This is a genomic window from Mesorhizobium sp. M7A.F.Ca.US.005.03.1.1 (genome assembly GCF_003997975.1).
In the GTDB taxonomy this organism is placed as follows: Bacteria; Pseudomonadota; Alphaproteobacteria; order Rhizobiales; family Rhizobiaceae; genus Mesorhizobium; species Mesorhizobium ciceri.
On sequence record NZ_RZRO01000033.1, the window covers coordinates 1 to 56,117 of the forward strand.

At 64.6% G+C, this 56,117-nt stretch carries 53 protein-coding genes; 32 read left to right on the top strand and 21 right to left on the bottom strand.

Annotated elements, in window-relative coordinates:
* From EN990_RS15760 to EN990_RS15775, 4 genes are all read right to left on the bottom strand, one after another.
* Nucleotides 1–173 (bottom strand): glycosyltransferase (locus tag EN990_RS15760; RefSeq protein WP_127388325.1); only part of this gene is annotated, 173 nt, incomplete at its 3' end.
* Nucleotides 170–1,339, bottom strand: a complete 1,170-nt coding sequence (locus EN990_RS15765) for an acyltransferase (RefSeq protein ID WP_127369751.1) — start codon at nucleotides 1,337–1,339, stop codon at nucleotides 170–172. The genes EN990_RS15765 and EN990_RS15760, both read right to left, overlap by 4 nt.
* Nucleotides 1,340–1,909: 570 nt before the next feature.
* Nucleotides 1,910–3,151, bottom strand: a complete 1,242-nt coding sequence (locus tag EN990_RS15770; RefSeq protein ID WP_063172611.1) for an ATP-binding protein — start codon at nucleotides 3,149–3,151, stop codon at nucleotides 1,910–1,912.
* Nucleotides 3,148–3,876, bottom strand: coding sequence for a response regulator (locus tag EN990_RS15775; protein ID WP_013530679.1), 729 nt, complete (start codon nucleotides 3,874–3,876; stop codon nucleotides 3,148–3,150). The genes EN990_RS15770 and EN990_RS15775 overlap by 4 nt, the downstream gene beginning before the upstream one ends.
* A gap of 239 nt (nucleotides 3,877–4,115) precedes the next feature.
* Between EN990_RS15775 and EN990_RS15780 the strand changes: the two genes are divergently transcribed.
* From EN990_RS15780 to EN990_RS15845, 15 genes are all read left to right on the top strand, one after another.
* The gene (locus EN990_RS15780) at nucleotides 4,116–4,796 is read left to right on the top strand and encodes a hypothetical protein (protein WP_127369801.1); all 681 of its coding nucleotides are present in this window, start codon (nucleotides 4,116–4,118) and stop codon (nucleotides 4,794–4,796) included.
* Between the two features lie 161 nt (nucleotides 4,797–4,957).
* The gene (locus tag EN990_RS15785) at nucleotides 4,958–5,164 is read left to right on the top strand and encodes a hypothetical protein (protein WP_127369800.1); all 207 of its coding nucleotides are present in this window, start codon (nucleotides 4,958–4,960) and stop codon (nucleotides 5,162–5,164) included.
* A 245-nt stretch (nucleotides 5,165–5,409) separates the two neighbouring features.
* Nucleotides 5,410–6,681, top strand: a complete 1,272-nt coding sequence (locus EN990_RS15790; RefSeq protein WP_063168601.1) for an efflux RND transporter periplasmic adaptor subunit — start codon at nucleotides 5,410–5,412, stop codon at nucleotides 6,679–6,681.
* Between the two features lie 3 nt (nucleotides 6,682–6,684).
* Nucleotides 6,685–9,828, top strand: a complete 3,144-nt coding sequence (locus EN990_RS15795; RefSeq protein WP_127385207.1) for an efflux RND transporter permease subunit — start codon at nucleotides 6,685–6,687, stop codon at nucleotides 9,826–9,828.
* 12 nt (nucleotides 9,829–9,840) lie between these two features.
* Complete coding sequence (locus EN990_RS15800; RefSeq protein ID WP_127369601.1) at nucleotides 9,841–11,331, top strand: efflux transporter outer membrane subunit; 1,491 nt, start codon at nucleotides 9,841–9,843, stop codon at nucleotides 11,329–11,331.
* A 143-nt stretch (nucleotides 11,332–11,474) separates the two neighbouring features.
* Nucleotides 11,475–12,560, top strand: a complete 1,086-nt coding sequence (locus EN990_RS15805; protein WP_127366291.1) for a histidine kinase dimerization/phosphoacceptor domain -containing protein — start codon at nucleotides 11,475–11,477, stop codon at nucleotides 12,558–12,560.
* 226 nt (nucleotides 12,561–12,786) lie between these two features.
* Nucleotides 12,787–13,917: an ROK family transcriptional regulator gene (locus EN990_RS15810; protein ID WP_024501675.1), complete on the top strand. Its 1,131-nt coding sequence runs from the start codon at nucleotides 12,787–12,789 to the stop codon at nucleotides 13,915–13,917.
* Complete coding sequence (locus tag EN990_RS15815) at nucleotides 13,914–14,717, top strand: ABC transporter permease (RefSeq protein ID WP_084015832.1); 804 nt, start codon at nucleotides 13,914–13,916, stop codon at nucleotides 14,715–14,717. The genes EN990_RS15810 and EN990_RS15815 overlap by 4 nt, the downstream gene beginning before the upstream one ends.
* Nucleotides 14,717–15,475, top strand: a complete 759-nt coding sequence (locus EN990_RS15820) for an ABC transporter ATP-binding protein (RefSeq protein ID WP_127370138.1) — start codon at nucleotides 14,717–14,719, stop codon at nucleotides 15,473–15,475. Before EN990_RS15815 ends, EN990_RS15820 begins: the two co-directional genes overlap by 1 nt.
* A gap of 18 nt (nucleotides 15,476–15,493) precedes the next feature.
* Nucleotides 15,494–16,471 (top strand): aliphatic sulfonate ABC transporter substrate-binding protein, encoded by a 978-nt coding sequence (locus EN990_RS15825; protein WP_127385815.1) that lies wholly within the window; start codon nucleotides 15,494–15,496, stop codon nucleotides 16,469–16,471.
* 91 nt (nucleotides 16,472–16,562) lie between these two features.
* Nucleotides 16,563–18,059, top strand: coding sequence for a sulfatase (locus tag EN990_RS15830; RefSeq protein ID WP_127385814.1), 1,497 nt, complete (start codon nucleotides 16,563–16,565; stop codon nucleotides 18,057–18,059).
* Between the two features lie 126 nt (nucleotides 18,060–18,185).
* Nucleotides 18,186–19,067 carry a DMT family transporter gene (locus EN990_RS15835; RefSeq protein WP_063168594.1) on the top strand — a complete coding sequence of 294 codons (882 nt, stop codon included), beginning with the start codon at nucleotides 18,186–18,188 and terminating at the stop codon, nucleotides 19,065–19,067.
* Between the two features lie 205 nt (nucleotides 19,068–19,272).
* The gene (locus EN990_RS36140) at nucleotides 19,273–19,854 is read left to right on the top strand and encodes a hypothetical protein (protein WP_245461005.1); all 582 of its coding nucleotides are present in this window, start codon (nucleotides 19,273–19,275) and stop codon (nucleotides 19,852–19,854) included.
* On the top strand, nucleotides 19,776–20,231 hold the full coding sequence (locus EN990_RS36145) for a helix-turn-helix transcriptional regulator (RefSeq protein ID WP_245461004.1): 456 nt from the start codon (nucleotides 19,776–19,778) through the stop codon (nucleotides 20,229–20,231). Before EN990_RS36140 ends, EN990_RS36145 begins: the two co-directional genes overlap by 79 nt.
* A 214-nt stretch (nucleotides 20,232–20,445) precedes the next feature.
* A complete protein-coding gene (locus EN990_RS15845; protein WP_063168592.1) occupies nucleotides 20,446–21,156 on the top strand; it encodes an outer membrane protein in 711 nt (236 codons plus the stop codon).
* A gap of 394 nt (nucleotides 21,157–21,550) precedes the next feature.
* Here EN990_RS15845 and EN990_RS15850 read toward each other — a convergent pair whose 3' ends face one another.
* From EN990_RS15850 to EN990_RS15865, 4 genes are read right to left on the bottom strand one after another with little or no spacing between them, the layout of a single operon-like run.
* Nucleotides 21,551–22,474 (bottom strand): ABC transporter permease, encoded by a 924-nt coding sequence (locus tag EN990_RS15850; RefSeq protein ID WP_064993944.1) that lies wholly within the window; start codon nucleotides 22,472–22,474, stop codon nucleotides 21,551–21,553.
* A gap of 14 nt (nucleotides 22,475–22,488) precedes the next feature.
* Entirely contained in the window at nucleotides 22,489–23,547 is a 1,059-nt protein-coding gene (locus EN990_RS15855; RefSeq protein ID WP_013530695.1) for an ABC transporter permease, read from the bottom strand.
* Nucleotides 23,540–25,090, bottom strand: coding sequence for an ABC transporter ATP-binding protein (locus EN990_RS15860; protein WP_127388326.1), 1,551 nt, complete (start codon nucleotides 25,088–25,090; stop codon nucleotides 23,540–23,542). Before EN990_RS15860 ends, EN990_RS15855 begins: the two co-directional genes overlap by 8 nt.
* Nucleotides 25,090–26,451 (bottom strand): BMP family ABC transporter substrate-binding protein, encoded by a 1,362-nt coding sequence (locus EN990_RS15865; RefSeq protein ID WP_164745855.1) that lies wholly within the window; start codon nucleotides 26,449–26,451, stop codon nucleotides 25,090–25,092. Before EN990_RS15865 ends, EN990_RS15860 begins: the two co-directional genes overlap by 1 nt.
* Between EN990_RS15865 and EN990_RS15870 the strand changes: the two genes are divergently transcribed.
* Together EN990_RS15870 and EN990_RS15875 are read left to right on the top strand one after the other, a co-directional pair.
* A complete protein-coding gene (locus tag EN990_RS15870) occupies nucleotides 26,427–27,386 on the top strand; it encodes a LysR family transcriptional regulator (RefSeq protein ID WP_013530698.1) in 960 nt (319 codons plus the stop codon). The genes EN990_RS15865 and EN990_RS15870 overlap by 25 nt on opposite strands.
* Entirely contained in the window at nucleotides 27,383–28,444 is a 1,062-nt protein-coding gene (locus tag EN990_RS15875; RefSeq protein ID WP_064993942.1) for a 2-oxoglutarate and iron-dependent oxygenase domain-containing protein, read from the top strand. The genes EN990_RS15870 and EN990_RS15875 overlap by 4 nt, the downstream gene beginning before the upstream one ends.
* Before the next feature lie 70 nt (nucleotides 28,445–28,514).
* Here EN990_RS15875 and EN990_RS15880 read toward each other — a convergent pair whose 3' ends face one another.
* The 7 genes from EN990_RS15880 to EN990_RS15910 all read right to left on the bottom strand — a co-directional run bounded on the left by EN990_RS15880 (nucleotide 28,515) and on the right by EN990_RS15910 (nucleotide 36,759).
* Nucleotides 28,515–28,850 carry a hypothetical protein gene (locus EN990_RS15880; protein WP_127370446.1) on the bottom strand — a complete coding sequence of 112 codons (336 nt, stop codon included), beginning with the start codon at nucleotides 28,848–28,850 and terminating at the stop codon, nucleotides 28,515–28,517.
* A gap of 123 nt (nucleotides 28,851–28,973) precedes the next feature.
* Nucleotides 28,974–31,271 carry a xanthine dehydrogenase family protein molybdopterin-binding subunit gene (locus EN990_RS15885; RefSeq protein WP_127385323.1) on the bottom strand — a complete coding sequence of 766 codons (2,298 nt, stop codon included), beginning with the start codon at nucleotides 31,269–31,271 and terminating at the stop codon, nucleotides 28,974–28,976.
* Nucleotides 31,268–32,251 carry a xanthine dehydrogenase family protein subunit M gene (locus EN990_RS15890; RefSeq protein ID WP_127369008.1) on the bottom strand — a complete coding sequence of 328 codons (984 nt, stop codon included), beginning with the start codon at nucleotides 32,249–32,251 and terminating at the stop codon, nucleotides 31,268–31,270. The genes EN990_RS15885 and EN990_RS15890 overlap by 4 nt, the downstream gene beginning before the upstream one ends.
* On the bottom strand, nucleotides 32,248–32,727 hold the full coding sequence (locus EN990_RS15895) for a (2Fe-2S)-binding protein (protein WP_013530702.1): 480 nt from the start codon (nucleotides 32,725–32,727) through the stop codon (nucleotides 32,248–32,250). Before EN990_RS15895 ends, EN990_RS15890 begins: the two co-directional genes overlap by 4 nt.
* 231 nt (nucleotides 32,728–32,958) lie before the next feature.
* On the bottom strand, nucleotides 32,959–35,217 hold the full coding sequence (locus tag EN990_RS15900) for a xanthine dehydrogenase family protein molybdopterin-binding subunit (RefSeq protein WP_127369007.1): 2,259 nt from the start codon (nucleotides 35,215–35,217) through the stop codon (nucleotides 32,959–32,961).
* Nucleotides 35,207–36,265: a xanthine dehydrogenase family protein subunit M gene (locus EN990_RS15905; RefSeq protein ID WP_127369006.1), complete on the bottom strand. Its 1,059-nt coding sequence runs from the start codon at nucleotides 36,263–36,265 to the stop codon at nucleotides 35,207–35,209. The genes EN990_RS15900 and EN990_RS15905 overlap by 11 nt, the downstream gene beginning before the upstream one ends.
* Complete coding sequence (locus EN990_RS15910; RefSeq protein ID WP_013530705.1) at nucleotides 36,262–36,759, bottom strand: (2Fe-2S)-binding protein; 498 nt, start codon at nucleotides 36,757–36,759, stop codon at nucleotides 36,262–36,264. Before EN990_RS15910 ends, EN990_RS15905 begins: the two co-directional genes overlap by 4 nt.
* A gap of 287 nt (nucleotides 36,760–37,046) precedes the next feature.
* Here EN990_RS15910 and EN990_RS15915 point away from each other — a divergent pair, with 287 nt between their 5' ends.
* Nucleotides 37,047–37,667 carry a TetR/AcrR family transcriptional regulator gene (locus EN990_RS15915; protein WP_024501664.1) on the top strand — a complete coding sequence of 207 codons (621 nt, stop codon included), beginning with the start codon at nucleotides 37,047–37,049 and terminating at the stop codon, nucleotides 37,665–37,667.
* 56 nt (nucleotides 37,668–37,723) lie between these two features.
* Nucleotides 37,724–38,722 (top strand): bestrophin family ion channel, encoded by a 999-nt coding sequence (locus tag EN990_RS15920; protein WP_127369005.1) that lies wholly within the window; start codon nucleotides 37,724–37,726, stop codon nucleotides 38,720–38,722.
* 62 nt (nucleotides 38,723–38,784) lie between these two features.
* On the opposite strand, the gene EN990_RS15925 is transcribed toward EN990_RS15920, so the two are convergent.
* The 3 genes from EN990_RS15925 to EN990_RS15935 form a co-directional block, all read right to left on the bottom strand.
* Complete coding sequence (locus tag EN990_RS15925; protein ID WP_127388327.1) at nucleotides 38,785–39,789, bottom strand: NAD(P)-dependent alcohol dehydrogenase; 1,005 nt, start codon at nucleotides 39,787–39,789, stop codon at nucleotides 38,785–38,787.
* 40 nt (nucleotides 39,790–39,829) lie between these two features.
* Entirely contained in the window at nucleotides 39,830–40,090 is a 261-nt protein-coding gene (locus EN990_RS15930; RefSeq protein ID WP_024501661.1) for a hypothetical protein, read from the bottom strand.
* Nucleotides 40,091–40,173: 83 nt separating this feature from the next.
* Nucleotides 40,174–40,926, bottom strand: a complete 753-nt coding sequence (locus EN990_RS15935; RefSeq protein ID WP_013530710.1) for a thioredoxin family protein — start codon at nucleotides 40,924–40,926, stop codon at nucleotides 40,174–40,176.
* A 300-nt stretch (nucleotides 40,927–41,226) separates the two neighbouring features.
* On the opposite strand from EN990_RS15935, the gene EN990_RS15940 reads away from it, so the two are divergent.
* From EN990_RS15940 to EN990_RS15950, 3 genes are all read left to right on the top strand, one after another.
* Nucleotides 41,227–42,447, top strand: a complete 1,221-nt coding sequence (locus tag EN990_RS15940; RefSeq protein WP_127385327.1) for a helix-turn-helix domain-containing protein — start codon at nucleotides 41,227–41,229, stop codon at nucleotides 42,445–42,447.
* A 33-nt stretch (nucleotides 42,448–42,480) separates the two neighbouring features.
* Complete coding sequence (locus tag EN990_RS15945; protein ID WP_013530712.1) at nucleotides 42,481–43,113, top strand: PQQ-binding-like beta-propeller repeat protein; 633 nt, start codon at nucleotides 42,481–42,483, stop codon at nucleotides 43,111–43,113.
* 143 nt (nucleotides 43,114–43,256) lie between these two features.
* Nucleotides 43,257–44,105, top strand: coding sequence for an aldo/keto reductase (locus tag EN990_RS15950; protein ID WP_127369515.1), 849 nt, complete (start codon nucleotides 43,257–43,259; stop codon nucleotides 44,103–44,105).
* A gap of 96 nt (nucleotides 44,106–44,201) precedes the next feature.
* On the opposite strand, the gene EN990_RS15955 is transcribed toward EN990_RS15950, so the two are convergent.
* A complete protein-coding gene (locus tag EN990_RS15955; RefSeq protein WP_013530714.1) occupies nucleotides 44,202–44,507 on the bottom strand; it encodes a hypothetical protein in 306 nt (101 codons plus the stop codon).
* Between the two features lie 208 nt (nucleotides 44,508–44,715).
* Between EN990_RS15955 and EN990_RS15960 the strand changes: the two genes are divergently transcribed.
* Nucleotides 44,716–46,218 carry an ATP-binding protein gene (locus tag EN990_RS15960; protein ID WP_013530715.1) on the top strand — a complete coding sequence of 501 codons (1,503 nt, stop codon included), beginning with the start codon at nucleotides 44,716–44,718 and terminating at the stop codon, nucleotides 46,216–46,218.
* 132 nt (nucleotides 46,219–46,350) lie between these two features.
* Here the strand turns inward: EN990_RS15960 and EN990_RS15965 are convergent, their stop codons facing one another.
* Both EN990_RS15965 and EN990_RS15970 read right to left on the bottom strand, forming a co-directional pair.
* Complete coding sequence (locus tag EN990_RS15965) at nucleotides 46,351–47,133, bottom strand: SDR family oxidoreductase (protein ID WP_063172588.1); 783 nt, start codon at nucleotides 47,131–47,133, stop codon at nucleotides 46,351–46,353.
* 170 nt (nucleotides 47,134–47,303) lie between these two features.
* Nucleotides 47,304–47,582: an usg protein gene (locus EN990_RS15970; RefSeq protein WP_084015824.1), complete on the bottom strand. Its 279-nt coding sequence runs from the start codon at nucleotides 47,580–47,582 to the stop codon at nucleotides 47,304–47,306.
* Nucleotides 47,583–47,918: 336 nt separating this feature from the next.
* Here EN990_RS15970 and groES point away from each other — a divergent pair, with 336 nt between their 5' ends.
* The 9 genes from groES (at nucleotide 47,919) to EN990_RS16015 (ending at nucleotide 56,092) form a co-directional block, all read left to right on the top strand.
* Entirely contained in the window at nucleotides 47,919–48,233 is a 315-nt protein-coding gene (groES, locus tag EN990_RS15975; RefSeq protein WP_013530718.1) for a co-chaperone GroES, read from the top strand.
* Nucleotides 48,234–48,288: 55 nt separating this feature from the next.
* Nucleotides 48,289–49,920 carry a chaperonin GroEL gene (groL, locus tag EN990_RS15980; protein WP_127385726.1) on the top strand — a complete coding sequence of 544 codons (1,632 nt, stop codon included), beginning with the start codon at nucleotides 48,289–48,291 and terminating at the stop codon, nucleotides 49,918–49,920.
* Between the two features lie 79 nt (nucleotides 49,921–49,999).
* Nucleotides 50,000–50,218 (top strand): hypothetical protein, encoded by a 219-nt coding sequence (locus EN990_RS15985; RefSeq protein WP_245469186.1) that lies wholly within the window; start codon nucleotides 50,000–50,002, stop codon nucleotides 50,216–50,218.
* 98 nt (nucleotides 50,219–50,316) lie between these two features.
* The gene (locus tag EN990_RS15990) at nucleotides 50,317–50,610 is read left to right on the top strand and encodes a DUF982 domain-containing protein (RefSeq protein ID WP_127369724.1); all 294 of its coding nucleotides are present in this window, start codon (nucleotides 50,317–50,319) and stop codon (nucleotides 50,608–50,610) included.
* Nucleotides 50,611–50,945: 335 nt separating this feature from the next.
* Nucleotides 50,946–51,830, top strand: a complete 885-nt coding sequence (locus EN990_RS15995) for an AraC family transcriptional regulator (protein WP_013530722.1) — start codon at nucleotides 50,946–50,948, stop codon at nucleotides 51,828–51,830.
* A 248-nt stretch (nucleotides 51,831–52,078) separates the two neighbouring features.
* On the top strand, nucleotides 52,079–53,167 hold the full coding sequence (locus EN990_RS16000) for a sugar ABC transporter substrate-binding protein (protein WP_013530723.1): 1,089 nt from the start codon (nucleotides 52,079–52,081) through the stop codon (nucleotides 53,165–53,167).
* A 96-nt stretch (nucleotides 53,168–53,263) separates the two neighbouring features.
* Nucleotides 53,264–54,085, top strand: coding sequence for an ATP-binding cassette domain-containing protein (locus tag EN990_RS16005; RefSeq protein WP_013530724.1), 822 nt, complete (start codon nucleotides 53,264–53,266; stop codon nucleotides 54,083–54,085).
* Entirely contained in the window at nucleotides 54,082–55,341 is a 1,260-nt protein-coding gene (locus EN990_RS16010) for an ABC transporter permease (protein ID WP_024501652.1), read from the top strand. The genes EN990_RS16005 and EN990_RS16010 overlap by 4 nt, the downstream gene beginning before the upstream one ends.
* A 22-nt stretch (nucleotides 55,342–55,363) precedes the next feature.
* Nucleotides 55,364–56,092: an SDR family oxidoreductase gene (locus EN990_RS16015; protein WP_024501651.1), complete on the top strand. Its 729-nt coding sequence runs from the start codon at nucleotides 55,364–55,366 to the stop codon at nucleotides 56,090–56,092.
* Nucleotides 56,093–56,117: the final 25 nt, after the last annotated feature.

Sequence of the window (56,117 nt, forward strand, 5' to 3'; positions counted from 1 at the left end):
GTCTTTTGGCATCGCTTGAGTATCTCGAGCGAATTGTCGGTCGACCCGTCATCGATCGCGATGATCTCCAGGCGACTGTGATCCTGCCGCAGGATGCTTCCCAGCGCGGTGGCGAGATAGGGACCGGCATTGTAGACCGGCAACAGGACGGAGACGAGCGGTGCGGCAGTCATCGTCTTGCATCCGTGCGCTGGAGTTCGAGCGCCGGTGTGCGGCCATCGGGCGATCCGCCAGCCGCCGTCGCGAGCCAGCCGCCATGGCTGCCCTGTGCGGAGCGGGTGCGCGCGACATAGGGGAAGTGGCGCTTCAGGCTGTTGAGCGGCCTCTCGAAAACCACCCAGGAAATCGAGGCCGCGACAATCGTGGCGGCACTCGCAACCAGGAAACGCCCTGGCCCTTGCTCCGAGACGTTGAGCGGAATCCAGGGTTGCGCTTTGACGGCGAGCGACAGCAATATCGGATGATAGAGATAGACGCCGTAGCTGATGCGGCCAAGGCCCAGCAGCGGCGGCAGTTCGGCAAGCTTTCCCAAAGTGCCGCCAAGGCCGCGCGAACAGGCTGCGACGATGACCATCAGCGGCACCAGCGGCAGGACTTGCCGCACCAGCCAATGGGTCCATTCGAGCATCGGATCGGCGGGCGCAGGCACAAACCACTCGATGACAAGGAATGCGGCCGCGAAGGCAGGCCAGCTGAGCCGCATCCAGTGCGGCAGGGCCGCGCCCCTGGATCGCCAGCAGGCAAGCAGCGCGCCCGTCGCCAGCGCATCCATGGATGCCGGCGGCAGCAGGTCGCGCGCCAGCGCCGTGTTGGCGGTGAGCGGCCAGTAAAAGCGATAGGCCAGCGACAGCGCGATGACGCCGATGCAGATCTGTTCGAAGCGGCGGCGCGGGGCCAGCAGGACGACCAGCGGCCAGGCAAGATAGAACTGCTCCTCGATGCTCAGGCTCCAGAAATGGCACAGCACCCAAGGGTTCCAGTCATTGCGCAGCGCATACCAGAAATTCGACAGGTAAAGCGCATGCCAGACCAGCGATCCCCTGGATTGGTCCAGGTCGACCAGCCAGACGAAACCCAGGACGGCGAAATAGGGCGGAAATATCCGCAAGCCTCGCCTGATATAGAAGGATCGCAGCGCGGGGCCGGTCTCGAATTCGGCGGCCGAACGCGCTTCTAGGAGCAGGCGCGTGATCAGGAAGCCGCTCAGCACGAAGAACAGCCGCACGCCGATATGGCCCCAGAATGAAGATCCTCCAGCGGCGAAGAAATGGGAATACAACACCATCGTCACGGCGATGGCTCTCAACGCATCCAGTTGGATGTCGCGTGCGCTTCCCATCAGCGGCATCCGCCAGCGTGATGGTCGCGACCAAGCCGCCAGCCGGCCGTTTCGAGCGGCAGGCCAAGGCGGACGAGACCCGCCAGAGCGCAGGCATCGTCGAACCTACGCTCGAAATCGACGGACGGGTGGCTCAAGCTGGTCAACCTGGCGGGATCCTCCACGGCGCATATCCAGTCGCAAACGAGTCCCCCAGGAGATCGTTCGGCTACGGCATTGTGCGGCGCAACACAAAAAATCTACCCAGCTGAAATACTTATGTGAGCAAGTGCTAAAAAATTGAGAAAACCGAGCGTTTCTCGTCAATTCTGGCGATTTTTCTCAGAACTTAACGCTGTGGTTTAAATTTTGCCGATGTTCCCGCCTCGGTTGATTTGCGAGCTCGTGGCTTGAGAGCCTAGTTCTTTGTTAGATCACAGGAAGTTCCGTAATCTATATTTTATCTATATGGATCCGGCCCTGGCTCCGTGAAGAAATGATTTGGAACCATTAGCTTTGCGCGGTGCAGCATCGTCTCTGTTTTTCGTCGTTGCCACGCGCAACGCCCATTACTCGGCTGACCGCCAACCCTCACACCGCGTCGAACACCACCGTCTGCTCCAGCCCGCCGCCCCGGCGGTTTTCCAGTGTTACCGTGCCTCCGTAGCGCTCGATGATTTCCTTGGCGATGGCGAGGCCAAGACCAGCTCCGGGGATCGATTGCAGGCGGCCGGGGTCGACGCGGAAAAAGGGCTCGAACGCCTTGTTCAGGAGTTCCGGGGGGATGCCCGGCCCATGGTCCGATATGGTCAGCACGGCGCGATTGTCGGCCGCGGCCAGGTCGATGCGGCACGCCTTGCCATGGGTGGCGGCGTTGACGATCAGGTTGCGCAAGGCGCGGCGCAGGCCGAGCGCGCCGGCGCGCACGCAAACCTTTTCCAGGTGCCCGATCGAGACGGCATGGCCGAGCGACACCATCTCGGCTTCGATATCGCGCACCGTCTTTGCCAGGTCCACCGCTTCGACGGCGTCCTGGTTGACCTCTTCGCGCACCAGGCGGATGGCGCTGTCGGCGATGCGATCGAGTTCGTCGAGGTCGTGAAGCCATTTGTCGCGTTCGTCGTCCAGGAATTCGGCGCGCAGCCGCATGCGCGTCATCGGCGTGCGCAGATCATGGCCGGCGGCCGCGACCAGCCGCATGCGGCTTTCCATGGCGGTCCGCAGCCGCGACGAGAGCTGGTTCAGCGCATGCGCGGTGGCCTTGACCTCGGCCGAACCCACTTCCGGCACCGCCGCCAGCACGCCGTCCGATCCGATCTTGGAGACGGCGGCCTCCAGCATTTCGAGCGGTCGGATCAGCACCGAGGTGAAATAGACCGATACCGCCGTGGCGCCGGCGACGATCAGCGAGATCCAGCCGGCCAGAACCAGCCATTCTCGCCGCGGCGGCTTGAGGTGCGGCACCTCAATGATCGCCCATCGGCTGTCGGGCAGGTGCATCGATGCGATCTGGCCGGGTTCGTCCGGCTTCTCGTTGACGACCGCGGGAAAGTCGAGGCCACGCCGGTGCAGGATGTCGTTGAGCATCGCCGTTTCCGCACGAGCCACCTTGCCGCCCGCTGGATGGTCGGCGAATTGAACCCGCAGGACGTCGGGGATCGGCCCCGGCAAGAGCCGCACCACCATTTCCATCTGTTGGGCAATCCAGGGCACGGTCAGTTCCGGCGGCGGTCCGCCACCGCGCACGCTGATGACGGCGGCCGTCGCCAGGCCGACGACGCCGACGATCGAGGCGACCAACAGCAGGATGAGACGGCGGCGCAGCGAATTCACGCGTGGCTCTCCACGGTCTCGACACGCGCCGTGAGCTGGTAGCCGCCATTGCGCACGGTCTTGAACAGCGGCCCGTCGCCGGTGTCGGAAAATTTCCGGCGCAGCCGGCTCACCAGCACATCGACCGAGCGTTCGAGCGGATCGCGTTCGCGGCCCTGCGTCAGGTCGAGAAGCTGGTCGCGCGACAAAAGCCGGCCGGGACGGTCGAGAAACACCTGCAAAAGATCGAACTCGGCGCCGGTGAGGTCGACGGCCACGCCTCGCGCATCCGTCACCTTGCGGGTCTCCGGTTCCAGCCTGTAGCTGGCAAAGCGGTAGATGCGCGCGCGCGGCGGCGCGGGCGCCTCCTCGGGCGTCGAGCGCCTGAGCACCGCGCGGATGCGGGCAATGAGCTCACGCGGGTTGAACGGCTTGCCGAGATAGTCGTCGGCGCCGAGTTCCAGGCCGATGATGCGGTCGACATCTTCCTTCAGCGCGGTCAGCAGGATGATCGGGGTGTGCGGCTTGCGGTCGCGCAAACCGCGGCAGATATCGAGCCCCGAGCCGTCCGGCAGCATCACGTCGAGCACGATCAGGTCGAATTGGCCGGAGCCAAGCCGTTGCTCGCATTCGCGCCGGTCCGCCGCCGCCGTGACGCGAAAGCCCTGGCTGTCGAGGTAACGCTGGAGAAGCGTCCTGATCTCGCGGTCGTCGTCGACGACGAGGATATGGGGTTGTGACTGCATGACCGTGCCGTTGCCGATGAATATTGGGACCCGTGATTGCAGGGGCTTGCCGCGATTATAGGAGAGCCGCGCCCGAGCGGCGTGGAAAATTGCAACCGAACGTTTCCGGCGGGCCATGGGAAACATTCGGAAACAAATTGCCCTTTTGCGGAAACCTTCGGCAACACGCCGACGCGAAGCGGACAAAGACGCTTCCTATCCTCTGAACCGTCCGAAGCATGAGAGAAAGGAACATCTTTATGCCAAGCAGACTTCTTGCGCTCGGCCTGTTTTCCGTCGCCGCAATTCACCCCGCGCTGGCGGCGCAGCCCGACCCCGGCGCCGGACCCGGTGAGCCGTCCCCTGTCATGGCCATGCAGGATGGGGCAGGCCACGGCCGGAATGGACCCGGCCCGCATGGACCGATGCGACCTGGTTCGCAGGGTTTCGGCCCGCAAGGCTTTGGCCCCCGCCGCATGGGTCCGCCGCCGGAATTCATGCTGGCCGCCCGGCTCGCCGCGCTGGAGACCCGCGTCGGCATCCGCACCGAACAACTCGACGCCTGGCGCGACTACACCAGCGCGCTGCAGGCGGTGCTTTCGCAGCCTCGGCCTGACCGCGGGCGGCCCGTTGGTGCTGAAGCGAAGGACCCCGACGCAGCAGGCCCGGGCGGCAAGCCCGATCCCTTCGCATTCCAGGAAAAGCTGGCCGACGACGTTACCGCCCGCGCGGTTTCGGCCGGCAGACTGAAGGAGGCGATCGCTGAACTGCGCGCCAAGCTGACGCCCGAACAACTCGAACTCCTCGCTTCGGCGGAACGTGCCCATGGATCACCCCCCGGTCCCTGGGGCGGTCCGCCGAACGATGCAGCCGGCCCCAGAGGCCTGCCCAACGATGGCAGGCAGCTCCCGCCCCAGCCCGGGAACGACGAGCAACTCTGACCGACTGCACCGGCCGGCCCGGTACCCAACCCGTTCTCGGGTCGGCCGGTTCTCCGGGGATGGCGGGCGTATCTCCGCCATCCTCGTTTCGATCACGCCCAGTTCGAATCGCGCCAATTCGGAACCATGCCCAATTCGAACCCTGCAATGGAAGCACGACAATGTGGGAAGCCATGATCATGCTGCGGCTGCTCGCGTCCGCCAGCCCGAGGCTCTCGTTCGGTCCTGTCGGGCGAGGCATGCCGCTGGCCCCGTCGGTCGACACGCTGAAGGGCGCGATCCGCCTGAGTTTCGCCGCCTGGCGGTTGTCGCTCCCGCTGTCGCAGCCGCTCGACAACCATGGGCATCATGACCGCAAGATCGCGTGAATTCCGGCAAGGCGCTTGGCATGTCCTCGCTGATCGGCATAATGATGTTGGTGGGCATCGCGGCCGGCTACTCGACCTTCGAGCAGCTCCGGCCGCCGAGAAGGAGCGCGACATGAGCCGCTTCGAAGCATTGCTCGTCGCCGCCCGCAGACCGGCGCGGCCCACCATCAAGATATCGGCCGGCATGCCTCGACCAAGCGGTCGATTGCCCGCGCCCGCAACTCCAGCGAAAGATCATTCAGTCCATGTCTATCCAGCCTAGCCCGTCTTTGCAGCCGGCACGCCGTCTGGCGCCCTGGACCGCGATGTTCGCATCCGCCTTTCTGCTGGCGGCCTGCTCGCAGGAGAGCAGCGCCCCCGCAGGCATGGGCGCGCCCGGCAAACCGGAAGTCGGCGTCGTCACCCTGCATCCGCAATCGGTGGCGATCACCGCCGAACTGTCGGGACGCACGGCGGCCTCGCTGGTTGCCGAAGTGCGCCCGCAGGTGAACGGCATTATCCAGCAGCGCCTGTTCAAGGAGGGCAGCGAGGTGGCGGCTGGACAGCCGCTCTACCTCATCGATCCGGCGAGCTACAAGGCGTCCTACGACAGCGCGGTCGCCGCACAGCAGAAGGCGGAAGCGGCGGTGCCTACGGCGCAGGCCAAGTTCGACCGTTATGCCGGCCTGTTGAAGCAGAACGTTGTTTCCAAACAGGATTATGACGATGCCGCCGCCACGCTGGCGCAGGCGCAAGCCGATGTCGCCTCGGCCAAGGCCAGTGCCGAGACGGCGCGCATCAGCCTCGACCGGACCTCCATCACGGCACCGATCGCCGGGCGCATCGACAAGTCCACGCTGACGCCGGGCGCGCTGGTGACCGCGAACCAGGACACGGTGCTGACCACCATCCGTGCCCTCGATCCGATCAATGTCGACGTCACGCAGTCGAGCACCAACCTGCTCAATCTGCGCCAGGCGATCTCGGAAGGGCGGCTGAAGTTCAGCGGGCCCAATGTCAGCGTGAAGCTGAAGCTCGAGAACGGCACCATCTACACGCAGACCGGCAAGCTGGAATTCGCCGGCGCCAATGTCGACCAGACCACCGGCACCTTTGCGCTCAGGGCCGAGTTCCCCAATCCCGACCGCCTGCTTCTGCCCGGCATGTATGTGCGGGCACTGGTCGAGGAGGGCGTTGCCCAGAACAGTTTCCTGGTGCCGCAGCGTGCCGTCAGCCGCAACACCAAGGGCGAGGCCACCGCCATGGTCATCAATGCGCAGGGCAAGGTCGAGACGCGCGTGCTCGCCGTGCGCAACAGCGTCGGCAACAACTGGCTGGTGGATTCGGGTGTCGGCGACGGCGACCGCGTCATCGTCGAGGGCATGCAACTGGTGCGCCCCGGCGGCGATGCGACGGGTGTCGAAGTGACGATCGACGAGACGACCGGCGAGGTCAAGGACCGCGGGCAGAGCACGTCCGCCGCACCGGCCGCGTCCAATGCGGCGAAACCGGCGCCTGCCGCCGCGACCGGGAACTGAGCGATGTCACTATTCTTCATCAACCGGCCGATCTTCGCCTGGGTGATCGCCATCGTGATCATGCTGGGCGGCCTCCTGGCGCTCACCTCGCTGCCGATCTCGCAATATCCGCAGATTGCGCCGACGACAGTCAACATCAGCGCCACCTATCCGGGCGCCGACGCGCAGACGGTCGAGAACTCGGTGACCAAGGTCATCGAGCAAGGCATGACCGGTATCGACAATCTCGACTACATGACGGCGACGTCGACCTCGACCGGTTCGGCCTCGATCACGCTGACCTTCACCACAGCGGCCGATCCCGATACCGCCCAGGTGCAGACGCAAAACAAGCTGCAGCTGGTGCAGTCGCAGCTGCCGCAGGTGGTGCAGAGCAACGGCATCACCGTCTCCAAATCCTCGACCGGCTTCCTGATGGTCATCGGCTTCGTCTCGACCGACGCCAAGATGAACTCGACCGATCTCGCCGACTATGTCGACGCCACCGTCAACGACACGCTGAAGCGCGTCGAAGGCGTCGGCTCGACGCAGCTGTTCGGCTCCGGCTATGCCATGCGCATCTGGCTCGATCCGGACCAGCTCGCCAAATACGCCTTGATGCCGAGCGACATTGCCTCGGCGATCGAGGCGCAGAACACGCAGGTTTCGGCCGGCCAGCTTGGCGGCCTGCCGGCGCGCAAGGGCCAGCAGCTCAATGCCACGGTGACGGCCAAGAGCCGGCTGCAGACCGCCGAACAGTTCCGCAACATCATCCTGAAGAGCCAGACCGATGGCTCTCTGGTCCGCCTCAACGATGTCGCCACCGTCGAGCTCGGCGCCGAAAGCTATACGACGCAGGCCAATTACAATGGCAAGCCGGCGGCCGGCGTCGCCGTCAATTTGGCGACCGGCGCCAACGCCATCAACACCGCCGAAGCGGTGCGTTCGACGATCGCCCGGCTGAGCTCGACCTTCCCGCAAGGGGTCGAGGTCGTCTATCCCTACGACACCTCGCCTTTCGTGCGGCTGTCGATCGAGGAAGTGGTCAAGACGCTGGCCGAAGCGATCGTGCTGGTGTTCCTGGTGATGTTCATCTTCCTGCAGAATTTGCGCGCCACCATCATCCCGACGATCGCCGTGCCGGTGGTGCTGCTCGGCACGTTCGGCGTGCTGTCGCTGTTCGGCTATTCCGTCAACACACTGACCATGTTCGCCATGGTGCTGGCCATCGGCCTCTTGGTCGACGACGCCATCGTCGTCGTCGAGAATGTCGAACGCGTGATGCAGGAGGAAGGCCTGTCGCCGAAGGAGGCGACGCGCAAGTCGATGCACGAAATCACCGGCGCGCTGATCGGCATCGCCACGGTGCTTTCGGCCGTGTTCGTGCCGATGGCTTTCTTCGGCGGCTCGACCGGCATCATCTACCGGCAATTCTCGGTGACCATCGTCTCGGCGATGGTGCTGTCCGTGCTGGTCGCCCTTGTGCTGACGCCCGCACTTTGCGCCACCATCCTGCGGCCGCCCAAGGACCACGCGACGCAGACCGGCCCGTTCGGCTGGTTCAACCGTGTCTTCGACCGCGGCACGCTTGCCTACCGCGACGGCTCGCACGGCATCATCAACCGATCCTGGCGCTTCCTCGTCATGTTCCTGGCCATCGTCGTTGCCGTGGGCTGGATGTTTGCCCGGCTGCCGAGCTCGTTCCTGCCGGAAGAGGACCAGGGCATCCTGATCACCAGCGTGCAGCTGCCGGTCGGCGCGACGCAGGATCGCACGGAGCGCGTGCTGGCAGAAGTGACCGACCATTATCTCAACCAGGAGAAGGACGTCGTCGACGGGGTGTTCACCGCCTCCGGCTTCGGCTTCGGCGGCGCAGGGCAGAATGTCGGCATCGCTTTCGTGCGGCTGAAGGATTTCGACCTGCGCAAATCGCCGGCTTCCGCCGCGCAGGCCATCGCCGGCCGGGCGATGGGCGCGTTTTCGAAGATCAGGGACGCGCAGGTCTTCGCGCTCGCGCCTCCCGCCATCCAGGGCTTCGGCAATACCAACGGCTTCGACTTCTACCTGCAGGACGTCAACGGCGCCGGCCATGACGCGCTGATCCAGACGCGCAACCAGCTTCTGGCCCTGGCCGGGCAGAGCAAGGTGCTCGCCAACACAAGGCCCAACGGCCAGGAAGACCAGCCGCAATTCTCGGTCGACATCGACCAGGAGAAGGCCAGCGCGCTGGGCGTCAGCCTGGCCGACATCAACAACACGCTTTCGACCGCCTGGGGCAGCGATTACGTCAACGACTTCATCGATCGCGGGCGGGTGAAACCGGTCTATCTGCAGTCGGACCCGAACTTCCGCATGCAGCCGGAAGATTTGGACAAATGGCAGGTCCGCAACGCCAGCGGCGCCATGGTGCCGTTCTCGGCCTTTGCCTCCAGCCACTGGACATTCGGCTCGCCCAGGCTGGAGCGCTACAATGGTTCGGCGGCGGTCGAGATCCAGGGCGCGGCGGCCACGGGCGTCAGCTCGGGTGCCGCCATGGACGAGATCGACAAGCTCGTCGCGCAACTGCCCGCCGGCTATTCGCACGAGTGGACCGGGCTGTCGCACCAGGAGAAGCTTTCCGGCAACCAGGCGCTGTCGCTCTACGCGATTTCGGCGCTGGTCGTGTTCCTGTGCCTGGCCGCACTCTACGAGAGCTGGTCGATCCCGTTCGCGGTCATGCTGTCGGTGCCGATCGGCATCTTCGGCGCGCTGCTGGCGGCCAGCCTGTTCGGCCAGTCCAACGACGTTTATTTCAAGGTCGGCCTTTTGACCACGATCGGTCTCGCCGCCAAGAACGCCATCCTCATCGTCGAGTTCGCCATCGAGCGGCAAGCCGCCGGGATGGGGCTGGTCGAGGCGACGCTGGAGGCGGCGCGACAACGGCTGCGGCCGATCCTGATGACGTCGCTGGCCTTCATCCTCGGTGTGCTGCCGCTGGCGATCGCCAGCGGTGCGGGCTCGGGCGCGCAGAACTCGGTCGGCATCGGCGTGATGGGCGGCATGATCGCGGCGACGGTGATCGGCGTCTTCCTGGTGCCGCTATTGTTCGTCACGGTGCGGCGCATCTTCAAGGGCAGGGCGGCCAAACCAGATACGGGCGAGACGCCGGTGACGGCCACCCAGCAATAAGGAAAACTTCACATGACAGGTTTGGAACGTGGCTCGGTGGCCGCGAGGCGGCTTCTTGCGCCCATGCTCACCGCTGTCCTGCTCGCGGGATGCGTCGTCGGTCCGGATTATCAGACACCGATAATGGCAATGCCGGCGAATTGGAGCGGCCAGAAGCCGACAAAGCCTGCCCAGCCGGCACGACTGTCAAAATGGTGGCAGCGGCTACGCGATCCCGAGCTGAACACGCTTGTCGAGGAAGCGGTTGCCGGCAATCTCGATGTCGCCACCGCCAAGGCAAAAATCCGCGAGGCGCGCGCCAGCTATCGCCAGAGTGCCGGCACATTGCTGCCTTCGGCCGACGGCTCCGGCTCGGCCTCCCGCAACAAGTCGGCCGAGACCACATCAGGCTCTGACGCCACCTACAGCGAGTACCAGGCCGGCTTCGATGCAAGCTGGGAGCTCGACCTGTTCGGCGCCAACCGGAGGGGCGTAGAGGCCGCGCGCTACGGGCTGAACGCCTCGCAGGAGGAACTGCGCTCGACGCTTCTCACCCTGGTCGGCGATGTCGCTTCCTATTATACCCAGGCGCGCGGCTACCAGGCCCGCATCGCGCTCGCCCGTCGTTCGGCCGCGTCGCAAAGGCAGACCGCCGAACTTACCCGCACCATGGCGCAGGCGGGCACGGCGACCGCCGCCGATGTCGCCAAGGCGATGGGGCAGGCAGCGAGCACCGAAGCCGCCGTTCCGACGCTGGAGGCAAGTTATACGCAGGCCGTGCATCGTCTCGCGGTGTTGGCCGGCCGGCCGCCTGCCTCGCTCAACGAGCGGCTGAAGCGGGTCGCGCCCATTCCTGCACCGCGCCTGCCGATGCCCACCGGAATTCCCGCCGACCTCCTGCTATCGCGGCCCGATTTGCGCATGGCGGAGCGCCAATATGCGCAATATACCGCCAAGATCGGCCAGGCCGAAGCCGCCCGCTATCCATCGGTCAGCCTGACGGGAGACATCAGCACGGCGGCGCTGAAGCTTGGCGATCTCGGCAAGAATTCGTCGATCGGCTGGTCGTTCGGGCCGACGCTGAGTGTGCCGCTGTTCAATGCCGGCCAATTGCAGGCGGCCGTCGAGGTCGCCAAGGCGCAACGCGATCAGTATTTCATCGCTTACCGGTCTTCGGTGCTGACGGCGCTCGAGGATGTCGAGAACGCGCTGGTGCTGTTGTCGCAGGAGCGCATCCGGATCGGCAAGCTCGCCTCGTCCGCGAAGTCCTATGGCGAGGCGGCAAGTCTCGAAGGCACGCTCTACAAGGCCGGCGAGACAAGCCTCCTCGACGTGCTCGACGCCCAGCGCTCGCTCTATTCGGCCGAGGACTCGCTGCTGCAAAGCCGCGTCCTGCTGGCGACCAACTACATCGCCCTCAACAAGGCGCTCGGCGGCGGCTGGGATGGCGCGGTCGACAGCGCCAAGCCGGAGATCGTCGACGTCAAGGCCGGTCCACGGCTGGCGTCGAAGCCGGCCTCCTGAGGCGCTCTCAGGCAGCGGCGTCAATTCGGCAGACACGCCGCCATCGCCGATGCGGGGCGTGAAAATGCGGACTCCATGTTTGGCGATGGCGGGGTGATCGCATCGCTGTTATTGATGGTGCCCACACAGCATAGGCGCCGCAGATGACATCCGATACACAGAAGGCCGAAGCGGTCGGGCAGCTGCTCGAAACGCCGGACCTTGCCAGCGCGCTCGAAAGCGAACAGTTCAAGAAGTTCCTCGACCAGGTGCCGATCGCCATTGCCGTCTCGGACCTGGGTTCGAAGGAGCGTGTCGTCTATGCCAATCCGGAATTCGAGAAACTGTCCGGCCTCAAGGCGGCGATGCTCGCTCGCCAACACTGGGCGGCGCTTTCCGGCACCGGCCTGCACAAGCAGAAGGACCGGCCGCTGTTCGAGGCCGTGGTCGAGGACACTGATTTCATCGGCACGTTCCGGCTGGAGCGGAAGGAAGGCCAACCGACTATCGTCGACGTCTATTCCAACGTCATCGAGGACGACAATGGCAAGGCCTGCTTCCGGCTGGTGGCGCTGGTCGACGTTTCGGCCCATGGCGAAACCGAAGATGCGCGATCGATCGACGAGCGCATCCGTGAGAAGGACACGCTGCTGCGCGAACTCCAGCACCGGGTGAAGAACAATCTGCAGATGATCACCGCGCTGATCCGGATGGAGACGCGCAACGCGGCCGAACCGGACCAGAAGCGTTTCGAGAGGCTGGCGGGGCGCGTCGATGCGCTGGCGATCCTCTACCAGACGCTGTCGGGGGACGATGGCAAGGATGAGGTCGATCTTGGTGTCTATCTCAGCCAGATCGCGTCGGCGGTCATGAACTCGCATGCGGTCGAGGGCATCCGCCTCGACATGAAGGTCGACACCTATCCGGTGTCGATCAATGTCGCCATGCCGACCGGGCTGGTGGTGAACGAACTTTTGACCAATGCGCTCAAACATGCCTTCCAGGGGCGCGACGGCGGTACGATCACGCTGCACAGCATCGTTGACGGCGATGGCTGCCGCATCGTGGTCGCCGATGACGGCATTGGCCTGCCGGACGGCGAGAGCTGGCCCAAGCGCGGCAAACTCGGCGCGCTGATCGCCCGCTCGCTGACCGAGAATGCCAAGGCGGAGTTCGACGTGACGTCGAGCGCCGGCGAGGGCACGCGGGTGACCATCCTGTTCAAGCGCTCGGCTGCCACCGCAGCTTAGCGCGCGCGGGAGCCAAGCGGCATAGGTGGCCGTCTCCGCTTGGCTGATCTTCGACCTACTCATGACGGCCTTGCCTTCCCCGCTATCTCCCCTCGCGTCAATGCCCCTACTCCAGCGGCAGGGTAGGGTGAAACCCAGGTGCATCGATGCCAGTCGCAAGCCGCGCTTTGCCGTGCTTGACAGGCTTAATTAATTTATTAACATTAGAAAATAATAGGGAGGAAGAATGGGCGCGCACCACGGAGCGATCCTGCGAATCCTGCGCGACGACGGTCCGCAGTCGCGCGCCGAACTGGCGCGGCGCACCTCGCTGTCGCCCACCGCCCTGACCCATCTGACGGCCCATCTCCTGCGGGAAGGCACCGTGGTCGAGCTCAACCAGGCCACTGCCGGCGATGCACCCGTCGGCCGGCCGGCGATCGGCGTCGCGCTGGTGCCCGACGCCCTGTCCGTGGTTGGCGTGCACATTGGCGCGGGAACGATCGACGCGACCATCACCGACCTCAGGGCCGCCTCGAAAGCCATGGCCTCGCAGCATTTCGACACCGCCACCAGCGAACCCGCCGCGGTGATCGGCATGGTGGTGCGGATCGTCGAGCAATTGATCAAGAAGACCGGCGTCGACCGTTCGCGCCTGATCGGCCTGGGGCTCGGCGTGCCGGGACCGGTGGACACCAAGCGCCGCCGCAACCTGCAGTCGGTCAATTACGACTGGAAGGACGTGCCGTTCGCCGACGAACTCGAAACGGCGCTGCGTATGCCGGTGGTGGTCGAGCACAATGTCAGCGCGATGGCGCTGGCGGAATCGCGCTACGGCATCGGGCGCGACACGACCGCGCTGCTCTACATCTATCTGCGCACCGGCCTCGGCGCCGGCCTGGTGATCAACGGCATGCCGTTCCGTCCCGGCGGCTACGGGGCCGTCGAGCTCGGCCATGTCCAGGTGGTCGAGGATGGCGAGCGTTGCGCCTGCGGCAATGCGGGCTGCCTGGAGACATTCCTGTCCGAACGCGCGCTGGCCCGCGCCGCCCATATCGACACGCCTCATCCCAGGCGCCTGCTGGCCGCGGTGGAGAAATACCCCGACGTCTGGAACGCGGCGCTCCGGCATCTGACGACGGCCATAGCGACGGCGACCAATTTGCTCAATCCCGATCTGATCGTCTTTGGCGGTCACCTGGCCGAAGCCCCGGAAAGCTTCATCGATCATATAAGGCGGGGCGTTCCGCCACGCGTCCTGCCGCCGATGCGCGACGTGCTGCGGGTCGAGCGGTCGAGCCTTGGCCCAGGTGCCGGCGCCATCGGTGCTGCTGCGGCGGCGCTCGACCATTTTTTCTATTCGGGGGTGTCGCGATGAGCGAAGCGTCGAAGACGACACGCTCCGGCGGCGGCTCGAACGAGGATCGGGGTATCGACTATCGCGGTCTCGCGCTCAATCTCTGCGGTCTCGTCGCCGGCATCGCCATCTGGTGGGTGCTGACGGCGGGCGGCGCGGTGGGCCTGCCGCCACCGCCACAGGTTGCGTCCAGGTTTATCGATCTGATCGCAAACGGGCAGCTCGCCACCGACATCACGTCGAGCCTGGCTCGGGTGATGACCGGCTTTCTCCTCGGCGTCATCCTGGCGATCCCGGTCGGCTTCGTCATGGGCTGGTACAAGGTCGCGCGCTCGCTTATCGAGCCGTATCTGCAGTTCTTCCGCATGATCCCACCGCTGGCCATCATTCCGCTGGCGATCGTAACGATGGGCATCGACGAGACGCCAAAGGTCTTCGTCATCTTCCTGGCCTCCTTCCTGGCCAGCGTCGTCGCCACCTATCAGGGCGTCATCAGCGTCGACAAGACGATGATCAACGCCGCGCGCGTGCTCGGCGCCAAGGACATGACCATCTTCCTGCGCGTCATCATTCCCGCATCGACGCCGTTCATCCTGGTCGGCGTGCGCATCGGCCTCGGCTCGGCCTGGGCGACGCTGGTGGCCGCCGAACTGATCGCCGCGCAGACCGGCCTCGGTTTCCGCATGCAGCAGGCGCAACTCTACTACGACCTGCCGACCATCTTCGTCAGCCTGATCACCATCGGCCTTCTCGGCCTTGCCATGGATCGCATCCTTTTGGTGATCGAGCGCCGGCTGACCGTCTGGCAGGAGCGCGTGTGATGCCGCCCAAGATCGTCTTCGACAAGGTCACGCGCCGGTTCGACCTCAAGGACAATGCCTTCGTCGCGCTTGACCGGCTGTCGCTCGACATCGCCGACGGCGAATTCGTCACCGTCGTCGGTCCGTCCGGCTGCGGTAAGTCGACCGCGCTCAACATCGCGGCCGGCCTGCTGAAGCCGAGCGAGGGCACCGTGCTGGTCGATGGCAAGGCGGTCGAGGGGCCGGGTCCGGAGCGCGGCATGATCTTCCAGCAATACGCGCTGTTTCCCTGGCTCACCGTACGCCAGAACGTCGAGTTCGGGCTGCGCATCAAGGGCGAGGAAGCTTCGCGCCGCCGGCAGATCGCCGAGCGTTTCATCGATCTCGTCGGCCTTGGCGACTTCGCCGACGCGCTGCCGAAGACGCTTTCGGGCGGCATGAAGCAGCGTTGCGCGATCGCCCGGGCCTATGCGGTCGATCCCTCGATCCTTTTGATGGACGAGCCCTTCGGGGCGCTCGACGCACTGACCCGCGTGCAGCTCCAGGACCAGTTGCTCGACACCTGGAGCCGGGAGCGGCGCACCGTGATGTTCATCACCCACGATGTCGACGAGGCGGTCTACCTCGCCAACCGCGTCATCGTCATGGCGGCGCGGCCCGGCAGGCTGCAGGAGATCATCGAAGTCGGCCTGCCTTACCCAAGAACCGAGGAAATCCGGCTTTCGGCGGAGTTCATGAGCATCCGCAACCGCGTCTGGCAAGCCGTTTACCACCAGTAACAGTGACAGGAGGAGAGTATGGTGACACTGACAAGACGTAACCTCATCGCATCATCGGCGGCACTTGCCGCGTTCGCTGCCTCTGGCATCCCTGCCGGAGCGGCGGGAACGGCGGCACGCATCGGCTACAACGGCGACTTCTGGGGCGCCAGCGTGGCCGGCGTCGCGGCCGACCAGGGCTTCTATGCCAAGCACGGCGTCGATGCCGATATCAAGGTCTTCACCAACGGCCCCATCCAGGTCCAGGCGCTTGGCGCCAACAGCCTGGAATTCGGCTATCTCGGACCGGGCGCGCTGTGGCTGCCGGCGAGCGGCAAGGCCAAGATCATCGCCGTCAACGATGTCGGTTTCTCGGACCGGGTGATCGCCCAAGCCGGCATCACGTCCATCGCCGGCCTCAAGGGCAAGAAGGTCGCGATCGCGGCCGGCACCTCGGGCGACATGCTGTTGCGGCTGGCGCTGCGCAAGGCCGGTATGGCGATGACCGACCTCGACATCGTGCAGATGGACCCGAGCACCATCGTGGCGGCCTTCGCCTCCAAGCAGGTCGACGCGGCCGGCATCTGGTATCCGTTCGTCGGCATCATCCAGAAGAGCGTTCCCGATCTGATGGAGCTGGCCAAGAACGACGACTTCTATCCGCAGACCACATTTCCGAGCGTCTTCATTGCCCGCAACGATTTGGTCGAGGGCAATCCCGATCTCGTCCGCAACGTGGTGCGCGCCATCAAGGACGCGCAGGATTTTCGTGCCGCCAACCAGGACAAGGCGATCGAGATCACCTCCAAGCTGCTCGGCATTCCGGCCGACCAGTTGAAGACGGAGGCCGGCTATGGCCGCTTCATGACCTCGGCCGAACTGATCAAGCTGACCAAGGACGGCACCGTGAACGGCTGGTTCTCGACGATGAACGACCTGTTCAAGACCTTCGGCAAGCTCGAGACCTCGCTCGATCCCAAGGACTATTATCTGGGCGATCAATACATTTCGGCCTGACGGCCATCTTGAAATCGCCCCTTGCAAACCGCAAGCCCCGGCAGCGAACCGGGGCCTGTTTCCTGACAATCACAGCAGCGACGAGCCATCCATGAACGTTCTCTACATCGACATCGACAGCCTCAGGCGCGACCACCTCGGCTGCTACGGCTATCATCGCAACACCTCTCCCGTCATCGACAGCCTTGCCGGCGAGGGCATCCGCTTCGAGAACGTCTATGTGTCCGATGTGCCTTGCCATCCGTCGCGCACGGCGCTGTGGAGCGGCCGCCACGGAATGCGGACCGGCGTGGTCGGCCATGGCGGCACCGCCTGCGAGCCGTTCCGCGAAGGCGCCGAGCGAGCCTGGGCCGGCACCTTCTACGAGGAAGGCTGGATGCGGGCGCTGCGCGATCTTGGCTACCACACCACGACCATCAGCAGTTTTGGCGAACGGCATGGCTGCTGGCATTGGTATGCCGGCTTTAACGAGATCATCAATCCCGGCAAGGCCGGCATGGAGAACGCCGACGAGGTTTCGGGCCTGGCGATCGACTGGCTGAAGCGCAATGGCTCGGCAAAAAAGTGGTTCCTGCATGTCAATGTCTGGGACCCGCATACACCCTATCGCGCGCCGGACGCTTTCGGCGACCCCTTCGCCGACCAACCGCTTCCCGACTGGATGACCAGGGCGGTATTCGAGAAGAGCCATGCTGGCTACGGCCCGCACAGCCCGCAGGAACCCTCGGGCTTCGACGTCGAGCCGGGCGGATCGAAATACCGGCGCATGCCGTCGCCGATCAGCGACATGGACACCGTCAAGGCCTGGTTCGACGGCTACGACACCGGCGTGCTCTATGCCGATTATCATGTCGGTCTCATCGTCGAGGAGTTGAAGCGGCAAGGCCTGTTCGACGACACGATCATCGTCATCGGCGCCGATCATGGCGAAAACCTCGGCGAGCTCAACGTCTGGGGTGATCATCAGACGGCCGACGAATTCACCTGCAACGTGCCGCTGGTCATCCGCTGGCCCGGCGCCGAGGACATGCGCGGCGTCAATGGCGGCCTTCACTATCATTTCGACTGGGCCGCCACGCTGATCGACCGGCTCGGCGGCAACGTTCCGGCGCTTTGGGACGGGCGCTCCTTTGCACCGGCGCTTGCCGCGAAGGAGGAAGGTGGCCGCGATTTCCTGGTGCTGAGCCAGGGTGCGTGGGCGGTACAGCGCGGCGTGCGGTTCCGGCTCGGCGGGGCCGACTGGCTGATGCTGCGCACCTATCATGACGGCTACAAGGATTTCGGCCCGGTCAGCCTGTTCAATCTGAGTGAGGATCCGCATGAGCAGCATGATCTCTCAGGCTCCCGAAGCGATGTGGTCGATCATGCCAGCCGGCTGCTCGAGGACTGGCGCAGCGCCATGGCCATCCGCAGCGACAGCGATGTCGACCCGCTGGTGACGGTGATCCGGGAAGGCGGGCCGTTCCATTGCCTTGGCGAGTTGCCGGCCTATCTCGAAAGACTGCGCCGGACCGGCCGCACCGATGCGGCAGCGGCCCTCGAGCAGCGCCACCCGGCACCGCCGCCACGGCGCAAATCCCTGAACTGACCGGCCGGCGGCACTTGGCCGTGCCCTAGCAGCCAGTTGCCGCTGCCTCACGACAGGCCGGCCGGTTCGCCCTATCTCCATGCCGCCGGTCGGGTTTGGACCCGGCGATATGGAGGATGGGATCACGTGACACCGACGCCGATTGCCCGTCGCGAAGCGGCGCCCTTGCCTGTCGCAGCACTGATGGGCGCCATGGTGTCGATCCAGATCGGCGCCACCTTCGCCAAAGGCCTGTTCCCGCAGATCGGCGCGCAAGGGACGACGACGCTCAGGCTGGTCATCGGTGCGCTGATGCTGATCGCGGTGCTGCGGCCCTGGCAGATGCGGCCCTCGCGTGCCACCATGCCGTGGCTGGTCGCTTATGGAGTGACGCTCGCCGCCCTCAACCTCCTGTTCTACGCAGCGCTGGCCAGGATTCCGCTCGGCATCGCGGTGGCGCTGGAGTTTACCGGCCCGCTTCTGGTGGCGACCTTGACTTCGCGACGCGCCAGCGACTTTGCCTGGATCGCGCTGGCGGTGGCCGGCATCCTGCTGTTGTCGCCCTTCGTTCGTTCCCTCGCGCCGCTTGATCCGATCGGGGTGATGCTGGCGCTGGCGGCCGGCGGCTTCTGGGCGCTCTACATCGTGCTGGCCCAGAAGGCCGGCGCGGAGCTTGGCACCCGCACCACCGCCTACGGCATGGCCATCGCCGCCGTGCTGGTGCTGCCCTTCGGTGTCGCCCAGGCGGGATCCGCGCTGCTGGCCCCGTCGATCCTGGTCAGCGCGCTACTCGTCGGCCTGTTTTCCAGCGCATTGCCGTTCTTCCTGGAGATGGTGGCGCTGACCCGCATGCCGGCGCGCATCTACGGCACGCTGACCTGCCTGGAGCCTGGGCTTGGTGCACTGGCCGGCTTCCTGTTCCTGCATGAAAGCCTGACCGCGACGCAACTGGCCGGGATCGCTGCCGTTGTTGTCGCCGCCTTCGGCACGGCGCTGACATCACGGCCGCCGGTTCCATCGCCGGAGTAGGGGAACGATTCGTCGGCACTGGGTATTTTCGAGTAATCCGAAATTCAGCCAGCCAGATCCGCGAAATCAGGCCAATCCTTGTTCAGGACGGCACTGAAATTGTCGCCTGGCGCACAAGTATTTCCGGCTCTGGACAGACCGTGATCTGGTCCAATACGGTGCGTGTCGAAGTGAAGACGCGATTGTAGAAAAGGCCGGTCGTCCCTTGCAAAAGAACGTCTTCTCATCGGCGGATCTGCCGCCGCATCTGGATCATCGCGCACGCTTCGCGCTCTGGCAGGACGTCCATGTCGCCGAGATATGGTCGGTCGAATACACGATTTCGGAAAGACTGTCGTTCGAAGCCGCGATCGAAGCCACCGCTGTCGGGTCGCTGGTGCTTGGGCAGATGGCCGGGACGATACGTCATGCCAGCCGCAAGGCGGGCAATATCGCCGCCGACGGTCGCGACGGCTATCTGTTGCTGGTCAACAATGGCGATACGGTGCTCAGCGGCACGCAGATCGGCCGCGATTATCACGTCGGCAAAGGCGAGGCCGCCCTGGTCTCGGCTTCGGAAGCGTTGCAGATGACCGGCGGCGACAGCAATGTCTGGGCCAATGTGGTGCTTCCCCGTGCCGTGCTGGAAAATGCCTTCGCTCATATAGAGGATCGGCTGGCGTTGACCGTCGGCGCCGACAATGAGGCGCTCGGCATGCTCAAGCGCTATTGCAGCTTCCTGGAAGCAGGCCCGGCCCTGGTCTCGCCCGACCTCATCGCCACGCCACCGAAACCATCGTCGACCTGATCGGCCTGGCGACCGGCGCCAAGGGCGAAGCGGCCGAACTGGCGGGCCTGCGCGGTCTGCGCGCGGCAAGGCTGCAGGCCATACTGCAGAAGATGCGGGACAATTTCGCCGATCCCGCCATTTCGGCGCAGGGCGTTGCCGGGCAATTGCGGCTCTCGGTCCGCTATGTCCATGACCTGCTGCAGGAAACCGGGGTGAGCTTTGCCGAGCGCATTCTCGAACTGCGCTTGCAGAGGGCGCATCGGATGCTGTCCGACAGGCGCAACGACCGCATGCGGATCAGCGAGATCGCGCTGCTCAGCGGTTTTTCCGACGTGTCCTATTTCAACCGCTGCTTCCGCCGCCGCTTCGGCTCGACGCCGGGCAGCGCCAGATAGTTTCCGACAGCCACCGAATGCACGGCGCGCCGATCGACTGAGGCTGAAAAGCCACACCGACCGGGAAAGCGCCGTGGTGCTTTCCCCGACAATTCGGGTGCGGCCCAGCCCAAGACGCGGCCGGCGGACAATGCAACACCGGATTTCTCGACAACAGCTGGATCTCCGCAGCTCATTTGTGCGGCGGGGAAGCAACATGGGGCGGCAGACAACAATGAAAATTCTTCTTCTCGCAACGGCCTTCATTCTCGCGCCGCTCGGTGTGGCGTGTGCGGCTGATATCAATGAGGTTTCGCCTGTTGCATCCGGCTACGACTGGTCCGGACTCTATGCCGGCGTCGACATCGGCTACGCGGCCGGAAAATCCAATCTGTTCATCGCCGGCGGCGGACTGGGCGGGGCCACCGATCTCAACGTTGGCGTCGATCCGAACGGATTTATCGGCGGCGTCCATATCGGCGCGAATTACCAGATGGAGAACAGCTTCGTGATCGGCGCCGAGGCCGACATTGCGTATGGCAACATAGATGGGCTGACGGCCCTCGACGCCGGCGGCGGCGGCGTCACCACGTTGCTCAAGAGCGAACTCAAATGGTCCGGGTCGGCGCGGCTGCGGGCCGGCTATGCTTTCGATCGGACCTTGCCCTACATCACTGCAGGCGTCGCTGCGGCCAAGTATGAGCTTATTGCGGTCAGCGCCGGTGGCCCTGCCGCCGAAGTAACGCTCCACAGCGACAGCCATGTCGGCTGGACCGTTGGCGCCGGCATCGAGCACGCCTTCACCGACAGGTGGATCGCTCGAGCTGAGTATCGCTACTCGGACTTCGGCAGCCAGGACCTCTCGGTGGCCGCCGGCCTGCCCACGGAAACCCATGTCGACCTCCAGACACAGGATATCCGGGTCGGGCTCAGCTACAAGTTCTGATCCGCTGAAGCTGCTGATCTCCCCCTTGAGGGGGGTGAGGAGTGGTCCGCGCAGCGGACGGAAAGCCAATCGCTTGGCTTTCCGAACGACGAACGCCTGGAACGAAAGCGAAGGGCCGGGTCCGGCAGGCCAGAGGGGGCGGTCCGGCTGGGCTCGGCCTGCTGTTGCGGATGACGTTGGCGCTTTACGCGCGGCGACCCCCTCTGTCGTCTCCGTGGCGCTTTGTTCTTGATCTCACGGTTAGTGGCACGCGAATAGGCGTCGAGCGGAGCCGCAGGGTCAGCGCCGGGCGAGGGGGGACGGCACAGACATCGGCGATCCTTGATGCTTGTCCATGAAATCCGCGAAGTCCAGAAGGATGCGGGCCGCGGAGCTCATGAACCGGGCAAGTTCCTTATTGTTTGTCTTGTCGTAGATAGACCCTGCCGAGGAAGGCCGGCTCGCCGGAGCGCCGGCCGCCCAATGAGCCTGCCACCAGCACGACAAGCGTCAGCAAGTACGGCAAAGTCATCATGAGATAGACAGGAACGTCGGCGCCTATGGCTTGTAGTCTAGGCACAAGCGCATCCGCGCTTCCGAAAAGAAGCGCACCCCAGAGAGCTCGAGCCGCGTTCCAGCGCGAAAAGATGACGAGCGCAACGGCAATCCAGCCGCGCGACGCGACCATTCCCTCCACCCAGACATGACTTGTGGCGACTGAGAGATAGGCTCCGGCGAGACCACAAAACAGCCCGGACGCCAGGACAGCCCCGAACTGAACCAGTTGCACGTCGATACCCGCGACATCCGCGGCGGCCGGGTTTTCCCCGACGGACCTCAACCTGAGGCCATGTCGGCTTTTGGAAAGCCACCACCAGAGCGCGCCGACCAGGGTCGGCAGCGCCAGCGTAACCGGGTCCTGCACCGCGAAAATGCGGCCGAATGCCGAACCGCGGTCTATCCCGAAGAGGTCGCCAAGTGTGGAAATGCCAGAAAAGGTCTTCTGCACGTAGGGTCGCCCCACGACCCCGGTGATGCCCAGTCCGATTGCGACGACGGCTAGGCCGGCGAGCGTATGATTGGCGCGCAAGGCGACTGTCGATATTCCAAACAGCAGAGCGAGAGCCATCGCGGCCGCTGAGCCGGCGGCAAGACCAACCCAAGGATCGGCTCCGGAAAGCACCGTCATCGCGCCGGTCATGGCACTGATCGCCATGAGCCCTTCCGCTCCAAGATTGAGAACGCCGGCTCTTTCGCAGATAATGAGGCCGAGGCTCGCCAGCAGCAACGGTGCCGCATAGCTCGGAATGATGGCAATCCAGCCGATCAGAAAATCCATGCAACTGTCCCTTCCTAGTTCTTGGGCCGTTTGAGCGAATAGGAGCTGAAGAACTGCGCCATCAAAATCGACATCAGTACCGCGCCTTGCATCAGCACGATCATCGCTTCGGAGATCGAGTAGAAAACCTTCAGGACATTCCCGGCGGTGAACACCGCGCCGAGCGCGAAAGAGATCACGACCACCCACAATGGCTTCGCGCGGGCCAGGTAGGCGATCACGATCGCGCTGAAGAGATAGCCGTTGCCGACGGACTGGTTGAGGCGGTGCTCCGTCCCCGCCACGATCATCATGCCGGCAACGCCTGAGAGAGCGCCGGAGAGCAGCACGAGCCCCACGGCTATGCTGAGCACCGGCAGGCCCGTGGCGAGCGCGGCCTTGGCGTTGAAACCTACAGCATCCGCGTAGAAGCCGACCCGGCTGTGTTCCATGACGAACCAGATGGACAATGCGATAACGGCGACCAGGAAGATTCCGGCATGCAACTGCCCCCATCCCAGAACGAGAAACCAGCTCGCCTCGGGAAAGGTGGCGGTCACGGGAAAGCTGTTGGAAGGGTCTCTCCAGACCCCGAACAGAAGATGCTGCACGAGCAGAAACGCGACGCTTCCCAGCAGCAGGGTCGAAATAACCTCGTTAACGCCCCACTTGAGTTTCAGAAAAAGCGGAATCGCAATCCAGGCGGCTCCCGCAAGCGCCGCCAGAACGAACATCGTCGGCAACCTCAGCACTTCAGGCCCGCTGCCGTTCAGCGCCACCCAGGTTGACGCGATCGCGCCGAGCCATAGCTGGCCCTCCACGCCGATGTTCCAAAACCGCACGCGCATGGCAACGCCGGAGGCGAGGCCGACTAGCACCAACGGTAAAGCGGCCGTCGCCGTCTGGGAGAGGCCGTCCGAGGTCAGAAAAGTTGCAATCAGGAACTCATCCACAAGAGCGCTTGCCGGCACGCCCGCATGCACGAGCAGCACCGCCGAAACCGTCAGCCCGACCAACAGTCCGCCAACATAACTGAGACTGGTCAACAAGAAGCCGGGATTTTGCCTGCGAACAAGGAAAGCTGTGTCAAGCATGGCCTGCTAAAAGGCCTCCTATCCATTCAGGCGTGACGTCGCCGGTCTGACGGCAGCCGGCGATCCTTCCTCTGTTCATGACGGCCACCCGATGGGACAGGGACATGACCTCCTGGAGATCCTCGCTGATCAGAAGGCAAGCCGCGCCGGCTTCCACAGCTCTGCGGATCGCCGATCGGACGAACTCGGCCGCTTTCATGTCCAGCCCGCGAGAAGGGGAATGCGCTATGAGAACCTTCAGGCCGTGATCGAGCTCCCGCGCGAGCAACACTTTCTGCGCGTTTCCTCCCGAGAGCAAAGAGGCCGGCCGTTCCGGCGTCGCGCCGCGGATATCGAACGCATCGATGGCCTCGGCGGCCTTCTCGCGCATCGCCCGCCGGCTCAGGAGAAACGGGCCGCCGAAGCTACCGCTGGCGACGGTCGTGAGCGCGAGATTGTCGGCAATGGAAAGCTCCCGGATCAACCCGCTGTCAAAGCGGTCGGAGGGGATGACGCGCAAGCCGGCCTCGCGGCGCTGGTCTGGCTTGGCGGTGGATATGTCCTGGCCATCCAGTACGATCGCGCCGGCGCCGGCACGGTCGAGTCCGAGAAGGCAGGCAACGAGTTCCTCCTGCCCGTTTCCGCCGACGCCGGCGATGCCAAGGATTTCGCCTACATGCAGCTCGAACCCGAGATCGTTCAGGCTTTGCCCGTGAGCGGTCGCCCGTGCGGAAAGCCTTTCCACGCTCAGACACACATCACCCGGCCGAGATAACGGCCTGCCCGCAACCGTCAAGGCATCGCCGACCATCAAGCGCGCCACCTCCGCTTCGGTGACGTTCGCAACCCGCGCACCCTCAAGTACGGTCTCGCCGTGCCGCATGATCGTTACCCGGTCGCAGAAAGCGGCAACCTCCCGGAACTTGTGCGTGATCAGAACCACGGCGTGACCTTGCCTCGACAATCGTTGGGCAAAAGAGAGGAGCGTGCGCGCTTCCTCGTCGGTCAGCACCGCCGTCGGTTCGTCCATGACCAGAATTCGGGCGCCCAGAAGCATGACCTTGATGATCTCGGCGCGCTGGCGTTCGGCGATCGAAAGATTCGCTACCAGCTTGTGCGGATCGACGGGCAGGCCGATCTCGCTCGACTTGGCGGAAACGATCGCCGCCGCATCGGTCAGCGTTTTCATAGCAGCCTTGCGGCCGAAGCCGAGGAGAACATTTTCGGCAACCGTAAAACTCTCGACCAGCCGGAAATGCTGATGGACCATGCCGAGACCGGCGGCGGCGGCTTCCAGCGGGCTGCGCAAACTGATCGCTTCGCCGTCGATCGATTGCTCGCCCCCGTCTGCTACATAGACGCCGGCCGCCACGTTCATCAAAGTGGACTTGCCTGCACCGTTCTCACCGACAATGGCATGCACCTCCCCCCATTCGAGACAGAAGGACGCATCGCGGAGCGCGGCTTTGCCGTCAAACGACTTGCCTATGCCGCGCATCAACAGAGCCGCCGGCGTGCCCAGCGGTCGTCGCATGTCGCCCGCTTGCTGAAGCGCCGTCGTCATTACTTCGCCGGCATGGTGCCGATGACACCGTCGACGAAATAGTCCATCGACCAGAGCGCCGCATCGTCGACCTTCCCGCCGACATCGACAACGATGGTGCCGTCTTGCTTTTTCAGAGGGCCCTGGAATGGATCAAGCTTGCCGGCGATGATCTCCTGCTTTGCTGCTTCAACCTTTGCCTTGGTCTCCTCGGAAACCGAGGGGCCAAAAGGAGCAAGATCGACCACGCCGGTTTCAAGGCCTTCGAAAGCGCCGTATTCCTCGGGTTTCCAGTTGCCGTCGATGATCTCCTTGATCGTCGGCACAAGATATTTCTCCCAGCGGAAGATGACGGAGGTCTGGATCGTCCGCGGCGCGGCATGCGACATGTCGAGCTGAAAGCCTATCGAAGGAACGCCTGCCTTTTCGGCGGCGTCGAGCGCCGAGGTCGCGCTCAGATTCGTGGCGAGCACGTCGGCCTTCTGGTCGAGAATGGCCTGGGCGATCTGCCCTTCCTTCACCGGGTCCCACCAGGAGTTGGCGAAGACCGCGACCGTTTCGATCGTAGGATCGACCGAACGGGCCCCGAGTGCAAAACTGTTGATATCCCAGTTCACCACGCCGACCGGAAAGCCGGCGAGGATGCCGATCTTCTTCGTCTTCGTCGCCTGTCCTGCCGCGATGCCTGCAAGGTACCAACCCTGGTAAGTGCGGGCATAGAAGCTTTCCATGTTGGCCCCATTCTCCGTGCCCGAAGCACTCAGAAACGCCACATTCGGATAGGCTTTGGCCGCTTCGGCCATTGGGGCGCTGTAGCCATAGGTGGTGCCGATTATGATGTTGAAGCCGCGCTTGACGTAGAGATCGATCGCCGCGCGCAGCTTAGTGGCCTCTTCCGGTATGTTCTCCGTCACCGAGACGGGCACCTGTAGCTGTTCCTCCAAGGCCTTGCGGCCGGCCTCGAGGGCTTCGTTCCATCCGCCGTCTTGCGCTGAACTTGCGTAGATGAACGCGACCTTGGGCGCCCCTTCCAGAGTAAAGGCATAAGCGCCGGACGTAGCACAGAATACGAAAACCGTGGCCGCCGCCGCGAACAGGCGAACTGAGTCGGACGGCTTCGTGTTGCGCTCTTTCATTTCGTGGTTCCCCTTGTTTTTCTTTGATTTTCTCAGCCGGAAGCACGCCGCGCCCATGCAGCTTCCCTGCACGGTGACGATTGCCGCCGGAGCGTCTTTTTTGATTTGGCAAAAGCGAATTGGCTCTTGTGCAGTGCATAACAGCCGATTACGTTCGTTCATGCAACAAAAATAATCATGCTCATTTTTTGGGCACTTTGTGCAGAAATGTGAACGATCAAATGAACACCGATGCTCTGGCATCATTTGTAAAAATCGCGGAACTGCGGTCATTGTCGGCCGCGGCGAAGTTGTACGGCCTGCCCAAATCCACGCTCAGTCTCCGGCTCAAGCAGCTTGAAGACGATCTGAAGGTCGCTCTGTTCGAGCGCTCCGGCCGTGTCCTGTTGCTCACGGAAGCAGGGCAAACCCTGCTCGGGCACGCGCGGCAGATCCTGCAAAGCTGCGATACGGCGCGGGCCGCCGTGACGGAACTGAGCGACGACGTGACCGGAACCTTGCGGATCGGCGCCACGGGGGAGTTCGGCACGGCCTACTACACGCAGATGCTCATGGCGTTCAGAAAGCTCTACCCCAAGGTGGAAATCGAACTCACCTTCTTTTCGCCGCACGTTCTCTACGCGCCAGAGAGCCTCGATATGCTCGACGCCGTGATTTCATGGGACGAAGGTATCGAAGTCGGCGAAACGCTCTCCACCGCAAAATTCGCACTCTTTGCCAGCAAGAGTTATGTCGAGCGTGCCGGGATGCCACGAAAACCCGCCGATTTGGCGGAACACCAGGGCATTGTCTATCGCACCTCGGCGGGCCTGCAGCACTGGCGGCTACAGAAAGGTACCGCGCAGGAAAGTATCTTGCCGCGCAGCAACCTGATCGCCAACGAATACTGGACTATCAAGTACTTCGCCGTTGCGGGCGAGGGCATTGCCTATCTACCGCACTTCTTCACCACGATCGAGTGTGAACGCGGCCACCTCATTCCGTTGCTCGACACATGGGAGTCCGCGGAAAAGCGGGTCAGCATCCGCATATCGCGCCCGCACGCCCCATCGCGTAAGATGACCGCGTTCATGGATGTCTGCGGCCGCTACTTCTCGCCCGGCTTCGTTTTCACGGGGCCGCGCTACTACGTCGAAACAATCTTCGATGCAAGCCAGCAAGAAAAGGGAACAGAAAAATGAAGGTCCTTGAAACCGGTAATGGCGCGCGTGCAATGAAAGGGGGAGGGCTCGACCCGCAGCGTGTCAGCTTCGACAAGATCCCGATCATCGATCTCGAGCCCATGTTCGCAGGCAACGAGGCGGCCAGGCGAAAGCTCGCCCAGGAACTGCGCAAGGCCTGCACGGAAGTCGGCTTCCTCTATATCAAGAACCATCACGTTCCGAAGGATGTCATCGATGCCACGTTTGGGGTGGCGGAGGTGTATTTCGCCGAATCCGACGACGTGAAGATGGAGAATCACGTTTCCAATTCAAAGAATAATCGCGGTTATGCGGCAATATTGGAAGAGAATACGGATCCGACCGCGCGCGGAGACCTGCACGAATCCTATGATATTGCGCTGGATGTGCCAGCCGACGATCCGGACGTGAAGGCCGGCAAAGTACTCTACGGTCCCAACCAGTGGCCAGCGGGCAGGCCGGAATTCCGAACGGCACTGGAAGCCTACCATGCCGAGATGCTGACGCTGAGTGGCCACCTGCTCCATGCCTTTGCTCTGGCTCTTGGGTTGGAGGAGACATATTTCGACCTGCTGGTCGGCAAGCCGCTCGCAACTTTGCGGGTGCTCCACTATCCACCGCAGTTTGGCGAGATCGATGACCGCCAGATCGGCATTGGGGCGCATTCGGACTATGAGTGCTTCACGATCCTGGCCCAGAAGGATGGTATTTCAGCCTTGCAGGTACTGAATGCAACTGGCGAGTGGATTGCGGCCGATCCCGTCCCCGGCTGCTTCGTCGTCAATGTGGGAGATCAGATGGCGCGTTGGACCAATGACCTTTTCGCCTCGACCGTCCACCGCGCGGTGAATCGTTCCGGCAAAGAACGCTATTCGATCCCGTTCTTCTTCGGTCCAAACTATGATGCCGTGATCGAGGTGCTTCCCAGTTGCATTGATGAGGATCATCCTGCGAAGTACCCTCCGATCACGTCGGGCGAATACGTCAACGGCCGCTTCAAGGCGACATTTGCGCACTATGCCGCGCAAAGCGAGGCCGGCGCCGAAACCGCGGCTTAAGCGGATAATCCTGTCATGCGCGGCCGCTCCTGTGGCCGCGCATCGCATACCCGCCGTCCGTTGACCGAGATCAATATGATAGCACCCTCGATGGGTAGCGTCGCGTTAACTGGTTAGCCATGGCGTCACCAGAAGAACCCATTTCGGTTTGACGGTGGATGTGGCTAATTTTTCGGCTTTGAGGGCTTGGTGGAGCGCGGTCTTCCCGATTTGGGCTTTGAGCAGCAACGGAGCAGAAAACCTGCATAAGGAAGTCACGGCTCGTCGTCCGGGTCAGCGGTTTTCGGATCGCGTGGCGGGCCTCGGTTTCGGCTATGGCCGCGGCAAGGCACAGCCAGTCGGCGATGCTGAGGGGGGTAATGTTTTCAGGGGGCATTTTGCCGGTGCCAAAATGGATATCGCTCATGGTCTTACCCCTTGATGGTTGCGCGAGTGCTGAAGGTGAAAGTGTGGAGGGAGCACCACCGCCCGAAGCTGCGGCCTGGCCTCCCCACAAGGGGACCCTCAAGGGGGAGATCGGCCACCGCCCTTAAATCAGCTTCTCCAGCGTGATCGGCAGATCCCTGATCCTCTTTCCCGTCGCATGGAACACCGCGTTGGCAATCGCCGGCGCCACGCCGACAATGGCCAGTTCGCCAACGCCCTTGCCGCCGAGCACCGAGGAATGCAGGTCGGGGATGCCGACCGAGATCACCTCGATGTCGGGGATGTCGGCATTGGTCGGCACGAGGTAGTCGGCGAGGTTGTTGTTGACGATGCGGCCGTGGCGGCGGTCGACGATGCCTTCTTCGAGCAGCGCCTGGCCGATGCCCATGATGATGCCGCCCTTCCATTGGCTTTCGGCAAGTTTCGGGTTGTAGAGCCGGCCCGAATCCAGCGCCGACACCACGCGCGATACACGCACCGTGCCAAAGTCCTCGTCGACGCGCACCTCGATGAAATGCGCGCACCAGGAGTGGCGGGAATAGTCGCCCTCGGTGTGCGGCACCGACATGGCGATGGTGGTGTAGTTCTTGTAGCGATCCTCTGGCGTCGAATTGGCCGGCATGGTGTCGCCGGTGGCTTCGATGTGGTCGCGGCCGACGCTCTTGAGCAGTTCGGCGACGGAGACATCGGGGCCGTCGCCGCGCGGCGAAGCGATACGGCCATTGGCGACGACCAGCGTGTTGGCCTGCAGCGCGTGGAAGGGCGAGCGTGGATCGCTGATGGCGAGGCCCACCAACTGGTCGAGGGCCGAGGTTGCCGCCTTGTAGACCGCACCCGTCATCACGCCGGCCAGCCGCGAACCGCCGGTGACGCCGGCGCGCGGAAAGCGGGAGTCACCGAGCTTCACCACCACGTCGTCAGCTCGTACGCCGACGGTTTCGGCGGCGGTCTGCGCCAGGATCGTGTAGGTGCCCTGGCCCATGTCGATCGAGGAGCTTTCGACCTCGACCGAACCATCGGCCAGGATGCGCACGAGCGCCTCGCCATAGGCGCGTCGCACCGGATAGGTGCCGGCGGCGACGCCCCAGCCGATCAACTGGTTGCCGTCGCGCATCGAGCGCGGTTCGGGTGTGCGCCTGGACCAGCCGAAGCGTTCGGCGCCTGCAGCAAAAGCCTCGCGCAACTGCCTGGTCGACCAAGCTTTTTTGGCATGTGGATCCTGCTCGGCATAGTTTCGGAGCCGGATCTCCAGCGGATCGATGCCGACCTCGTAGGCAAGCTCGTCGATGGCGCTTTCGATACCGAAGGCTGAGGGGTTTTCGCCCGGCGCGCGCATGGCGCCCGGCACCACCGAATTGACCCGTACGACATTCTGCTTCGAGGAGAAATTCGGCGTTGTGTACATGATCGAGGTGACCGATCCGAGCGGCTCGACCCACATGCCGTCGATGGATGTTTCATTGACGCCGCGATGCACGATCGACTGGATCTTTCCCTGCACGTCGGCGCCGATCGTCACCGTCTGGCGCGTCGCCGCGCGGCCGCCATAGCCGGTAAAAGTCTGCGGCCGGGTCATCACCAGCCGCACCGGCCGGCCGAGCATTTTGGCCGCACAGGCGGCCACCGCGCCATGGCTGAGCGCCAGCGCCTTGGAGCCGAAGCCGCCGCCAATATAGGGCGACACCAGCCGCACGTTCTCGAACGGCACACCGAACCATTCGGCATAGGTGCGCGCCATGCCGTCCAGCCATTGGCTCGGCTCCCACACGGTGAGGTGGTCGCCCTCCCAGCGGGCGATCAGGCCATGCGGCTCCATCGGCGCCTGGTACTCGCGCGGCGTGTTGTAGGCGGCGCAGATGCGGACCGGCGCCGAGGCAAACGCACCTTGCGCGTCGCCCCACTCCTTGGTCATGGCATCGATCGCGATGCCATCGCCGGCCTTGCCGTCGCTGAGGTCGACGATGGCAGGCGTTTCCTCATAGCTGACCTGGACCAGTGCTGCCGCCGCGACCGCCCGCTCGAAGGTCTCGGCCACCACGGCAGCGACATGCTGACCCGAAAAGGTGATGTCGCGCGCGAGTGGGCAATACGGCTTGTCGGGCGGCGGCGTGCCGAACCAGTCCGCCGCGGTTTTCAGGCTGATGATGGTGTCCGGCGTCAGCACCTGCAGCACGCCGGGCGCCACCTCGGCGGCAGTGGTGTCGATCGCGCGCACCTTGCCCGATGCAATCGTGCTCTCGACCAGGACGGCGTAGGCGAGGCCTTCGAGCTGCTGCTCGACGGCGTATTTCGCCGCACCGGTGATCTTGGCCGGGCCGTCGATGCGCGACAGCCGGCCGCCGACGGCTTCGGCAAAAGCGCCGTCGGACGCATCCCCATGCCTGATGTTGTGAACGGTCATGCCGTCTCTCCCAATTTGCGGATGGCGCGGGCGACGACGCGCGGCGCCAGTTCGACCTTGTAATGGTTGGCGCCATGGTCGACAGAGCCTTCGACGGCGAGCAGGCTGGCGGCGCGCACAGTGTCCGGCTCAAGCACCTTGCCCTTCAGCGCGTTTTCCACGGCCCGCGCACGCCACGGCTTGGTCGCGACGCCGCCAAGCGCGACGCGCAAATCGCGGATCGTTCGGCCGTCAGGTTCGAACTCAATGCCGACCGCCGCGCTCGCGGCGGCAAACTCATAGGATTGCCGGTCGCGGATCTTGAGATAAGTCGAACGCCGGGCAGAGGCCGAGCCGGGGATCTCGATCGCGGTGATCATCTCGCCCGGTTCGATCGCATGTTCCCGATCCGGCGTGGTGCCGGGCAGCAGGAAAAAGTCGTCGACCGGGATGTGGCGCTCGCCCAGATGCACGATCGCATCGAAGGCGACCAGCGCCACGGCGAGGTCGCCCGGATACATGGCGATGCAGGCGTCGCTGATGCCAAGCACCGCATGGCCACGGGTAACGCCGCCGATCGCCGAACAGCCAGAGCCGGGCTGACGCTTGTTGCAGGCGGGGAAATTCGCCGGGTCGCGGAAATAAGGGCAGCGCGTGCGCTGCATCAGATTGCCGCCGATGGTCGCCATGTTGCGGATCTGCGCGGAAGCCGCCTGCCACAGGGCTTCCGATACCGCAGGAAAGCGGCTTTTGATGTCGGCATGGTCGGCGACATGGCTCATCCTGGCCAGTGCGCCGATGGTGACGCCGCGCTCGTTCACCTCGATCCTGTCCAACCCCTTGAGATGAGCGATGTCGACCAGCGTCTCGGGCTCGGCGACGCCGCATTTGGCGAGGTCGATCAGCGTGGTGCCGCCGGCCAAGAGCATGGCGCCGGGCAGGGCGGCCGCCTGGCGTGCCGCATCGAGCGAATTGGCGCGCACATACGAAAAATCCCTCATGATGCGGCCTCCAATGCTGCCTGGCGGACAGCGGCGACGATGTGCGGATAGGCGCCGCAGCGGCAGAGGTTGCCGGCCATATACTCGCGGATTTCTTCGTCGGAGCCGGCATGGCCTTCGCGGATGCAGGCGACCGCCGACATGATCTGGCCCGGCGTACAATAGCCGCACTGGAAGGCGTCCTGTTCGAGGAAGGCAGCCTGCACGGGATGCATTTCGCCCTCCCGTGCAAGCCCCTCTATGGTGGTGACGGTGCGGCCCTCGACTTGTGCGGCCAGCGTCAGGCAGGCCAGCACGCGCTCGCCGTCGATATGCACGGTGCAGGCGCCGCACTGGCCGTGGTCGCAGCCCTTCTTGGTTCCGGTCAGGCCGAGGCGATCGCGCAAGGCATCGAGCAGCGTGACGCGCGGCTCGAGTTGCAGATCGTGATCACGGCCGTTGATGTCGAGATGAACTGGGATCGTTGTTTTGGTCATGGGCGTCGGGCTCCAGTTGCTTGACGCGAAGTCGTTGATTTCATCTTTGGCAGCCGGCGGGGACCTGGCGCCGGCTGTGCGGCCCTTCGCTGCCGCTCCCCGCCTTCGGGCGTTCAGCCCCTTAGAAAGGTCCACTGGACTTTTTGGTGCGCCCGAAGCGGACCGGGCTTTCACCGTTCGTCGTTCGGGAAGCCAAGCAATTGGCTTCCCATCCGCTAGGTGGACCACTCCTCACCCCAGCAGGTCCTCGATGCGGACCGGAAAGCGCCGCGGCCGCACGCCGGTCGCATGCCAGACCGCATTGGCGACGGCGCCGGCCGTGCCGGTGATGCCGATTTCGCCGACGCCCTTGATGCCGAGCGCGTTGACGTGAGGGTCGTCCTCGTGGACCAGCAACGCCTCGATCGATGGAACGTCGGCATTCACCGGGACATGATATTCGGCGAGGTTGGCATTCTGGATCCGGCCAGAGCGCCGGTCGGTGATGGCTTCCTCATGCAGCGCGAACGAGACGCCCCAGATCATGCCGCCATAATACTGGCTGCGCACCAGCCTGGGATTGATGACCCGTCCGGCGGCGAACGCGCCGACCAGCCTTGTGACACGGATCTGGCCAAAATCCGGATCGACCTTCACCTCGGCAAACACGGCGCCATGCGCGTGCTTGGCATAGGCCTCCTGAGACGCCGGGTCGGGAGCCCCCTTGCCGTGGCCCTCGATCTCGGTGAGGCCCGCGCGCGTGAGGATCTCGGCGTAGCTTTCACCGCGGCTTTCATCGTCGCGCCGATAGAGGCGACCGCCGCGCGCCAGCACGCCTTCATTGCCGGCGCCGTAGAGCGGCGAGCCCTCGTCGCCGGTGGCGAGATCGGCGAGCCTGGCGATGACGGCGGCGCCCGCATTGTGGATCGCCATGCCGGCCGTCGCCGTGTGGCCGGAGCCGCCGGCAATGCCTGCATTGGGCAGATCGGAGCTGCCGGCCCTGAAATCGACCTGGTCGATATCCAGTCCCAGTCCGTCGGCGGCGATCTGGGCGAAGGCGGTCCAGGCGCCTTGCCCCATGTCCTGAGCGCCGGTCTCCATCACGCCGCTGCCATCGGCTCTCAGCACCGCCCGCGCTTCGGCCTGGAACATGATCGCCGGGAAGGTCGCCGTGCCCATGCCCCAGCCGGTCAGGAAACCGTCGGCGTCGCGCATCAGCCGAGGCTGAATGGGGCGGCTCGCCCAGCCGAACGTCTCGGCCGCTTGCCTGTAGCATTCGCGCAGCGCCTTGGAGGAAAACGGCTTGCCGGTCATCGGCTCGACCTCGGCATAGTTCCGCAGCCGGAATTCCAGCGGGTCCATGCCGCAGGCGTAGGCTGCCTCATCGATAGCGCTCTCCAGCGCGATCGAGCCGGTGGCTTCGCCGGGCGCCCGCATGAACAGCGGCGTACCGGTATCGAGCCGCACCGCATCGTGCGAGGTGGCGATGGCCGGGCTGGCATAGAGTGTGTGCGAGGCATCCGCCGCCGGTTCGAAGAAATCGTCGAACGTGCTCGACGCGGTCTTGGCGTGATGGTCGAGCGCCGTCAGCCGCCCTTCGCCATCCATGCCCATGCGCAGCGTCTGGCGCGTCGGCGCACGGTGGCCGACCGGCCCGTACATCTGCTCACGTCGCAGCACCAGCTTGACCGGACGGCCGACGAGACGCGCCGCCAGGATGCCGAGCACCTGCGGCCCGGAGATCATGCCTTTCGAGCCGAAGCCGCCACCCAGGAACGGGCTGCGGATGTGGATGTTCTCCGGCGCGATGCCGAACAGGCCGGCGATGCGGCCCTGCGCCATGGCAAGGCCCTGGCTCGGTGTGTCGATCGACAGTGTGTCGCCTTCCCAGGCGACGACGATCGCATGCGGCTCCATGGCGTTGTGGTACTGGGCCGGCGTCTCGTAGGTGGCTTCGATCCGCGTCTTTGCCGATTTGAGGCCGGCCTCGACATCGCCCTTGTACTGCACGGCCGGACCGCCGACGCCGACAGCACGCGGCACGATACTTTCGGCGCCGTCGAGGCCAACGCGCGCCGGCATCACTTCATAGCGCGGCGACAGCAGCGCCGCCCCCTCGGTCGCCGCCTCCAGCGTCTCGGCGATCACCACGGCGATGCTCTGATTGGGGTAGCGGACCTGGTCGTTCTGCAAGAGGTCGAGCCGGAACATGAAGGGATGGTCCTTGGCGTCCGGATCGGCGGCGAGCGCTGGCCGGTTCTTGGGCGTCATCACCTCGACCACGCCCTTGTGTGCCTTGGCCGCCTCGACATCCAGCGCAGCGACGCGGCCGCGCGCGATGCTAGAGACAGCGAGCACGGCGTAGAGCATGCCGGGCGGATGGTTGTCGGCGGCATAGCGCGCGGCTCCGGTGACTTTCAGAAAGCCGTCGCGGCGGGTCAGCGGCTGGCCGATGCTGGAGCCTTGCCGGGCATGGGCGGGTTGCTGGTTGAGGCTGAGTTCAAGCGTCATGGCGCGCTCCAGGAATGTTCGAGAACGGGGAGGCAGGAAGGGCCGGCAGACGCTCGGGCGTTCCCGAAAGCGCAGAGATCAGCGCCCTGGTCACGATGCGGCGGGCAAGCTCGATCTTGAAGGCATTGTCGCCGGAAGGGCTGGCATCGGCCAAGGCAGCGTCCGCGGCGCTGGCGAAGGTCGCCTCGCTGGCGTCCGCGCCAAGCAGGACGGCTTCCGCCGAGCGTGCCCGCCACGGCTTGGCCGCGACGCCGCCCAGCGCCAGCCTTGCGGCGCGGATCTTGCCGCCGTCGACGACAAGCGCTGCCGCGGCCGATACGACGGCGAAGGCATAGGAGGTGCGTTCACGGACTTTGAGGTAGCGGGCATTGGCGGAGAAGGAGGCAGCCTCCGCCGGCAGGCGCACCGCCACGATCAGGTCGCCGGGCTCCAGCGCATTCTCCCGCTGCGGCGTTTCGCCGGGAAGCCGGTGAAATTCCTCCAGCGAAACATGGCGCCGGCCCTTCTTGCCTTCGATCTCGACCACGGCGTCGAGCGCCACCAGCGGCACGCAGAAATCCGACGGGTGGGTGGCGATGCAGGCGTCGCTCCAGCCGAGCACGGCGTGCAGGCGGTTTTCGCCGCCCAGCGCATCGCAGCCGGCGCCTGGCTCGCGCCTGTTGCAGGCGCTGGCTGTGTCGTAGAAATAGCTGCAGCGCGTGCGCTGCAACAGATTGCCGCCGACGGTGGCGGCGTTGCGAAGCTGCGCCGAAGCACCCGACAGCAGCGCCTCGGCCACCGCCGGATAGGATTTGGCGAACGCCGGATCGTAAGCAAGCTCGGCATTACGGACCAGCGCGCCGATGCGCAGGCCACCATCGTCCAGCCGTTCGATGCGGTTGAGCTCCGGCAGCCGGGAGATGTCGACGATACGCTCGGGACTGGTGATGCCGCCTTTCATCAGGTCGAGCAGATTGGTGCCGCCGGCGAGATAGGCCGAGCCCGGCTCGGCTGCCGCGGCGATGGCGTCGGGAATGGTGGCGGGCCTGATGTAATCGAAGTCTCTCATGCCGCGGTCCTCCGGTCGGCTTTGACAAGCTGTTGCTGGGCTTCCAGGACGGCCTCGACGATGCCGCCATAGGCCGCGCAGCGGCATATGTTGCCGCTCAGCCCCTCGCGGATGCGTTCGGGGTCGTCGCCGGCCTGGCCCTCGGCGATCAGGCCGAGCGTGCTCATGATCTGGCCGGGTGTGCAGAACCCGCACTGGAAGCCGTCATGGGCGATGAAGGCGGCCTGCACCGGATGCAGTTCCTCGCCGTTGGCGACGCCTTCGATGGTCAAGACCTGGGCGCCGTCATGGCTGACCGCCAGCGCCAGGCATGAGTTGATGCGCTTGCCGTCGACCAGCACCGTGCAGGCGCCGCATTGGCCGCGGTCGCAGCCCTTCTTGGTGCCGGTGAGATCGAGCCGCTCGCGCAGCAGGTCGAGCAGGGTTACGCGTGGATCGACCTCCAGTTGGTGTCGGTGGCCATTGATGGTGAGGGTAATGGGAAGGCTGGTCATGGGCGTCTGGCTCCAGTTGCTTGACGCGGATGGGATTGAACTGGTGCCTTGCCGCAGAAGGGCAAGGTAACCGTTGGGTCAGGTCTTGACGGCGAAAGCGGAGATGGCGGATCTCCCGCGAGGCAGGCGGGCAGGGGAGATGTCGGCTTGCGTGTTCGAAAGACGTGACATACCGGTTCCCCTGATTATATGATAAAGGTGCTCCACTAAAACGGAGGCGCCTCCGTTTATTACGTGGTGGCTGACCCTGCCGGATTCAAGCCCCCTGACACGATGTGGAGAAAAAATTGGCCAGCGAGCCGTCCGCCATTGCTGAACAGAAGGCCGAGGCCGTAGACGCAAAGCCGCTGCGCGCCGATGCGCGGCGCAACCGCGACCGGCTGGTCGAGGTGGCGGTGTCAGTCTTTGCCGAGCGCGGCATCGATGGCTCGCTGGAGGAGATCGCGCGCCGCGCCGGCGTCGGCATCGGCACGCTCTACCGGCATTTCCCGACGCGCGAGCATCTGGTCGAGGTGGTCTATCGTCGTGAGGTGGAGGCGCTGTGCGCGGCCGCCGGCGAGCTTGCCCAAAAACATCCGTCCGATGTCGCGCTGGAACAGTGGATGCAGCGCTTCGTCGACTACATCGCCACCAAGCGCGGCCTGGCGACCAGCCTGCGCATTGTGCTCACCACCAATTCGACGCTGTTTTCCGACACGTTCGGCCGGGTGTCGCAAGCCTTGCGACGCCTGGTCGAGGCGGCGGTGGCCGACGGCACCATTCGCGGCGACGTCGACGCTTCCGACGTGCTGCACGCGCTGGGCGGCATCTATTCAGCGCCCGACACCCCCGAATGGCGCGACCGCTCGCGCCGGCTGGTCAAGCTGTTGATGGACGGGTTGCGGTTCGGGGCTGCAAAGGCACAATGAGGCGACCAGATTCCGGCCGTGCAAAACCAGACCTATCGATGAGTTGAGGGGATACGATGTATGTAGGCCGTTCCTACAAACTGATCGATTTCGCGCTGTGGTCGCGGCGCAGCGTCATCTACATGGTGGTGGTGAGCGGTCTGGCCGTGGCGGCCTACCGTCTTCCAGGCATCGCCGGGTTTTCGGTGCCATGGTCGGTGGTGCTGGTGCTTGGCACCACCGTGTCACTCGTCGCCGGGTTCAAGAATTCGCAGGTGTTCACCCGCAGCAGCGACGCGCTGCAGGCTTTTACGCAAATTACGGCCAGCAGCCGTTTGTGGTCCAATTTCTGCAGGGATTTCCTCGACGCGCCGACGGCCAGACAGCTCATCTATCGCCACATCGCCTGGATGACGGCATTGCGCTTTTCCCTGCGCCGGCCGATGCCATGGGAGTCCATGGCGCGGGCCGCCAATATCGAATACCGGCGGCGCTACCGTATCCATGAGGATGCGAGCTCGCTCGGCGACGAATTGCGTCCGCTGCTCGCCGAACAGGCCGAGGACGTCCTGAAATCGCCCCAGCCGGCGATAGCCCTGCTCGAACTGCAATCTGTCCAGGTCAATGCGCTGTTCAAGGACACAAAGCTCCCTCCTCAGATCTATGGCGAACTGACCAAGCTGATCCGCGACTTCCATGACCAGCAGGCGCGCTGCGATCGCATCAAGAACAATCCCTATCCCCGGCAATACGCCATCGTCAGTTCGATGTTCGTGATGATCTTCTGCACACTGTTGCCGTTCGGGGTCGTTCCCGTCTTTGCCGATATGGGCAAACTGGGTGGCGTGCTCGGGTCGATAGCGATCTGGCTGACGATCCCGTTCAGCACGCTGCTCGGCTGGGCCTACATGTCTCTCGACCAGGTCGGCGAAAGCAGCGCCAACCCGTTCGAGGGCAATGCCAACGACGTTCCGATCTCGCAGATTTGCCGCGACATCGAGATCGAGTTGCGTAGCGGGCTCGGCGAGAGCGACCTTCCCAAGCCCCTGCTGCCGGTCAACGACATCGCGACCTAGGCAGGATCACGACGAGGCGCGGCCCCGGCGGTCCCCTTCATCGTGCTGCTGGCGGAGGACGCTCAAACGTCAAGGCAGACCTTGCCGAAATGCTTTCGGGATTCGTAATGCGCGAAGGCGGTGGCGATGTCCTGCAGCGGAAAGTGGCGGTCTATGACGGGCTTCAGCCTGCTGGACTCTATCGCGCGGATCATATCCTCCTGGTCGGCCCGGCTGCCGATGGAAATGCCGCTGATGCGGATCTGGTTGGAAAACAGGGCTGGGATAGACACTTCCGCCGCAAAGCCGGTCAGGACGCCGACCAGCGCGATGTGACCGCCCGTGCGGCAGGCGATAATCGACTGCGCCAGCGTGGCGGGTCCGCCGACCTCGATCACGTGATCGACGCCGCGCCCGCCCGTCAGATCCTTGGCCTTGCGGCCCCAGTCCGGGACGGACTTGTAGTTGATGACGGCGTCGGCTCCGAGGCGCTTGAGCCTTTCCAGCTTCTGCTCGTCGGATGAGGTGGCGATGACCCGGGCGCCGGCGGCCTTGGCGAATTGCAGCGCGAACAGCGATACGCTGCCCGAACCGAGGACCAGCACTGCGTCGCCCGGCTTCACCTTGCCGCACACAATCAGGCCGCGCCAGGCAGTAACGCCCGTGCAGGTGAGCGACGCCGCCTCGACATGCGTATAGCCTGCCGGTGCCCTGGTGAAAGCGTGCGCCGGCATGCAGACATACTCGCTGGCGAAGCCGTCGAAACTGTCTCCCGGAATATCGCGCCGGGTGCAGGGCGTCATGTCACCGCCCAGCCACCAGGGATAGAAGACGCTGACGACGCTGTCTCCGGGCCTGAGTGCATCGACACCGTCGCCGAGGGCAATCACTTCGCCGGCGCCGTCGGAGAGCGGAACGCGGCCGTCGGCGAGAGGCATCTTGCCTTGCACGGCAAAGTCGTCGCGCATGTTCAGCGCGCAGGCCCGGATCCTGACCAGCACCTCGCCCGGCCCTGGCTGGGGCGGATCTTCCTCGACCAGGTCGAGATTGCCCAAGCCGCCCGGCGCTCTCAGCCTGACCAGTCTCATTGTCTTCTCCGATGTGTGGGGTGTCTAGAATTGCAAGGGCCTAGCGGGCCTGCCGGCCGGAGATCACCCGCAGCCAGGGCGCCAGATGAAAGGCGCTCATCAGCAGATACATCGCAGCCATGCCCGTGAGGGGCGAGGCGTCGGTGCCCATGCACTGCATGGCCGCATCGCCGCTGAAGATGCAGGTGAGCAGCGCCATCACGGCGAAGGTCGGTGCCGCGGCAAGGCAAAGCCAGTCGGCCAGCCCGAGGGTGGCGGCTTCTGGGATCGTGCTGCCGGCACCTGTGTGGATATCGCTCATCGCCTTGATCCTTGATGATCATGCCAGCCACGACAGGTTCCTCTCTCCACGGAGTGGGGAGAGGAACCCAGACTGGACAACCGTTACTGCTCGCCCTTGTCGCGGAATGCGGCCTCACCGGCAGCAGACACTTCTTCCCATTTCTTGTCGGCCCCGGCGTCGTAATTGTCGTGCCAGTTCCACCAGGAGTAGAGTGGAGTCTGCGGATAGCCTTCGGGCGAATCCTCCCAGATTTCCTGGCGGCCGAGCGGCGTCGCGTCGAGATAGCTCCAGACGGTGCCCATCGCTTCGTCGCCGCGGCTGTTAATCAAGTAGGTGCGGAAGATACGATCGCCGTCACGGATGAAGACGTTGTGGCCGTGCCATTCGTCGACACCGAAGTCCTTGTCGAAACTGTCAGTGATTGTGTACCAGGGCATCTGCCAGCCCATCCGCTGCTTCAGCCGCGCAATGTCGGCCTGCGGGGCACGCGAAGCGTAGGCAAGCGTGGTGTTGCGGGCGTTGAGATGGGCGAGGTGGCCGACCTGGTCGGCGCCCAGCGAACAGCCGCGGCAGGCGTGATCGGGCCAGCCATGCACGCCGGGCTCGAAGAAGGCGCGATAGACGATCAGCTGGCGGCGGCCTTCGAACAGATCGAGCAGGCTCGCTCTGCCGTTCGGTCCCTCGAACACATAGGCCTTGTCGACTTCCATCCACGGCATGCGCCGGCGCTCGGCGGCCAATGCGTCCTTGGCGCGCAGTGTTGCCTTTTCCTTCACCAGCATCTGTTCGCGGGCGGCTTCCCAGTCCTGCCTCGAAACGATGGGCGGGGTCTTCATTGCGATGTGCTTGGTCATTGGTCGTCTCCTTTGCCAGTCGGTTGTCGCTTGCTGTCAGCCAGAATAGGGCGGTGAAGCGGGAGGGAGGGAGTTACAAGTGTGACGGGATTTGCAGGAGCCGGCCCGTCGCAGCAGGGGTGGCGCATCCTCACGGTGCCTTCGGCCGGGTGGAGAGGAGTGTCGGTTGGCATTGTCGGTTCTCCCTTGGCGTGCCGCGCGTTGCCGATAGTTGCCGATGCGGCTTGCCGGTTGACGGTACGGATTTAAGTTAGGGCGGCGACGCACAAGGGTGGGAGTTACAAGTGTGACGGGATTTGAATGGATTCGCTGATCACCGCGGCTGCGCTGGCACTGGCCGGAGGCGACCCGCTCGGCGCGCTGGATCGCGTCGCCTTGCGCGAAGACCCGCCGGCGCTGGCGCTGCGCGGCATTGCCATGGCGCAGCTCGGCGATCTCGATCGCGCCAAGGCGCTGCTGCGGCGTGCCGCGCGCGGCTTCGGCCCGAAAGAGGCGGTAGCGCGTGCCAGATGCGTCGTTGCCGAGGCCGAGATCGCGCTGGTCTCGCGGGATCTCGGCTGGCCGGCCAAGGCTTTAGATGCGGCGCGGGCGACGCTGGAAAAGCGTGGCGACCGGCTGAACGCAGCGCATGCCGGCCACCTCAAGGTGCGGCGCCTGCTATTGATCGGCCGTCTCGACGAGGCCGAAGACGTGCTGGCGGGGCTCGACCCGGCACCGCTTCCGCCGGCCTCGCGCGCCGCCCACGAACTGGCCGTCGCCGGCATCGCGATGCGGCGCCTCAAGACGAAGCCGGCGCGCAGGGCGTTGGAGTGGGCACGCCACGCCGCCCGCCAGGCCGGCATTGCGGGGCTCATCGCTGAAGTCGACCGCGCATTCCTGGCGCTGGACACGCCGGCGGCACGGCTGATCGCGGCTGGCGAGCAGCGCCCGTTGCTGCTTGAGGACGTCGAGGCGTTGCAGGCGTCGCCGGCGCTGCTGGTCGATAATTTCCGATATGTCGTGCGCCAACAGGAGAAAACGGTCTCGCTGGCCACGCGCCCGGTTCTGTTCGCGCTGGCCCGTACGCTCGCCGAAGCGTGGCCAGGCGATGTGTCCAGGGCGACGCTGATCGCGCAAGCCTTCGGCGGCAGGCACGCCGATGAATCGCATCGGGCGCGGCTGCGGGTCGAGATCGGTCGGCTGCGCACCGAATTGCGGAGCCTGGCCGACATCGGCGCCACCAGCCAGGGCTTCGCGCTGGCGCCGCGCCAGGCACGCGAGGTGCTGGTGCTGGCGCGGCCGATCGAGGAGCGGCACGCGGCGGTGCTGGCTTTCCTTGCCGACGGTGAATCCTGGGCGAGTTCGGCGTTGGCGCTGGCGCTTGGCACCGGGCAGCGCAGCGTGCAGCGGGCGTTGGAGCAGCTTGGCGAGGCCGGCAAGGTGCAGTTTTTCGGTCACGGCCGGGCGCGCCGCTGGATGACGCCTCCACTGGTGGGATTCACGACCACCTTGTTACTCCCGGCCCCGCTGCCGAACGGTTAGGAAGTGACATCGGATCTCAATGAGGACAAGGACATGAAACAGTCAACGGCCGAAATCCTGCGCGAATACGGACCCTTTGCCGATGTGGAGAGGGTGCATGGGGTGAGCTTTGACGGCAGCAATGTCTGGTTTGCCTCGGGCGAGAAGCTGAACGCCTTCGATCCGGAGAGCGGGCAGAACCTGCGCTCGATCGATGTCGCGGCGCATGCCGGCACCGCCTGGGACGGCCAGCATTTCTTCCAGCTTGCCAACGACCTGATACAGAAGATCGACCCTGATACCGGCCAGGTGTTGGCGACTATTCCGGCGCCCGGTGGTGGCGGCGATTCCGGGCTGACCTGGGCCGAAGGAACGCTCTGGGTGGGACAATACCGCGAACGCAAGATCCACCAGGTCGACCCGGAAACCGGTGCGATCCTGCGCACCATCGAATCCAACCGCTTCGTCACCGGGGTGACATGGGTCGAGGGCGAGCTGTGGCACGCCACCTGGGAAGGCGACCAGAGCGACCTGCGCCGCGTCGACCCGAAATCAGGCAAGGTTCTGGAGAAGCTCGACATGCCGGCCGGGATGGGCGTGTCGGGGCTGGAATCCGATGGCGGCGACCGCCTTTATTGCGGCAGCACATCCGCCGGGGTGGTGCGGGCGGTGCGCCGGCCGCGGTGAGGATGCGGCCGACGCCGAAGTCACACTTGCAGGCGCACTTCACACGGCAATTTGTCCGCTGTCGGCTGGCCGTTGCCCCTTGTCGGACCTAGATAGGCTGTGCGCCGGGCGGACGCCCGGCCCAGCTTTGCAAAGGATCCCTCATGCCTGAACAGCCCATCATGCCCGAACAGATTGCATTGAACGACGGCTCCGCCATTCCCCAACTCGGCCTCGGTGTGTGGCAGGTCGACCAGGACATCACCGCCGACGTGGTGGGTTGGGGCATCGAGGCCGGCTATCGCCTGATCGACACCGCCGAAGGCTATCAGAACGAGGAAGGGGTCGGAGAGGCGATCCGCAGTGCCGGCGTGCCGCGGGCTGAGCTGTTCATCACCTCGAAACTGCGCAACGGCGCGCACCAGCGCGATGCGGCCTTGCGCGCCTTCGACGAGACGATGGAGAAGCTCGGCGTCGAACAGATCGACCTGTTCCTGATCCACTGGCCTGTGCCCAGCCAGGACAAATATGTCGAGGCCTGGAAGACGCTGGTCGAACTCAGGCAGGCCGGCCGCATCAAATCGATCGGCGTTTCGAACTTCAACCAGGACCATCTGGAGCGGATCATCGGCGAGACCGGTGTGACGCCCGTCGTCAACCAGATCGAGCTGCATCCCCAGTTCCAGCAGCGCGGTGTCAGGGACTTTCATGCCAAGCACGACATCCGTATCGAAAGCTGGAGCCCTCTGGGCAGCGGCCGGCTGCTCGGCGATCCGACCATTGCAGGCATCGCCAAAAAACATGGCAAGTCCGTCGCACAGGCGATCATCCGCTGGCATCTCCAGGAGGGGCTGATCGTCATTCCAAAGTCGATCCGCAGGGATCGCATCGCCGCCAATTTCGATGTCTTCGATTTCGAACTGGATGCGCAGGACCTGCAGACGATCCGCGGCATGGATTCGCCCGAGGGCCGCAACGGACCCAACCCCGCCACAGCCGCGTTCCTGTTCTGAGAGGTAAGTTTTAACGAGCTGGCAACGAAACTGCTAATCTCCCCCACGAGGGGGGAGATTGGCAGCTTTGCGGCTTTCGCCAATTTCTTGCGCCCCTCAAATCCCGGACCCATCCAACTGCTGGGCGTCTTCACCTTCCCAGGGCGCCGGCATCGACGCGCGGCTAAGGTTGGCGGTGGGCAGCGGCATCCAGCATTTCAGTTCCGGGTCGGCGTATTCGATGACGCGCCCGGGCGAAGAGTCCGACGCGCGCCAGCCTTCCGAGGCGAACTGGTCGGCACGCGACCAATAGGCAAGGTCGACTTCCGCCGGTCCCTGCTCGGACGGACGCACAGTGACCAGGATGCGGCTGCCGTCCTTCGGCGCCGTCGACATGTGGCGCCACCGTTCGGGCTCGTCCATCGCATTCCTCCTCGCACTCGTAGCGTTGGGAGGAGTGTCGCCTCGTGGTCCGAAGGGGTCAACCCAAAGTTTGCGCCAGGCATCGGCTGATGACCCCTCCAGACGGTGCCTGCACAGTTGTGCGCAACACGCCGCGGGCGGTCATGCACGCTCGACGGGCCGTGACCCAGTTGATAAGCCCGTCTGCGAAAGGAGCGCCTGAGTCGAGATGACCGTTGCGATCGAGATGGGACAGACGACCGCAGGCGCCCCGGCGAAGCTGGATCTCGAGGAACTGCTCGCGACGCGCCTTTTGGTGCAGGGCAATTCGGGCTCCGGCAAGTCGCATCTGCTGCGGCGCCTGCTGGAGCAGAGCGCGCCCTGGGTGCAGCAGACCATCATCGATCCCGAGGGCGACTTCGTTTCGCTGGGCGACCGTTACGGCCATCTGGTGATCGATGCCGAGCAGCATACCGAGCGCGGCCTGCAGGCGGCAGGCGAGCGGGCGCGCATGCATCGCGTCTCCACCGTGCTCAATCTCGAAGGGCTCGACGCCGAGAACCAGATGCGGCGTGCCGCCGCCTTCCTCGGCGGGCTGTTCGAGGTCGCCCGTGACCACTGGTACCCGATGCTGGTGGTGGTGGACGAGGCGCAGCTGTTCGCGCCGGCGGTGGCCGGCGAGGTTTCCGACGAGGCGCGAAAGCTCTCGCTCGGCGCGATGACCAATTTGATGTGCCGTGGCCGAAAGCGCGGGCTGGCCGGCATCATCGCCACCCAGCGGCTGGCAAAGCTCGCCAAGAACGTCGCCGCCGAGGCGTCCAACTTCCTCATGGGCCGCACCTTCCTCGATATCGACATGGCGCGTGCCGCCGACCTTCTGGGCATGGAGCGGCGCCAGGCGGAGGCGTTTCGCGATCTGGAACGCGGGCAGTTCATGGCGCTCGGCCCGGCGCTGTCGCGCCGTCCGCTGGGCCTGCGCATCGGCCCGACGGATACGAGCCCGCGCAACGGAACGCCGCGGCTGATGGCGATGCCGGAAGCAGCACTCGAGGATGCACGCGCGATCATCCTGGCGGCGCCGCCGCCCGAAACGGTGCGCACGCCGCGCCGCCCGGCGTCGCCGGACCTGCTCGACCAGTTGATGGCGGCGAAGTCGGCGGCCTTGGAAATCCGCCCCGAACCGGCGGAGCCGCAAGTCAGCGCCGAGGATCTGGCCGAGCGCCGCGAGCGCGTGGACCGCGTGCTGCGCGCCATCCTGGCGCAGCCCGACGCCGGTTTTCGCGTAATCGGGGTACTCTATCAGGAGTTCGTGGTCCGCTGCCGCATCGAAGGCCTGGCCTCGGTCGTGCCCGACCTGCCGGAGTTCCGCCGCATGCTGACGCGCGCCCGGGCCGGCCTTGGGTCAGAGACGACGCAGGACGACGCATGGCGGGACGTTTCCGTCCGCGCGTCGCTGCTGCCCGACGACATGCAGGGCGTGTTCATGATGATTGCCCGCGCGGCGAAGGAGGGCTGGCCTTGCCCGAGCGACGCCGCGATCGCCCGCGCCTACGGCTCGCACTCGCTGCGCCGCGCCCGGCGCCTGTTGACCTATATCGAGGAGCAGGGCCTCATCGTCTGCCAGCTCGACGGGACAGGCCGGCGCACCGTGACACTGGTCGAATTGGCCTGGGCCACCGCACCGGGAGATCCGAATGCCGAGGAGGTGGAGCAGGGAAGCCTGGCACTGTGAGGCGGCGCGGGTGCTTTGAGCGAATGATGCGATAGGCTTTTCAGTCACCGTCATCGCGACAAATTTCTGATGGCAACCGTGAAATCGCCGACGGCGAGATGCGTCATGCAGGCGCTTGCGTTTCGATGGCGCTCACCGGTTCGCCCCAATCACCCACTGTTCCTGGTCGACGAGCGTGCCGGTCATCGGCCCGGCAGCATCCGAAAGCAGGAAGACGGCGAGGTTGGCGATATCGCTGGTCGAGAACAGGCGGCCGAAGGGTTGCGAGGCGTTGGCGGCATCGAGCCAGCCCGGCCCGTTGCCCAGCGTGTCGGCCTGCATGACGCGTTCGGCCGGCGTGTCGGTCCAGCCGACATTGATGCCGTTGACGCGGATGCGATCGAAGCGATGGGCGTTGGCGGCGTTTTTGGTCAGCGTGGCCAGCGCGCCCTTGCTTGCGGAATAGACGGCGAGCTCCGGCGAGCCGCAATGGGCGTTGATCGACAGGATGTTGACGATGGCGCCGCGCTCTCCGCGCTTCTTCATGTCGGCGATGGCCGCCTGCATGAGGAAGAACGGCGCCCGCGCGTTGACCGCGAACAGCGAGGCCCAGCCGTCGAGATCGGCATCGACGAAGGAGGCCCGGTCGGTCAGTCCTGCGGCGTTGACCAGCGCATCGATGCGGCCGAAGCGCTCGATGCAGGCTTGCGCCAAAAGGGCAGGGGCTGCCGGGTCGGCGAGGTCGGCGGCGACGAAAACCGTCGGCGTGCCGAGCCGCGAAAGCTCTTCCGCAACGGCATCGCCGCGCGTCTTCTCGCGCCCGGTGACGAGCAGGCCGCCGGCGCCGCAGCGCGCCAGCGTCTCGGCGATGGCGCGGCCAATGCCTTGCGTCGAGCCGGTGACCAGCGCCACCTTGCCGTTGAGTTGGAGCTCCATTCCTCTTCCCCGCCTCGCATCTGATTTCAGGCTAGCGCGGCGCGATCGTTTTACAATACGGAAATTGGAAATCTTGGAGTGGAGGTTGTTGGCTGTCGCGCTGCGTGGGGCCGGCGGGAGCCTGCCCCAATGTCGTGATTCCCTACGTAGCGGAGGCCGTCGCAAAGACGCTAGTGGACCGTGATTATGCCCTCGACGGCCCGCCATTCCGAAGGCTGGATGAGCCGGTGATGAGCAACGCGAACCGAATGGAGCGGACCATCGAGTTCGCGCTCCCAATATTGGAGAAAACCCTTGAGTTCGGGAAAGGCCGGAGCGAGATCATAGTCCTGCCAGACATAGAGCTGAAGCAGGCTTGGATGATCGGGCAGGTAATAGTGGATTTCGGCCGTCGTCAGGCCATAACCTTCCATTTGCAGGCGGAATTCGTTGCTGACCGTATCGGCCATGTCTTTCTCCTTCTCCGCTGAGGCATCCAGCCGGCGGGCATTTGTGTCGAACCCGCCCAATGCCGGGCCGGGCCGATCGGTTCTGTCGACCCTCTTCAAACAACGCCGCGAGAAGCTCGCGGGTTCCGAAAATAGCCACGCCATAACAGTGCCTTGGCGCTCTTTCTTGTCGAGTATAAAAATTTTTGCGCTGGTCTCTTGAAACCGAAAAACGGCAAAACTAGCTCGATATGCGCCGCGATGCCTGACGAAGGGTCGCGGCGTTCCGCACCGGTCCGATATTGCCGGTTCGGTGCGGAGGAACCTCAAAACCTGTTTGTCCACGAGGAGAACGACATGGCGTTCCGTCCATTGCATGACCGTATTCTGGTCCGCCGCCTTGAAGCCGAGGAGAAGACCTCCGGCGGCATCATCATCCCCGATACCGCAAAGGAAAAACCGCAGGAAGGCGAAGTGCTCGCCGTCGGTCCCGGCGCCCGCGACGACAGCGGCAAGCTTGTCGAACTCGATGTCAAGGTCGGCGACCGCATCCTGTTCGGCAAATGGTCCGGCACCGAGATCAAACTCGACGGCGAGGACCTGCTCATCATGAAGGAGAGCGACGTGATGGGGATCATCGATGAGATCGCCGAAGTGAAGAAGGCCGCCTGACGGCTTCTTGTATCCAACCAGTCAACGAATGCTGCCTAGATAAAGGAGTGATCCAATGGCTGCCAAAGAAGTGAAATTCCATACCGAAGCGCGCGAGAAGATGCTGCGCGGCGTCGACATCCTTGCCAATGCGGTGAAGGTGACGCTCGGTCCCAAGGGGCGCAATGTGGTCATCGACAAGTCGTTCGGCGCGCCGCGCATCACCAAGGACGGCGTCACCGTCGCCAAGGAGATCGAACTGGAGGACAAGTTCGAGAACATGGGCGCCCAGATGGTGCGTGAGGTGGCCTCCAAGACCAACGACCTTGCCGGCGACGGCACGACGACCGCAACGGTGCTTGCACAGGCGATCGTCAGGGAAGGGGCCAAGGCGGTTGCCTCGGGTATGAACCCGATGGATCTGAAGCGCGGCATCGACAAGGCGGTCGAAGCGGTGGTCGCCGAACTGAAGACCAATGCCCGCAAGGTCACCCGAAACGACGAGATCGCGCAGGTCGGGACCATCTCCGCCAATGGCGATGCCGAAATCGGCCGCTTCCTCGCTGAGGCGATGGAGAAGGTCGGCAATGAAGGCGTCATCACGGTGGAGGAGGCCAAGACCGCCGAGACCGAGCTCGAAGTCGTGGAAGGCATGCAGTTCGATCGCGGCTACCTCTCGCCCTATTTCATCACCAACCAGGACAAGATGCGCGTGGAGCTCGACGAGCCCTATGTGCTGATCCACGAGAAGAAACTCTCCAATCTGCAAGCGATGCTGCCCGTGCTCGAAGCCGTGGTGCAGTCTGGCAAGCCGCTCCTGATCATCGCCGAGGATGTGGAGGGCGAGGCGCTTGCCACGCTGGTCGTCAACAAGCTGCGCGGCGGCCTCAAGGTCGCGGCCGTCAAGGCGCCGGGCTTCGGCGACCGCCGCAAGGCCATGCTGGAGGACATCGCCATTCTCACCGGCGGCACCGCGATCTCGGAAGATCTCGGCATCAAACTGGAAAACGTAACGCTGCAGATGCTGGGCCGCGCCAAGAAGGTGGTGATCGAGAAGGAAAACACCACCATCGTCGATGGTGTCGGCCGCAAGGAAGAGATCCAGGGCCGTGTCGCACAGATCAAGGCGCAGATCGAGGAGACCACCTCCGACTATGACCGCGAGAAGCTGCAGGAGCGGCTGGCCAAGCTTGCAGGCGGCGTTGCGGTGATCCGGGTCGGTGGCTCGACCGAGGTCGAGGTCAAGGAGCGCAAGGACCGTGTCGACGACGCACTGCATGCAACCCGCGCGGCCGTCGAGGAGGGCGTGCTGCCCGGCGGCGGCGTCGCCTTGCTGCGGGCGGCCAAGGCGCTCGATACCGTGCAGACCGACAATGCGGACCAGAGGACAGGTGTCGATATCGTGCGCCGTGCCATCGAAACGCCGGTCCGGCAGATCGCCGAGAATGCCGGCGCCGAAGGCTCGATCATTGTCGGCAAGCTGCGCGAGAAAAGCGAATTCGGTTGGGGCTGGAACGCCCAGACCAATGAATTCGGCGATCTCTTCGGCCAGGGCGTTATCGACCCGGCCAAGGTGGTGCGCACCGCCCTCCAGGACGCGGCATCGGTCGCCGGCCTGCTGGTGACCACGGAGGCCATGGTGGCCGAGAAGCCGAAGAAGGAAGCCGCCGCCCCGGCAATGCCCGCCGGCGCCGGCATGGACTTCTGAAGTCGCGGCCCAATCCGCCCGCTCCCCTGGCGGGGAGCGGGCGTCAGTCGAAGAGAGAGTGGAGGTAAAGATGGATGCAATGGCTGGCCTCGGATCCGTACCGGCTCCTACGCATCAAGCGAAGGAATTCCTGGCCTATGAAACAGAATGCAGGAACGTGCTGAAGCCGCTGCTGGCAGGGCTGCTCGACATGGCTGAAGCCGCCGGCTGGAACCGGCGAACCGCGGCGTCGGCACTGATGTTCCTCGCAGCGCAGCAAGTGTCGGCAACATCCGAGGTATCCGCCGGCAGCGGCTGAACGGAAATCGGCCAGTCCCTTCACCTATCCGCGGCGGGCCGTGCTTCCCGGTGTTCGGCCCGCCGCAGGCCCTGAACAATCGAGAGGAGGCACAAGCCATGAATCGCGGGCAATTCGAGGAACCGGTCACACTTCTGGTCGGAATGGGCTTTCCGAGGAAGATCGACAGCGTGATGGAAGCCTATGCACTGCTGCAGGACTGGCCGAGCGCCGGCCGCAACGGCGCCCATGCCATCGCACTCAACGCTTGCAAGGCGGGCATCGTCGGCGAAATCGATCCGGAGACGGTGCGGGCCACGCTGGTCAGCTTCGCGCGCCGCCACGACATACTGGTGCCTGACATGGTTACGCCGCTCGCGACGGCGGCGGGTGGTGCGCTGCGCACCAGCTGAACTACGATGACGGCGCTGCATCAGCGCCTGAACACGCTGTTCTTGCGATAGGCCAGGCGCCCACCGGACACGTTGGAATTCCGTTTCGGGCGGTAGTGTTCTCGTTGGTCAGTCGAGCGAACGCGTCAGCAAGACTGACCTGTTCTGCCCGAATAGCGCCTCTGAGCGCGCCCTTCCGGTTAAAAAAGTATCATCCATTGTCTTGAATCGTGGTGGCGCCTGTTGTCATGAGCCGGTACCGTGGCTCTTGAAATGCAGAGCCGAAACCAATTCGGCCGGTTTAGGGAATTGGGCCGAACGCGGCAAATATCCGTGCCGGCCGGGAGGAAACGGACATGGAACCGGACCTGGAAGTTGTCCAGATACGACGCGGGGAGTCCTTCAAGGCGTGGTCGCATGGCTACCCCTTCCATACGGTGCGCTGGCACTTCCATCCAGAATATGAACTGCATCAGGTAATCTTCACCAACGGCCGCTATTTCGTCGGCGACTTCATCGGCGAGTTCGAGCCGGGCAATCTGGTGCTGACGGGGCCGAACCTGCCGCACAATTGGGTCAGCGACATCCCCAAGGACAGCTCGATCCCGCTGCGCGGCCGCATCATTCAGTTTTCCGAAAGTTTCATCGGCGATGCCATGCATGTGCTGCCGGAGCTGGCGGGGCTTGCGGCTCTGCTCGAGGCGTCGCGGCGCGGCGTGCTGTTTTCCAACCGCACCAGCAAGGCGCTGGCGCCATTGATGGAAGAGATGATGCAGGCGCAGGGCGTGCGCCGCATCGAGCTGTTCATGATGATCGCCGGCCTGCTAAGCCGCGCCCAGGAATTCCAGCTGCTGGCCAGCGCCAGCTATCGGCCCGATCCGTCGGGCTACATGACCGCCGGCATGAACAAGGCGCTCGCCTATATCAGGGAGAACCTGACGCAGCTGTTCGACGAGGCGGATCTCGCCGCCATCGCCGGCCAGTCGACCGGGGCCTTCTCGCGCTCGTTTCGCCGCCACACCGGCATGTCGCTGGTGCAGTACGTCAAGCGGCTGCGCATCAATCTCGCCTGCCAGATCCTGATGAGCGACGAGCAGGCCTCGATCACCGACATCTGCTACGAGGTCGGCTTCAACAACCTGTCCAATTTCAACCGGCAGTTCCTGGCGGAGAAGGGCATGCCGCCCTCGCGCTTCAGGCGCCTGCTGGCCGACAACATCAACGCGGGAAAAGCCGCTTAACGGAGGAGCCAGGGAGGAACCAAGGGAGGATTTTTCTTTTGCATGACGGACGTGAGCCGCGTTGAGCGGTTCGCGATGGGGAACGCTTGTCTCGAATTCCTCCGTCGGCGGAGGACGTCGGCGCGGCTCGAAAGTCCAGCGCCGGACCCTGGTTCCCCTGCAGTTGGGGCGAGGGTGGATGGGTGTCTTCAGACCACCAAAGCAGTCAACGACCTTCTTACAACATATCCAGAAACGGAGAAGACCGAATGACCAAACTTTCAATTTCATTGAAGTCCACTGGCAAGTCCGCCGGCATGGCAGCGCTTGCGCTGTCGCTGCTGGCAGGCACCGCCGCTATCGCCAAGGCAGCCGAAGTCACCGACGCCACCGTCGCCTTCCTGATGCCTGATCAGGCCTCGACCCGTTACGAACAGCATGATTATCCCGGCTTCGCCGCCGAGATGAAGAAGCTATGCCCGGGCTGCAAGGTGCTCTACCAGAACGCCGATGCCGACGCCTCGCGCCAGCAGCAGCAGTTCAACTCGGTGATCTCGCAGGGCGCCAAGGCGATTGTGCTCGACCCCGTCGACTCGACCGCCGCCGCCTCGCTGGTCAAGCTGGCGCAGAGCCAGGGCATCAAGGTCATAGCCTATGACCGGCCAATCCCGACAGCGCCGGCCGACTTCTATGTCTCGTTCAACAATGAAGGCATCGGCAAGGCCATCGCCGATTCGCTGGTCGAGCACCTGAAGGCGCTGAAGGTCGATCCGGCCACCGGCGGCGTTTTACAGATCAACGGTTCGCCGACCGACGCGGCGGCCGGCCTGATCAAGAAGGGCATCCATGCCGGCCTCGACAACAGCGGCTACAAGATCCTGGCCGAATACGACACGCCGGAATGGGCGCCGCCGAAGGCGCAGCAATGGGCCGGCGGCCAGATCACCCGCTTCGGCCCGAAAATCCTCGGCGTGGTTGCCGCCAATGACGGCACCGGTGGCGGCGCCATCGCGGCCTTCAAGGCGGCCGGCGTCGATCCGGTGCCGCCGGTGACCGGCAATGACGCGACCATCGCAGCCTTGCAGCTGATCATCGCCGGCGACCAGTACAACACCATCTCCAAGCCGAGCGAGATCGTGGCGGCGGCCGCCGCCAACATCGCCATCAAGCTACTTTCTGGCGAGACGCCTAAGGCCGAGATGACGCTGTACGATACGCCCTCGCAGCTGTTCACGCCGGCTGTTGTGACGCAGGAAAACCTGAAGGCCGAGATCATCGACAAGAAGATCAACACCGCGGCCGAGCTCTGCGTCGATCGTTACGCGGAAGGCTGCAAGAAGCTGGGCATCGGGAACTGACCGCGACCCTTGCCCGCTCCGCTGCCTGGCCACCCGCGCGGTGGCCAGGCAGCGCTCATGCGAAATTTTTGAACCGGTTTTGAAAGGCTTCCTGGCATGACCGATACCTCGGACGAACCGGTTCCGGCAGGCGAGCTGGTGCTCAGCCTGCGCGGCGTTTCGAAGAATTTCGGCGCCGTTTCGGCGCTCACCGACATCGATCTCGATGTTCATGCAGGCGAAGTGGTGGCGCTGGTCGGCGACAATGGCGCCGGCAAGTCGACCCTGGTCAAGATCCTGGCCGGCGTGCATCAGCCGAGCTCAGGCACGATCAGTTTTCGCGGCAAGCCGGTGACGCTTGCCGATCCGAGTGCCGCGCTGACGCTCGGTATCGCCACCGTGTTCCAGGACCTGGCGCTGTGCGAGAACCTCGACATCGTCGCCAACATCTTCCTTGGCCGCGAACTCAGCCCGCTGCGGCTGGACGAGGTGGCGATGGAAGTGCGCGCCTGGACGCTGCTCAACGAGCTTTCGGCGCGCATCCCGAGTGTCCGCGAAGTGGTCGCTTCACTGTCGGGCGGCCAGCGCCAGACGGTGGCGATCGCGCGCTCGCTGCTGCTCGAACCCAAGCTCATCCTGCTCGACGAGCCGACGGCAGCGCTTGGCGTGGCGCAGACGGCGGAAGTGCTCAATTTGATCGAGCGGGTGCGCGACCGCGGCCTCGGCGTCGTCATCATCAGCCACAACATGGAAGACGTGCGCGCCGTCGCCGACCGCATCGTCGTGCTGCGGCTTGGCCGCAACAACGGCATCTTCTCGCCCGATGCCTCGAACCAGGAACTGGTCAGCGCCATCACCGGCGCTTCGAACAATTCGGTGTCGCGGCGCGCCGAGCGCAGGCAGGCCAGGCAAGACCAGACCCAGGAGCCACGCCCATGAGCCGCGAAGCCGAACAGGCTGCCCCCGTGCCGCCGCAGCTCGACCGCGCCGATGTGCGCGTCAAGCACGAGGCGGGGATCGGCGGCGCCATCCGCCGGTTCTTCGACCGGGTCCGCTCGGGCGATCTCGGCTCGCTGCCAGTGATTGTCGGGCTGGTCATCATCTGGACGGTGTTCGCCAGCATCAACCCGATCTTCCTGTCGAGCAGCAATCTGGTCAATCTGCTGTTCGATTGCTCCACCGTCGGCGTCATCGCGCTCGGCATCGTCTGCGTTTTGATGGTCGGCGAGATCGACCTGTCGGTCGGTTCGATCAGCGGCTTTGCCTCGGCCATGGTCGGCACGCTGTGGGTCAACCAGGGCTGGCCGGTGGCGCTCGCGATTCTGGCCGCTGTTGCCGTCGGCGGCTTCATCGGCGCCCTCTATGCGCTGCTGTTCAACCGGCTCGGCATGCCGAGCTTCGTCTCGACGCTGGCCGGCTTGCTGGCGGTGCTTGGCCTGCAGCTCTACATCCTCGGCTCGACCGGCTCGATCAACCTGCCCTACGGCTCGAACCTGGTGAATTTCGGCCAGTTGCTGATGATGCCCAAACTCGTCTCGTTCGCTCTGGCGGCCGTGCCGGGCATCGTCATGCTGATCACCGGCCTGCGCACCGTCGCGCGCCGCCGCGCAGCGAACCTGTCGGCGCCGTCGACCGGCGGGCTCGTCACGCGCGCGGTGGTGATTACGGTCATTCTCGAGCTCATCGTCTTCTATCTCAATCAGGCGCGCGGCATTCCGTGGATGTTCGGCCTGTTCGTCGGCCTGGTCATATCGATGCACTACGCGCTGACGCGGACCAAATGGGGCCGCTCTATGTCGGCGGTCGGCGGCAACCGCGAGGCGGCGCGGCGCGCCGGCATCAATGTGCGGCTGATCTATTCCAGCGCCTTCGTGCTGTGCTCGATGCTGGCGGCTTTCGGCGGCGTGCTGTCGGCGGCCCGCCTGGCCTCGGCCAGCCAGCAGGCCGGCACGGGCGACGTCAACCTCAACGCCATCGCAGCGGCCGTCATAGGCGGCACCAGCCTGTTCGGCGGCAGGGGCAGCGCCTATTCGGCACTGCTCGGCATCATCGTCATCCAGTCGATCGCCAGCGGCCTGACGCTGCTCGATCTGTCCTCGTCGCTTCGGTACATGATCACCGGCGCCGTGCTTGCCATCGCGGTCATCGTCGACTCGCTGGCACGCCGCTCGCGTGTCTCGCATGGCCGGGCCTGAACCCATCAACAGGAAGCAAGACATGAGCCAAGAACTGTCCGGAAAAGTTGCCGCCGTCACCGGTGCCGCGTCAGGCATCGGCCTCGAATGCGCCAGGCATATGCTGGCGGCCGGCGCCACCGTGGTGCTGGTCGACCGCGCCGAGGCGACGCTGAACAAACTGTGCGCCGAACTCGGCCCCAAAGCGATCCCGCTGGTGATCGACCTGATGCAGCCGGCAAGCGTCGCCACCATGATGCCGCAAATCCTGGAGAAGGCCGGCCAACTCGACATCTTCCATGCCAATGCCGGCGCCTATGTCGGCGGCGAGGTGGCGACCGGCGATCCCGACGTCTGGGACCGTATGCTCAACCTCAACATCAATGCCTGCTTCCGCTCGATCCAGGCAGTGCTGCCGCACATGATCGAACGCAAGACCGGCGACATCATCGTCACCAGTTCGATCGCCGGTCTGGTTCCGGTGGTATGGGAACCGATCTACACGGCCTCCAAGCACGCCGTGCAGGCCTTCGTCCACACGGTGCGCCGGCAGGTCGCCAAGCACGGCCTGCGCGTCGGCGCCGTGGCGCCCGGCCCGGTGGTGACGGCACTGGTCGACGACTGGCCGAAGGCCAAGCTCGAAGAGGAACTCGCCGCCGGCGGCCTGATGCAGCCACGCGAAGTGGCCGAAGCCGTGATGTTCATGCTGACCCGGCCGCGCAATGTGACGATAAGGGATTTGGTGATTTTGCCGCAGAGCAATGATCTCTAGGGGGAGTAGGGGAGTAGGGGAGTAG

Bases quoted from the DNA above. Each gene is read 5' to 3' on its own strand.
- EN990_RS15850 (WP_064993944.1), bottom strand. From the start codon at position 22,474: ATGGATTTTCTGATCGGCTGGATTGCCATCATTCCGAGCTATGCGGCA.
- EN990_RS15970 (WP_084015824.1), bottom strand. From the start codon at position 47,582: ATGGCCGATACGGTCAGCAACGAATTCCGCCTGCAAATGGAAGGTTAT.
- EN990_RS15950 (WP_127369515.1), top strand. From the start codon at position 43,257: ATGCCTGAACAGCCCATCATGCCCGAACAGATTGCATTGAACGACGGC.
- EN990_RS15880 (WP_127370446.1), bottom strand. From the start codon at position 28,850: ATGAGCGATATCCATTTTGGCACCGGCAAAATGCCCCCTGAAAACATT.
- EN990_RS15825 (WP_127385815.1), top strand. From the start codon at position 15,494: ATGGTGACACTGACAAGACGTAACCTCATCGCATCATCGGCGGCACTT.
- EN990_RS15920 (WP_127369005.1), top strand. From the start codon at position 37,724: ATGTATGTAGGCCGTTCCTACAAACTGATCGATTTCGCGCTGTGGTCG.
- EN990_RS15925 (WP_127388327.1), bottom strand. From the start codon at position 39,789: ATGAGACTGGTCAGGCTGAGAGCGCCGGGCGGCTTGGGCAATCTCGAC.
- EN990_RS15875 (WP_064993942.1), top strand. From the start codon at position 27,383: ATGAAGGTCCTTGAAACCGGTAATGGCGCGCGTGCAATGAAAGGGGGA.
- EN990_RS15815 (WP_084015832.1), top strand. From the start codon at position 13,914: ATGAGCGAAGCGTCGAAGACGACACGCTCCGGCGGCGGCTCGAACGAG.
- EN990_RS15930 (WP_024501661.1), bottom strand. From the start codon at position 40,090: ATGAGCGATATCCACACAGGTGCCGGCAGCACGATCCCAGAAGCCGCC.
- EN990_RS15855 (WP_013530695.1), bottom strand. From the start codon at position 23,547: ATGCTTGACACAGCTTTCCTTGTTCGCAGGCAAAATCCCGGCTTCTTG.
- EN990_RS15910 (WP_013530705.1), bottom strand. From the start codon at position 36,759: ATGACCAGCCTTCCCATTACCCTCACCATCAATGGCCACCGACACCAA.
- EN990_RS15865 (WP_164745855.1), bottom strand. From the start codon at position 26,451: ATGATGCCAGAGCATCGGTGTTCATTTGATCGTTCACATTTCTGCACA.
- EN990_RS16000 (WP_013530723.1), top strand. From the start codon at position 52,079: ATGACCAAACTTTCAATTTCATTGAAGTCCACTGGCAAGTCCGCCGGC.
- EN990_RS15985 (WP_245469186.1), top strand. From the start codon at position 50,000: ATGGCTGGCCTCGGATCCGTACCGGCTCCTACGCATCAAGCGAAGGAA.
- EN990_RS15890 (WP_127369008.1), bottom strand. From the start codon at position 32,251: ATGAGGGATTTTTCGTATGTGCGCGCCAATTCGCTCGATGCGGCACGC.
- EN990_RS16015 (WP_024501651.1), top strand. From the start codon at position 55,364: ATGAGCCAAGAACTGTCCGGAAAAGTTGCCGCCGTCACCGGTGCCGCG.
- EN990_RS15860 (WP_127388326.1), bottom strand. From the start codon at position 25,090: ATGACGACGGCGCTTCAGCAAGCGGGCGACATGCGACGACCGCTGGGC.
- EN990_RS15905 (WP_127369006.1), bottom strand. From the start codon at position 36,265: ATGAGAGACTTCGATTACATCAGGCCCGCCACCATTCCCGACGCCATC.
- EN990_RS15785 (WP_127369800.1), top strand. From the start codon at position 4,958: ATGTGGGAAGCCATGATCATGCTGCGGCTGCTCGCGTCCGCCAGCCCG.
- EN990_RS15955 (WP_013530714.1), bottom strand. From the start codon at position 44,507: ATGGACGAGCCCGAACGGTGGCGCCACATGTCGACGGCGCCGAAGGAC.
- EN990_RS15820 (WP_127370138.1), top strand. From the start codon at position 14,717: ATGCCGCCCAAGATCGTCTTCGACAAGGTCACGCGCCGGTTCGACCTC.
- EN990_RS15765 (WP_127369751.1), bottom strand. From the start codon at position 1,339: ATGGGAAGCGCACGCGACATCCAACTGGATGCGTTGAGAGCCATCGCC.
- EN990_RS15805 (WP_127366291.1), top strand. From the start codon at position 11,475: ATGACATCCGATACACAGAAGGCCGAAGCGGTCGGGCAGCTGCTCGAA.
- EN990_RS15895 (WP_013530702.1), bottom strand. From the start codon at position 32,727: ATGACCAAAACAACGATCCCAGTTCATCTCGACATCAACGGCCGTGAT.
- EN990_RS15870 (WP_013530698.1), top strand. From the start codon at position 26,427: ATGAACACCGATGCTCTGGCATCATTTGTAAAAATCGCGGAACTGCGG.
- EN990_RS15935 (WP_013530710.1), bottom strand. From the start codon at position 40,926: ATGACCAAGCACATCGCAATGAAGACCCCGCCCATCGTTTCGAGGCAG.
- EN990_RS15795 (WP_127385207.1), top strand. From the start codon at position 6,685: ATGTCACTATTCTTCATCAACCGGCCGATCTTCGCCTGGGTGATCGCC.
- EN990_RS15775 (WP_013530679.1), bottom strand. From the start codon at position 3,876: ATGCAGTCACAACCCCATATCCTCGTCGTCGACGACGACCGCGAGATC.
- EN990_RS15960 (WP_013530715.1), top strand. From the start codon at position 44,716: ATGACCGTTGCGATCGAGATGGGACAGACGACCGCAGGCGCCCCGGCG.
- EN990_RS15830 (WP_127385814.1), top strand. From the start codon at position 16,563: ATGAACGTTCTCTACATCGACATCGACAGCCTCAGGCGCGACCACCTC.
- groL (WP_127385726.1), top strand. From the start codon at position 48,289: ATGGCTGCCAAAGAAGTGAAATTCCATACCGAAGCGCGCGAGAAGATG.
- EN990_RS15965 (WP_063172588.1), bottom strand. From the start codon at position 47,133: ATGGAGCTCCAACTCAACGGCAAGGTGGCGCTGGTCACCGGCTCGACG.
- EN990_RS15995 (WP_013530722.1), top strand. From the start codon at position 50,946: ATGGAACCGGACCTGGAAGTTGTCCAGATACGACGCGGGGAGTCCTTC.
- EN990_RS15800 (WP_127369601.1), top strand. From the start codon at position 9,841: ATGACAGGTTTGGAACGTGGCTCGGTGGCCGCGAGGCGGCTTCTTGCG.
- EN990_RS16005 (WP_013530724.1), top strand. From the start codon at position 53,264: ATGACCGATACCTCGGACGAACCGGTTCCGGCAGGCGAGCTGGTGCTC.
- groES (WP_013530718.1), top strand. From the start codon at position 47,919: ATGGCGTTCCGTCCATTGCATGACCGTATTCTGGTCCGCCGCCTTGAA.
- EN990_RS15900 (WP_127369007.1), bottom strand. From the start codon at position 35,217: ATGACGCTTGAACTCAGCCTCAACCAGCAACCCGCCCATGCCCGGCAA.
- EN990_RS15790 (WP_063168601.1), top strand. From the start codon at position 5,410: ATGTCTATCCAGCCTAGCCCGTCTTTGCAGCCGGCACGCCGTCTGGCG.
- EN990_RS15810 (WP_024501675.1), top strand. From the start codon at position 12,787: ATGGGCGCGCACCACGGAGCGATCCTGCGAATCCTGCGCGACGACGGT.
- EN990_RS15990 (WP_127369724.1), top strand. From the start codon at position 50,317: ATGAATCGCGGGCAATTCGAGGAACCGGTCACACTTCTGGTCGGAATG.
- EN990_RS15940 (WP_127385327.1), top strand. From the start codon at position 41,227: ATGGATTCGCTGATCACCGCGGCTGCGCTGGCACTGGCCGGAGGCGAC.
- EN990_RS16010 (WP_024501652.1), top strand. From the start codon at position 54,082: ATGAGCCGCGAAGCCGAACAGGCTGCCCCCGTGCCGCCGCAGCTCGAC.
- EN990_RS15780 (WP_127369801.1), top strand. From the start codon at position 4,116: ATGCCAAGCAGACTTCTTGCGCTCGGCCTGTTTTCCGTCGCCGCAATT.
- EN990_RS15885 (WP_127385323.1), bottom strand. From the start codon at position 31,271: ATGACCGTTCACAACATCAGGCATGGGGATGCGTCCGACGGCGCTTTT.
- EN990_RS15845 (WP_063168592.1), top strand. From the start codon at position 20,446: ATGAAAATTCTTCTTCTCGCAACGGCCTTCATTCTCGCGCCGCTCGGT.
- EN990_RS15945 (WP_013530712.1), top strand. From the start codon at position 42,481: ATGAAACAGTCAACGGCCGAAATCCTGCGCGAATACGGACCCTTTGCC.